Annotated in this window: 49 protein-coding genes, 2 pseudogenes and 1 other annotated feature (1 of these 52 running past the window's edge); of the genes and pseudogenes, 26 read left to right on the forward strand and 25 right to left on the reverse strand. The window is 62.2% G+C overall.

Translation table 11 applies throughout. From position 1 onward, the window contains the following. Positions 1-435 (forward strand): annotated as a pseudogene (locus QZ329_RS01805) (CvpA family protein); the annotation flags it as partial. Positions 436-497: 62 nt separating this feature from the next. Here the strand turns inward: QZ329_RS01805 and QZ329_RS01810 are convergent. Then, positions 498-1,337, reverse strand: a complete 840-nt coding sequence (locus QZ329_RS01810) for a DegV family protein (RefSeq protein ID WP_295747705.1) — start codon at positions 1,335-1,337, stop codon at positions 498-500. A gap of 228 nt (positions 1,338-1,565) precedes the next feature. Between QZ329_RS01810 and QZ329_RS01815 the strand changes: the two genes are divergently transcribed. The 6 genes from QZ329_RS01815 (at position 1,566) to QZ329_RS01840 (ending at position 10,739) form a co-directional block, all read left to right on the forward strand. Next, the gene (locus tag QZ329_RS01815; RefSeq protein ID WP_295747707.1) at positions 1,566-4,610 is read left to right on the forward strand and encodes a hypothetical protein; all 3,045 of its coding nucleotides are present in this window, start codon (positions 1,566-1,568) and stop codon (positions 4,608-4,610) included. Positions 4,611-4,918: 308 nt separating this feature from the next. Continuing rightward, entirely contained in the window at positions 4,919-6,028 is a 1,110-nt protein-coding gene (locus QZ329_RS01820) for a KamA family radical SAM protein (RefSeq protein ID WP_295747709.1), read from the forward strand. A 201-nt stretch (positions 6,029-6,229) separates the two neighbouring features. Next, positions 6,230-6,369: a sequence feature (ribosomal protein L10 leader region), on the forward strand. A 377-nt stretch (positions 6,370-6,746) separates the two neighbouring features. Continuing rightward, the gene (locus QZ329_RS01825) at positions 6,747-7,226 is read left to right on the forward strand and encodes a type II toxin-antitoxin system antitoxin SocA domain-containing protein (protein WP_295747712.1); all 480 of its coding nucleotides are present in this window, start codon (positions 6,747-6,749) and stop codon (positions 7,224-7,226) included. A gap of 36 nt (positions 7,227-7,262) precedes the next feature. Beyond that, positions 7,263-8,468, forward strand: a complete 1,206-nt coding sequence (locus tag QZ329_RS01830) for a hypothetical protein (protein WP_295747715.1) — start codon at positions 7,263-7,265, stop codon at positions 8,466-8,468. Between the two features lie 223 nt (positions 8,469-8,691). Next, positions 8,692-9,492 (forward strand): LytTR family DNA-binding domain-containing protein, encoded by an 801-nt coding sequence (locus QZ329_RS01835; protein ID WP_295747717.1) that lies wholly within the window; start codon positions 8,692-8,694, stop codon positions 9,490-9,492. A 107-nt stretch (positions 9,493-9,599) separates the two neighbouring features. Next, positions 9,600-10,739, forward strand: a complete 1,140-nt coding sequence (locus QZ329_RS01840; RefSeq protein WP_295747719.1) for an S-layer homology domain-containing protein — start codon at positions 9,600-9,602, stop codon at positions 10,737-10,739. 57 nt (positions 10,740-10,796) lie between these two features. Here QZ329_RS01840 and QZ329_RS01845 read toward each other — a convergent pair whose 3' ends face one another. The 9 genes from QZ329_RS01845 to QZ329_RS01885 all read right to left on the reverse strand — a co-directional run bounded on the left by QZ329_RS01845 (position 10,797) and on the right by QZ329_RS01885 (position 21,139). After that, a complete protein-coding gene (locus tag QZ329_RS01845) occupies positions 10,797-12,203 on the reverse strand; it encodes an aminopeptidase (RefSeq protein ID WP_295747722.1) in 1,407 nt (468 codons plus the stop codon). Between the two features lie 97 nt (positions 12,204-12,300). After that, a complete protein-coding gene (locus QZ329_RS01850; protein WP_295747725.1) occupies positions 12,301-13,962 on the reverse strand; it encodes an L-threonylcarbamoyladenylate synthase in 1,662 nt (553 codons plus the stop codon). 11 nt (positions 13,963-13,973) lie between these two features. Beyond that, entirely contained in the window at positions 13,974-14,252 is a 279-nt protein-coding gene (locus QZ329_RS01855; RefSeq protein ID WP_295747728.1) for a hypothetical protein, read from the reverse strand. Beyond that, a complete protein-coding gene (gene prfA, locus QZ329_RS01860) occupies positions 14,249-15,310 on the reverse strand; it encodes a peptide chain release factor 1 (protein ID WP_295747730.1) in 1,062 nt (353 codons plus the stop codon). Before prfA ends, QZ329_RS01855 begins: the two co-directional genes overlap by 4 nt. Positions 15,311-15,355: 45 nt before the next feature. Continuing rightward, positions 15,356-15,853 (reverse strand): hypothetical protein, encoded by a 498-nt coding sequence (locus QZ329_RS01865; RefSeq protein WP_295747733.1) that lies wholly within the window; start codon positions 15,851-15,853, stop codon positions 15,356-15,358. A gap of 21 nt (positions 15,854-15,874) precedes the next feature. Further along, entirely contained in the window at positions 15,875-16,639 is a 765-nt protein-coding gene (locus QZ329_RS01870) for a YdcF family protein (RefSeq protein WP_295747735.1), read from the reverse strand. Between the two features lie 20 nt (positions 16,640-16,659). Beyond that, a complete protein-coding gene (gene abc-f, locus QZ329_RS01875) occupies positions 16,660-18,558 on the reverse strand; it encodes a ribosomal protection-like ABC-F family protein (RefSeq protein WP_295747738.1) in 1,899 nt (632 codons plus the stop codon). 76 nt (positions 18,559-18,634) lie between these two features. Continuing rightward, the gene (murF, locus tag QZ329_RS01880; RefSeq protein WP_295747741.1) at positions 18,635-20,011 is read right to left on the reverse strand and encodes a UDP-N-acetylmuramoyl-tripeptide--D-alanyl-D-alanine ligase; all 1,377 of its coding nucleotides are present in this window, start codon (positions 20,009-20,011) and stop codon (positions 18,635-18,637) included. Between the two features lie 72 nt (positions 20,012-20,083). Beyond that, the gene (locus tag QZ329_RS01885) at positions 20,084-21,139 is read right to left on the reverse strand and encodes a D-alanine--D-alanine ligase (RefSeq protein ID WP_295747744.1); all 1,056 of its coding nucleotides are present in this window, start codon (positions 21,137-21,139) and stop codon (positions 20,084-20,086) included. Positions 21,140-21,361: 222 nt separating this feature from the next. On the opposite strand from QZ329_RS01885, the gene QZ329_RS01890 reads away from it, so the two are divergent. Both QZ329_RS01890 and QZ329_RS01895 read left to right on the forward strand, forming a co-directional pair. Continuing rightward, a complete protein-coding gene (locus QZ329_RS01890; protein WP_295747747.1) occupies positions 21,362-22,483 on the forward strand; it encodes a DUF362 domain-containing protein in 1,122 nt (373 codons plus the stop codon). A gap of 112 nt (positions 22,484-22,595) precedes the next feature. Then, positions 22,596-23,219, forward strand: a complete 624-nt coding sequence (locus tag QZ329_RS01895; protein WP_295747750.1) for a single-stranded DNA-binding protein — start codon at positions 22,596-22,598, stop codon at positions 23,217-23,219. Positions 23,220-23,315: 96 nt separating this feature from the next. On the opposite strand, the gene QZ329_RS01900 is transcribed toward QZ329_RS01895, so the two are convergent. Together QZ329_RS01900 and QZ329_RS01905 are read right to left on the reverse strand one after the other, a co-directional pair. Then, the gene (locus QZ329_RS01900; RefSeq protein ID WP_295747754.1) at positions 23,316-25,436 is read right to left on the reverse strand and encodes a sodium-translocating pyrophosphatase; all 2,121 of its coding nucleotides are present in this window, start codon (positions 25,434-25,436) and stop codon (positions 23,316-23,318) included. Between the two features lie 400 nt (positions 25,437-25,836). Next, a complete protein-coding gene (locus QZ329_RS01905) occupies positions 25,837-26,463 on the reverse strand; it encodes a hypothetical protein (RefSeq protein ID WP_295747756.1) in 627 nt (208 codons plus the stop codon). Positions 26,464-27,191: 728 nt separating this feature from the next. On the opposite strand from QZ329_RS01905, the gene QZ329_RS01910 reads away from it, so the two are divergent. Continuing rightward, complete coding sequence (locus tag QZ329_RS01910) at positions 27,192-28,064, forward strand: metallophosphoesterase (RefSeq protein ID WP_295747759.1); 873 nt, start codon at positions 27,192-27,194, stop codon at positions 28,062-28,064. Here QZ329_RS01910 and QZ329_RS01915 read toward each other — a convergent pair. Beyond that, complete coding sequence (locus tag QZ329_RS01915) at positions 28,045-28,242, reverse strand: hypothetical protein (RefSeq protein ID WP_295747763.1); 198 nt, start codon at positions 28,240-28,242, stop codon at positions 28,045-28,047. The two genes, QZ329_RS01910 and QZ329_RS01915, sit on opposite strands and share 20 nt — an antisense overlap. 78 nt (positions 28,243-28,320) lie before the next feature. Between QZ329_RS01915 and QZ329_RS01920 the strand changes: the two genes are divergently transcribed. The 12 genes from QZ329_RS01920 to QZ329_RS01975 all read left to right on the forward strand — a co-directional run bounded on the left by QZ329_RS01920 (position 28,321) and on the right by QZ329_RS01975 (position 41,663). Then, on the forward strand, positions 28,321-28,539 hold the full coding sequence (locus QZ329_RS01920; RefSeq protein ID WP_295747766.1) for a helix-turn-helix transcriptional regulator: 219 nt from the start codon (positions 28,321-28,323) through the stop codon (positions 28,537-28,539). A 315-nt stretch (positions 28,540-28,854) separates the two neighbouring features. After that, positions 28,855-30,726 carry a tRNA uridine-5-carboxymethylaminomethyl(34) synthesis enzyme MnmG gene (mnmG, locus tag QZ329_RS01925; RefSeq protein WP_295747769.1) on the forward strand — a complete coding sequence of 624 codons (1,872 nt, stop codon included), beginning with the start codon at positions 28,855-28,857 and terminating at the stop codon, positions 30,724-30,726. A 112-nt stretch (positions 30,727-30,838) separates the two neighbouring features. Then, entirely contained in the window at positions 30,839-31,501 is a 663-nt protein-coding gene (locus tag QZ329_RS01930; protein WP_295747772.1) for a cyclase family protein, read from the forward strand. After that, entirely contained in the window at positions 31,498-32,820 is a 1,323-nt protein-coding gene (locus QZ329_RS01935; protein ID WP_295747775.1) for a MurT ligase domain-containing protein, read from the forward strand. The genes QZ329_RS01930 and QZ329_RS01935 overlap by 4 nt, the downstream gene beginning before the upstream one ends. Positions 32,821-32,823: 3 nt before the next feature. Further along, positions 32,824-33,558 (forward strand): hypothetical protein, encoded by a 735-nt coding sequence (locus QZ329_RS01940; protein ID WP_295747778.1) that lies wholly within the window; start codon positions 32,824-32,826, stop codon positions 33,556-33,558. A 139-nt stretch (positions 33,559-33,697) separates the two neighbouring features. After that, complete coding sequence (locus QZ329_RS01945; protein WP_295747781.1) at positions 33,698-34,474, forward strand: cell wall hydrolase; 777 nt, start codon at positions 33,698-33,700, stop codon at positions 34,472-34,474. A 240-nt stretch (positions 34,475-34,714) separates the two neighbouring features. After that, on the forward strand, positions 34,715-36,064 hold the full coding sequence (gene gdhA, locus QZ329_RS01950) for an NADP-specific glutamate dehydrogenase (RefSeq protein WP_295747784.1): 1,350 nt from the start codon (positions 34,715-34,717) through the stop codon (positions 36,062-36,064). 376 nt (positions 36,065-36,440) lie between these two features. Then, the gene (locus QZ329_RS01955; RefSeq protein ID WP_295747897.1) at positions 36,441-37,415 is read left to right on the forward strand and encodes a LacI family DNA-binding transcriptional regulator; all 975 of its coding nucleotides are present in this window, start codon (positions 36,441-36,443) and stop codon (positions 37,413-37,415) included. A 72-nt stretch (positions 37,416-37,487) separates the two neighbouring features. Then, positions 37,488-38,327, forward strand: a complete 840-nt coding sequence (locus QZ329_RS01960) for a carbohydrate ABC transporter permease (protein ID WP_295747787.1) — start codon at positions 37,488-37,490, stop codon at positions 38,325-38,327. A 47-nt stretch (positions 38,328-38,374) separates the two neighbouring features. Continuing rightward, complete coding sequence (locus QZ329_RS01965; RefSeq protein WP_295747790.1) at positions 38,375-39,658, forward strand: extracellular solute-binding protein; 1,284 nt, start codon at positions 38,375-38,377, stop codon at positions 39,656-39,658. Between the two features lie 121 nt (positions 39,659-39,779). Further along, positions 39,780-40,676 (forward strand): sugar ABC transporter permease, encoded by an 897-nt coding sequence (locus tag QZ329_RS01970; RefSeq protein WP_295747793.1) that lies wholly within the window; start codon positions 39,780-39,782, stop codon positions 40,674-40,676. A 12-nt stretch (positions 40,677-40,688) separates the two neighbouring features. Next, positions 40,689-41,663 (forward strand): hypothetical protein, encoded by a 975-nt coding sequence (locus QZ329_RS01975; RefSeq protein ID WP_295747796.1) that lies wholly within the window; start codon positions 40,689-40,691, stop codon positions 41,661-41,663. A gap of 102 nt (positions 41,664-41,765) precedes the next feature. On the opposite strand, the gene ftsH is transcribed toward QZ329_RS01975, so the two are convergent. From ftsH to QZ329_RS02035, 12 genes and pseudogenes are all read right to left on the reverse strand, one after another. Beyond that, positions 41,766-43,574 carry an ATP-dependent zinc metalloprotease FtsH gene (gene ftsH, locus QZ329_RS01980; protein ID WP_295747899.1) on the reverse strand — a complete coding sequence of 603 codons (1,809 nt, stop codon included), beginning with the start codon at positions 43,572-43,574 and terminating at the stop codon, positions 41,766-41,768. Between the two features lie 86 nt (positions 43,575-43,660). Beyond that, positions 43,661-44,215 (reverse strand): hypoxanthine phosphoribosyltransferase, encoded by a 555-nt coding sequence (gene hpt, locus QZ329_RS01985; RefSeq protein WP_295747798.1) that lies wholly within the window; start codon positions 44,213-44,215, stop codon positions 43,661-43,663. Beyond that, entirely contained in the window at positions 44,208-45,593 is a 1,386-nt protein-coding gene (gene tilS, locus QZ329_RS01990; protein ID WP_295747800.1) for a tRNA lysidine(34) synthetase TilS, read from the reverse strand. Before tilS ends, hpt begins: the two co-directional genes overlap by 8 nt. Beyond that, on the reverse strand, positions 45,577-46,926 hold the full coding sequence (gene dnaB / locus QZ329_RS01995; protein WP_295747901.1) for a replicative DNA helicase: 1,350 nt from the start codon (positions 46,924-46,926) through the stop codon (positions 45,577-45,579). Before dnaB ends, tilS begins: the two co-directional genes overlap by 17 nt. A gap of 42 nt (positions 46,927-46,968) precedes the next feature. Beyond that, positions 46,969-47,418 (reverse strand): 50S ribosomal protein L9, encoded by a 450-nt coding sequence (gene rplI / locus QZ329_RS02000; protein ID WP_295747802.1) that lies wholly within the window; start codon positions 47,416-47,418, stop codon positions 46,969-46,971. Beyond that, complete coding sequence (locus QZ329_RS02005) at positions 47,415-47,687, reverse strand: hypothetical protein (RefSeq protein ID WP_295747804.1); 273 nt, start codon at positions 47,685-47,687, stop codon at positions 47,415-47,417. Before QZ329_RS02005 ends, rplI begins: the two co-directional genes overlap by 4 nt. A gap of 19 nt (positions 47,688-47,706) precedes the next feature. Next, positions 47,707-47,817: pseudogene (locus tag QZ329_RS02010) on the reverse strand (bL9 family ribosomal protein); the annotation flags it as partial. Continuing rightward, on the reverse strand, positions 47,814-48,053 hold the full coding sequence (locus QZ329_RS02015; RefSeq protein WP_295747808.1) for a hypothetical protein: 240 nt from the start codon (positions 48,051-48,053) through the stop codon (positions 47,814-47,816). The pseudogene QZ329_RS02010 and the gene QZ329_RS02015, both read right to left, overlap by 4 nt. 47 nt (positions 48,054-48,100) lie before the next feature. Continuing rightward, positions 48,101-50,095: a DHH family phosphoesterase gene (locus QZ329_RS02020; protein WP_295747810.1), complete on the reverse strand. Its 1,995-nt coding sequence runs from the start codon at positions 50,093-50,095 to the stop codon at positions 48,101-48,103. Between the two features lie 244 nt (positions 50,096-50,339). Next, positions 50,340-50,684 carry an ISAs1 family transposase gene (locus QZ329_RS02025; protein WP_295747812.1) on the reverse strand — a complete coding sequence of 115 codons (345 nt, stop codon included), beginning with the start codon at positions 50,682-50,684 and terminating at the stop codon, positions 50,340-50,342. 123 nt (positions 50,685-50,807) lie between these two features. Then, positions 50,808-51,677 carry a radical SAM protein gene (locus QZ329_RS02030; protein ID WP_295747815.1) on the reverse strand — a complete coding sequence of 290 codons (870 nt, stop codon included), beginning with the start codon at positions 51,675-51,677 and terminating at the stop codon, positions 50,808-50,810. Further along, positions 51,674-52,948 (reverse strand): aminotransferase class I/II-fold pyridoxal phosphate-dependent enzyme, encoded by a 1,275-nt coding sequence (locus QZ329_RS02035; RefSeq protein WP_295747817.1) that lies wholly within the window; start codon positions 52,946-52,948, stop codon positions 51,674-51,676. Before QZ329_RS02035 ends, QZ329_RS02030 begins: the two co-directional genes overlap by 4 nt. A gap of 280 nt (positions 52,949-53,228) precedes the next feature. On the opposite strand from QZ329_RS02035, the gene spoIID reads away from it, so the two are divergent. The 4 genes from spoIID to QZ329_RS02055 all read left to right on the forward strand — a co-directional run. Continuing rightward, complete coding sequence (spoIID, locus tag QZ329_RS02040) at positions 53,229-54,257, forward strand: stage II sporulation protein D (protein WP_295747818.1); 1,029 nt, start codon at positions 53,229-53,231, stop codon at positions 54,255-54,257. Positions 54,258-54,350: 93 nt separating this feature from the next. Beyond that, positions 54,351-55,517: a polysaccharide deacetylase family protein gene (locus QZ329_RS02045; protein WP_295747820.1), complete on the forward strand. Its 1,167-nt coding sequence runs from the start codon at positions 54,351-54,353 to the stop codon at positions 55,515-55,517. 110 nt (positions 55,518-55,627) lie between these two features. Continuing rightward, positions 55,628-56,323 carry a response regulator transcription factor gene (locus QZ329_RS02050; RefSeq protein WP_295747823.1) on the forward strand — a complete coding sequence of 232 codons (696 nt, stop codon included), beginning with the start codon at positions 55,628-55,630 and terminating at the stop codon, positions 56,321-56,323. Then, on the forward strand, positions 56,320-57,671 hold the 5' portion of the coding sequence (locus tag QZ329_RS02055) for a HAMP domain-containing sensor histidine kinase (RefSeq protein ID WP_295747826.1). Its footprint extends 103 nt past the window's final position; the window shows 1,352 of its 1,455 coding nt (coding positions 1-1,352); its start codon is at positions 56,320-56,322; the stop codon falls past the right edge of the window. Before QZ329_RS02050 ends, QZ329_RS02055 begins: the two co-directional genes overlap by 4 nt.

Genomic DNA, 57,671 nt, shown 5'->3' on the forward strand with positions numbered 1-57,671 from the left:
CAGCCCACGTATTTCATGTCCCTGAAGGGCAACGACGGCCTTGTGAAAATGTACGCCATGGTCAATGTCCAGCAGTACCAGCTGGTGGAAACCGGACAGACGCTGGCGGAGTGCGAAAACAATTACCGTCAGGCCCTGGCCCACGCGGGCCTCATCGCCGCAGGAGAGCAGAGGCCCGCCGCCGGGGACGCCCAGGAGCAGGAGGGCATCGTGGCCGAAATCCGCAGCGCGGTCATCGGCGGCGACACCCACTTCTATGTTCGCATGGAGGACAGTCTGGGTTATCTGGACTTCAATACGGCGCAGGTGCCTCTGGCGGTGCTGCTGGACGTCCGGGATCATATCCGCTACACCTTCGTGCTGGAGAGTGCGGAATTCCCCGCCCACGGCATCGTTCCGGCCACGGGCTTCGAATACGTGGACTGGGATAACTGATTCCAAAGAAGTGAAGACCAATCTAAAACGGCGGGCCTTACGGCCCGCCGTTTCCCATTCATTCATTTTCTCAGAAGAACCAACCCCAGGGTATTGGGACCGCAGTGACAGAAGATGGTGCAGCCCGCCTTGGCCTCCAAAATCTCGCCAAAACGGCCGTCCTCCTGGATAATCTCCCGGGCGATGCCCGCCAGCTCGTCCCCCGGGCAGGTGTCCACCAGGAAAACGCGGCTGAAATCCAGGTCCGTCCGGTCCCGGATCCGCTCGCGAATGTAGTCCGCCACCACCTTGGCGATGTTCCCCCGGTACTTTTTCGTCACGGACATCCTGCCGTCGATGACCTCCACACAAGGATGGAATTTCAGCAGGTTCGCTCCCAGGGCCGTGACGGCGGAACAGCGCCCGCCCTTTTTCATATAGTCCAGCCGGTCCAGCACAAAGCTGGTCTCCAGTCTGGAAACCATGCCCTCCAGCAGCGCCAGAATCTCCGTGACGGACTTTCCCTTCCGGGCCTCGTCCGCCGCCGCCAGAACCATCATGCCATGGCCCACGGTCAGGTTCCCGGAGTCCACCACGTAAACCTCCGGCACCTCCTCCGCCGCAAGCTTGGCATTCTGGCAGCAGCAGGAAAAGCCGCTGCCGATGTTGATGTGGACAACAGCGTCGTACCGCTCCGCCAGCGCCCGGAAGACGTCCTCATAGTCCGCCGCGTTGACGGCGTTGGTGGTGGTGATCTCCCCGCCGGCGTCCACATGGGCGGCGATGTCCGCCGTGCGGATGTCCACCCCGTCGTGATACAGCTTTCCTCCCTTCACGATGCCAAGAGGGAACACAGTGATGTCATATTCCTCCAGCAGCCGTTCCGGCAGATCGCAGGTGCTGTCGGTGGTAATTTTAATCATGGGAACTCCTTCCAGGTCCGAGACCGCCGCCGGAGCGGGCGTTTCAGGCCATGTCCTCTCGAATTTCCGCCCAAGGCGGTGTTGCGCATATGTGGCTAGTATAGCACAGCCCCCCTGGGAAATCCATAGTGAAATCTGGCCAAATCGCTTTGGCTTATCTTTCCTGGCGATGTGCCGATAGTTTATATAGAGAAACCAAATCAGAGAATTGGAAGGAGGCGCGCTGAAATGGGCGAGCTGGCAATCCGCCGGAGCAGGGGCACCGCCCCCGCCCGGTATCAAGCGGTGGAAAAGGCGGAAAAACAGGCCGGCGCCGGACAAAGCACGGTCCGGACGACGGGATTCACCGTCTCGGAGACCTTGCAGCATCTGATGTCCCGGCTCAGCCAGGCGGAGAATCACACCCGGGAAAGTCACCGGACGCTCCAGACGGGAGAAGTCGTGCTGGCGGAGGTACAGGACAGCCTGGAGCGCATGGCGGAGCTGGCGCAAACCGCCGCCGGGGACGGAGCGCCTGACCGCGCCGCCCTTCAGGCGGAGCTGGAGCGGCTGCGGGACGGGATTGACCGGATGCTCCGTGCCGCCTCCAGCGGCGGCACGCCGCTGTTTCTGGATGGGGACGAGGGCGTGGACGCCGGGTCAGACGCCCTTTTGTACGCCATAGCGGGGGAATCCCCTCCGGACGGCGGGGGAACGCTTCCCGACTGGCTGACGAAAGGGCTCGCCCAAACCGCCCTGACGCCGGAGCGCCTCCTCGCGGCCCTGGGACTGGACAAAACCGCCAGCGGACAGGAGCTGCTGGCCGCCATCACAGGCCGCCTCCCGGGAGACAGCCCCGCCTTGAGCCGCCTGGCCGTCTTATATCTGGGCGCGGTCATTGCCTGCGGCGGCTCCGCCGGGGCAATCGACCCGGACCAGGCCATGGAGGGCCTGCGGCAGCTGCTGGAGACGATGGCCCAGGGCGTTTCGCCGGACGAGGCCCTGGAGACGCTGACAAACGGCGCGTTTACCAGCTTTCAGGACTTCCAGGAACAGTTCGGCAGCGGCACGGCTCCGGGGCTGGAGGACTTCCTCACCGGGCTGCTGCTGTCGGAGGGGGATTCCGTCCCGCTGCCCGGCGTATCCCTGTCCGTCCTTCTCGGGGAAATTGAGGATTTGAATCTGGACTTGATGACGGGACTTTTGACAGCTCTACAAAGCTCCGAAGTCCCGCCCGCGGAACCGGAGGCCGGCGCGGACGCCGGGGAGGGGACCGCCGCCCCCCAGGCCGCCGTCATGCAGCTGGAGCACGGACAGGCAACGGGCCGGGACCTCTCCGGCGTGCGCTTCGACCCCGCCTCCGGCGCATGGGAGATCGGCGGCACGGAGGATGTCTCCATCCTCGGAACCAGCCAGGGCGGACAGGCGCTTCTCCTCACCGGCTCCGGAACCGTCACGCTCCGGGATATGACCGTCACCACGCTGACCATTCGCGGCGACGTCCGGATATTCAGCGCGGGGGAACTTCTGATGGAAGAAGTCCGCCTGGAGCAGGGCGCTTCCCTCACCCTGGACGGTGGGGGAACCGTCCGGCTTGGCCGGGTTTACGCCGGGGAAGCCACCTCTCTGCGCCTCGCCGGAGGAACCATCGTGCTGGAGCCCCGAGCGGACGGCACGCCGGAGGAACTGGCGCTTCCCGTGATTTTGGACGGCCCCGCCTTTTTGCCGGCCAGAGCGGTCAGCGTTCAAACGCCGGAGGGCAAACCCCTCACCCCCCTCGACATCATCTGGAAGACCCTGCTCCCCGGCTGGAGCGCCGTCACCGCCATGTCAGTGGACGGAAAGCACGCCAGACCCGCCTTTCCGGGAGGCGTCCTCGCCGGCTCCGCCCGTCTGTGGCTGGAAAAGGGGAACCCCTCCCTTCACGGATATCCCATTCACACCGCCGTCATCCGGGGCCGGGACCGCTTTGGGCGGCCCAGAACCCGATACATTTACCTGCGCTGGGACCAGCCTGCGGAGTCCTTCCAGGAGATTTCCATGTACCCCAATCCCTTTACCGTCACCGGCGGCGAGCCGGAACAGGACTGGGTTTACGAGGAGGAGTCCCACACCCTTCACATCCTCACGGACCAGGTAACCGCCGTCGCCGGCGGCGCGGGAACAGACGCCAATCAGCTCCCCTTCAGCGGCAGAATCGCCCTGGCCGACGGCATCGGCGCCGTGGAGCTGTCTCTTGACGGCGTAAGCTGCCGGGTGTCCCAGGGCCGGGCCTTCCGCCTGGGGCGGGAAAACCAGGTGACGCTTCTGCTGCAAAGCGGAAGCAGCAACATCTTTGAAAGCGGTCCGGGCTGCGCGGGCATCTCCTTGGGAGACGGCGCCTCCCTGTGCATCGACCGGGGCCACCCCGCGGAAAACGGGAGAATCCCCGCCGGAACCCTGACGGCCTCCGGAAACGGCGGCGGCGCGGGCATCGGACGGGACAGCGGCGCGGGCCGGGACCGGCGCAGCCGCATTCTGATTCGCGGCGGCTTGATCACCGCCTCCGGAGCCGGCGGCGGCGCGGGTATCGGCGCGGGGAAGCATGGATTCATGGGCTCCATCACCATCTCCGGCGGAACAATCCGCTCCACCGGAGGAACCGGCGGCGGGGCCGGCATCGGCGGAGCCTTGGGCGCGCCGGCAGGAGATATCCGCATTCAGGGGGGAGCCATCTCCGCGGTGGCCGTCTACCACGCCGCCGCCATCGGCGCCGGTATCCAGGGGGCCTGCGGGGACATTCTCATCACTGGAACCGCCCGGATCGTCCAGGCACAGGGCGGGAACCCCGGCGCGGACATCGGAGCCTGCCTCTTCGGCGGCTGCGGGGAGGTTCGCGTCTCCGGAGCGGCGGACATCGGAAGCGCCGGACTCCGGACGCAGACCGGCGTCCCCCTGCAAATGGGAGAGGACACCGTCACCCTGCCCCGGTTCCGCCTCTCCTCCAAAGTTCTGCGGCTGGACACGCTGCGCGTGTCGGACCAGTCCTGCGCCCAGGCCGCCAAGGACATCGTCGAAGCGGACCGCCGCTGGGTGGCCCAGATTCAGGCCGCCTACGGCGCGCTGTACACCCGGCTGGAACAGAGCTTCAACGGTCTTTTCCGCGCCCAGAGGTATTTCGGAAATCCGGTGCGGGACCCCTCCGCCGCCGGGGTCCTGCTGGAGGACACCCGCCAGTCCATTCTCCCCGACGCCCAGGCTCTGCGCACCCATGGCCGGCGGGGCACGGAGGACCTGCGGCAGCTGCTGCGGTAGCGGCAGCTCCCTCCCGCCTGGTCCGAACCGGGACAAATTCACCGTTCTCGGCGGCTAGTACAAAATTGGGCTTGTATTTATTTCCATTTTCGGTTATAATAGATAAAAGTCCATTTTGCGGCAAGGGTCAAAGAACCTGCCGCAAGTCTCGGGAGGGCCGTCCGGCATATTATATGAACATCGTTTGAGAGGTCTTGTTTATTGAGATAAGAACAACGTTTATGTAAAGCGCGGGAGCCGGATGGTCAGGACCGGGCCCGCGCCTTTTCGCGCTTTTTTTACAATCTTTAGAAAGGTGGTAGCGGCATATGAGCTGGCAGAACGAATGGAGAGACGGATTCCGAACCGCAGAACAGCTGGCGCCCATCCTGGGATGGACGCCGGAGGAAACCGCCCGGTACAGCGAGGTCATCCGGCGGTATCCCATGCTGATTCCGCCCTATTACCTGTCCCTGGTGGACCCAACGAACCCGGAAGACCCCATTGCCCGGATGTGCGTTCCCTCCCTGGCCGAGCTGGAGGCCGGGGGTTCCCAGGACACCAGCGGCGAGGCGGACAACACCAAGATCGAGGGCTTGCAGCACAAATACGCCCAGACGGCCCTGCTGCTATCCACCAATCAGTGCGCCATGTACTGCCGCCACTGCTTCCGCAAGCGTATGGTGGGCCTCTCCGACGCGGAGCTGAACAAACGGGTGGATGAGGCGGTGGCCTACGTGTCGGAACACCGGGAGATCAACAACGTTCTGGTCTCCGGAGGCGACGCCTTTATGAATCCCAACCATATTCTGGAACGCTATCTCCGGGAACTCACCGCCATCGATCACCTGGACTTCATCCGCTTTGGCTCTCGGGTGCCGGTGACGCTGCCGGAGCGTATTTACGGCGACGAGGAATTCCTGGACCTGTTCGAAAAGTACGGAAAGCGGAAAGCCCTCTTCCTCGTCACCCACTTCAACCACCCCAGAGAGCTGACGGAGCAGGCGGCTCGGGCCATCCGGGCCATGATTGAGCGAGGCGTCCCCGTGCGGAACCAGACCGTTTTGACCCGGGGCGTCAACGACAGCGGCGAGATCTTGGCCGCTCTTCTCTCCGGCCTGACCCGGCTGGGAGTCATGCCCTACTACATCTTCCAGTGCCGCCCGGTCACCGGCGTCAAGGGCCGCTTCCAGGTTCCCCTGGCCGACGGCCTGCGGATTGTGGACGAGGCCAAGTCCCGCCTGAACGGCATCGGCAAGGCGGTGCGCTATGCCATGAGCCACCCCCGGGGCAAGATCGAGGTGGTTTGCCGGATGCCGGACGGGGAGACGCTGTTCAAATTCCACCAGAGCAAGTACGCGGAGGACAGCGCCCGGCCCTTCTCCGTCCGCCTGTCCCCCACGGACACCTGGCTGGACAAGGAGCTCCAGGGCGTATAAAATAGGAACGAGGGAGAATGTAAACGTGCGGCAGGGTTCAAGCCCTGCCGTGCGTTCGCGCGAAACGCCGAAGTCTTCCGCCCTGCGCCGCGGGGCCCTCACGTCCTCCGCCGCCCATGCCATTGCCGGCGTGGTGGAATTCACTGGAAAAAAACGGAGCCAAAAGCCCTTTGGGGGATTGACTTTTTCCGGAAGTCCCACTATAATAAATCCTGCCTTCCAAAGACAGCTGGTGGGGCTCCGCCCGTAAATCCCGCCGAGGACAGCAATCAGCATCCCCCATTTCTGCTGTTTTTCGTCTCCAATTGTCTTTGGACATGGAGACGTTTTTTATTTTGTCCGTCGGCAAAAAATGCATGAAAAATTCCTTTCCCTGCAAAACCGTTTTTCTCGCCCGGTCTGGTATATCTCCGGCGGACACGCATTCTAAGAGACGGCGGCGCGTAAAATAGCGTGGGGCCTCCTCACTCCAAAAGACCGTTTTCTATCCAGGCACCATCCGGAAAAACACGCTATATCTGGGGAAATTTATCTCCTTGAGCACCTCTTCTTTTTTCCGCTCTTGCCACAATTTTTAGAGTCCCGGCCCCGGAAATATATACGATTTTCACTTAGCCGCTTGCTAAACCGGCAAATTCGTGTTAGAATAGAGACAGGAGGAAGAACATGAATCGAAGAGAGGGTATTCCTGCAAAAAGGAGAGAGGAGGCGAACCGTTATGTGCTTTGCGATTGACGCGGCAATGGACATGGTCAACATGTCCATTGAGCTGGCGGAAAAAACGGAAGACTCGCGCTATTATATGGACTCTATGAAGCTTCACAAGCTTTTGTATTTGAGTCAATGCGCTATGCTGAAAACCCACAAGCGCAGTTTGTTCAGAGACAAAATCTGGGCCTGCCGCTGTGGTCCCTATGTGGACGGCATAAAGAGTATTCCCGCCAAACGCGGCTTTGGTCTGATTAAAGACCGCTTTTCCCGGGAGGCTGACGATTTCGTCCCCCCCTCTGTCGCGCGGAGAGATATTCTGAACCGCACATTAGAGGAATTTGGGAAAAAATCCACGGAGGAACTCATCCAGCTTACGAAGAATTCAACTCCGTACCTTAAGGCGAGGAGGGAATCCGCCCAGACCAAAGACCCCGAAATTACCCGAGAAAGCATGACAAACGACCGCTCCCTGCCGCAGGCCGGATAACGCCGCAGTTTTATAAAAAGGTAGGATAGAGAGAGAATGGATACGAATGCGCTCACGAGCTTGATGGGAGCCGCATGGCTGGATTTGAATGGAGAACCGTTTTCCACCATAGACCGTTTCCTCACCCTCAGCTATGAGATTTACGAAGGGCGCCAATCCCTGGCAGATCAAATTATCTGGAGCGACCTAAACAGCAATCATATTCAGGAAGAATTCGGGCGCAACTGCAGTCTCGCAAGCGATATGCTGGAGCGTTTGGAACACCGGGACGGCTCCTTGGAAGATACCGCTTCTTTCTCCGGCATTCAAGCCTTCCTGTCCAATGCGGAATTTCAGAATTTTTGCCGCCGGTCGCTGACAGAGCTCCAGGAAAAAGTCCGGCAGATGCTGAATGAAAAACCGGAGGAAACCCGCTCCATAGAGGCCCGCAGAATGGAGGCCGAACAGGAATCCTACGAAGATATACAGGAAGCGCTGAAGCAGTCAAAACAATACGCGGAAGCAGCCTACACCCTTCGGAAAAAAATGGCGCAGCTGAAGATCGAGACTGTGAACGCCCAGCACGCCGCCGAGGGCATTATTCCCAACATGCTCACTACGTTAGGCGTGTTCATCGCCATTGTGGTAGCGGTAGTGGGCTGCTATCTGAGCCTGATTTTCAACAAGCACCAAAACCCTGATTTCCCGACGCTGAATCTATCCGTGTGTCTGCTGATGGGGCACATTCTGCTGAATGTCATTTTCCTGCTGATGTATCTCATTTCCAAATTGACCAACTACACGCTGGCCTGTCACTGTCACTTCAGCCGTCAAATGGATTGCGGCTCGTGTCCCAATGCCTTCCGGCAGCATTGCCGGCTGCCGAATCGAATCTGGCTTCGTTATCCCTATGTCGTGCTTTTGAATCTGGTATTTTTCTCCGCGTATTTCATCCTGGGACTATGGTATTTTTTCTGCAGTTACCTGGGATGCCGGATCGACCAGTTCTTTTTGAACCACCACTTCCGGGTTTTTAGCGCCATGTTCCTCATGGCCGCGCTGTTCGTTGGTTTTCTCTTTGCCGCACTCGTTCTCATGTCCCGGAATTCCAAATTGAAGGCGGCGGCAGCGGCGGAGCCAAACGGCGGCAGCTCCACGGAGGAGGATCTGGAACTCCGCCGGCAGATTTCCGCGCTCAGCGATCGGGTGGAAATGGTGGAAGCCCTGTACGAGGGACGTAAGGACGCCGCTGTAAAACCCTGATTTCCCAAAACGGACGCAAGCGGGACGGTGCAGCCGCCCCGCTTTTCTCGTTCTCCCCCTTTTCCCGGCTTTCATTTTGCCCCTAATATAAAAAAATTCGCACTTGAAATAACATCTTCTTCCTTTTCTCTTGCGTTTTTCTCCATTTTGCTATATGCTATATGTAATATGCTAAAAATATAACAATCAGCGACGCCGTCATGTCATTAGGAGGGAGCGTGCGATGAAAGCGAAGCTGGAAGATACAGTGGAACTGACCCGCCAAATTACCAGAAGCTACTATGCCGGCGACCCGAAACCCTGGCTCTCTCACCTTTGCGCCAAGAGCATATGGATGGGTACCGGAGACCGTCTGATCATCGGCGGAGACGCCATTCGCTCTTATTTTCAAAATATTACCCCGCGTCTTCCGTGCTATCTCTATACGGAGGAATATCTCCCCCTGTCTCTCACGCCCCGCTGTTCCGCGGTGGTCTCTCAGCTGGACGTGGGTGTGCCCGGCAGGGAACGGGGGGAATTCTCCGCCATGAACACCTTCCTGTACCAGCTTATCGGCACGGAGACCAAATTGGTGCTGCTTCAGACTCATTTTAAATCCTGCCATCCCTCTCCGGAGGAGGAGAAGGCCCCGGTGATGGAACTGTCTGCCTATCAATTTATCCGGGACCTGCTGCTGGACGCGCGGCAGGAAAAGCGGCTGTCCATTCCATGCAGGAACACCTCCCTTTTCGTCCAGCCCCACATGATTCTCTACATCCAAAGCAAAAACCGGCGGACGGAGCTGTTCTGCGTGGACAAACTGATTCAGTGCGACCTGTCCATCAACGAGATCAACGCCATCCTGCCGGAGGACTTCTGTCCCATACACCGCTGCTACACGGTGAACACCCGGTATGTCATCTCCATCCGGCGCTATGAGGTCACGCTGATCACCGGAGAAATCCTCCCTGTTCCTTTCCACTCCTATATGCAGGTGAAATCCGACCTGGAGCGGAAAATTACCAATTGGAAAAGCACCTTTTAGCAAAGCGTTCTTTCATGCAAATTCTGGTTTTTTCAAAACAGGGCTTGTCAGACGAGGAAAAATATCTTAAAATAGGGCGTAGAATATTTGAAAGCGAGGTGCCCAAGATGAAACGAACTCTGGCCGTCCTGATCCTGTCTTTGTCCCTGCTTACGGGTTCGGTCTCCGCCTTCTCGGATGTGGACGAGGGACTGTATTACGCCGCGCCCATCGCTTGGGCTGTGGAGAGGGGCATCACCACCGGCACCACGGAGGATACCTTCTCCCCCGACGCGCTTTGCACGCAGGGGCAGATTCTCACCTTCCTATGGCGGGCCGCCGGCTCTCCCGAGGCGGAGACGGAAAACCCGGACACCTCCTCTTCCCTCAACCCGGACTTTCTGAAGGCCATCCGCTGGGCCTATGAGGCGGGCATTCTGGAGGGCAAAACCGCCTCTGGCGTTCTCTATTTCGACCCCTCCGCGCCCTGTGACCGGGGCACCGCCATGGGCTTCCTGTGGCGCTATGCCGGGTCCCCCGCCGCCAGCGCTCCCGGCGCTTTCACCGACGTATCCCCCAGCGCGGACTATGCCCAGGCCGTGGCCTGGGCCGTGGAGCAGGGCATTACCTCCGGCACTGCGGAGGCCACCTTCTCTCCCGGCGAGGCCTGCACCCGGGGGCAGATTGCCACATTCCTTTACCGCTGTCTGAACGAGACCGGCCAGCCGGAACATTTTCAGACGCCGGAAGAGGCGGATATTCCGCTGGAGCAGCCTTTCCAGGAGCCGGAGGAAGAAGCTCGCCCCCTGCGGACCCTCACCGGCCAGGGCAAGGCCTATTCCTTGGGACTGGACGGCAGTGAGTTCACCAGCGACGGCGTATATCCCGCAAGCGTCACAGTGGACATCTACTCCTCTTATGAGGCGGTCTTCACCGTCAAGGTTCCCTTCCCCCTCTTTCAGGCGTGCAGCTATTCCGTCCGGTTTGACGACCCGGAAAAACCCGGCGCGGGCTATATGTTCACCCGCCTTCGCTGGGACGAGGCTTTTGCCGACATCATCCCCTGGGAGGGCGAGCATCAGGATTACCGCTTCTCTGACACCAGCGGCGATCTGACGGAGCCCGTTTTCGAAGCGCAGGAGGAAGAGGACAACCGGATGGACGGCGTGGTCTCCTGGAGAATGAAATTTGCGGAGACAAAAGGCGGCTTTACCTATGAGCGGCTGGAAGACTATCAACTCAGCTGCGAGGTCAGCTACAATCTGTAAAGCAAAAAGAAGATGAAACGGGCTGTGCCGCACTGGCACAGCCCGTCTTGCTTCTGCTCAGTTTTCCGCCTGATAGACCGCCTTCATGCCTCGATAGGTCTCATAGCAGTCCAGCTTCGCCACCGTCTCGAAGGGGGCGTGCATGCTCAGCACCGGCACCCCGGCGTCCAGGGTGTTGATGTTCCGGTTGGCCATATACATGGCCACGGTGCCGCCGCCCCCGGCGTCCACCTTTCCAAGCTCGGAAATCTGCCAGATGACCCCCGCCCCGTCAAAGAGCCGCCGGACATAGGCCACAGTTTCCGCGTCAGCGTCGGAGGCCCCGGACTTCCCCCGGGCTCCCGTGTACTTGCAAAGGCCCACGCCATAGTTCAGCTGAGCGCCGTTGCGCTTATCAAAGACGTCGGCGAAATTGGGGTCGTAGGCCGCCGTCACATCGGCGCTGAGGCAGAAGGAGTTGGCGAAACAGGTCCGCAAAGTCGTGCCCTGGACGGCGCAGAGGTCCTCCACAAATGTGTCGAAGGCGCTGGACTGCATCCCCGTCACGCCGTCGGAGCCGATCTCCTCTTTGTCCGCCAGAATGCAGACGGCGGTCTTCACCGGCGTATCCTCCAAGTCCAGCAGGGCCCGCAGCGCGGCATAGGCGCAGACCCGGTCGTCATGGCCGTAAGCGCCGATGAGGGAGCGGTCCAGGCCGATGTCACAGGCCTTTACCGCCGGGACGGCCTCCAGCTCGGCAGAGGTCAAATCGTCTTCCACAATGCCGTACTTCTCATGAAGCAGCTGCATCACCGCCAGCTTCACCCTTCCGGATTCCTCCTCTCCGGGAAGGGGGCGGCTGCCCAAAAGCAGATTCAGCGTCTCGCCGGGGATGGCCTCCGCCAAAGGTTTTTTATTCTGGGCGGCTCCCAGGTGCGGCAGGAGGTCCGTGATGACCAGCCGGGGCTCTCCCTCATCCTCGCCGATACGGACCGTCACCTTCCTTCCGTCCTTCAGCGCCGCCACGCCGTGGAGGGCCAGGGGAATCGTCACCCACTGGTACTTGCGGATGCCGCCGTAATAGTGGGTCTTGAAATAGGCCAGCTCGCTGTCCTCGTAAAGGGGATTGGGCTTCAGGTCCAGACGGGGCGAGTCGATGTGGGCCGCCGCCAGCTGGATACCCTGGGCCATGGACTTCTGACCGATGTGGGCCAGCATGACCGCCTTACCCCGGTTGCAGACGTAGACCTTGTCTCCCGCCTTGACCTCCATGCCGGCGCTGTAAGGCCGGTAGCCCCTGGCCTCCGCCAGGCGGACGGCCTCGGCGGCGCAGAGCCGCTCTGTCTTGCCCGCGTCCAGAAACGCCTTATACCCGGCGCAGTACTCCTCCATGGCCGCCTTGCCGGCGTCGGAGAGAAGATCATAGCCATTCTTCTTACTGGACAGAAGCTGCTCTTTCAGCTCCTTGTACGGGGATTTTTCCATAAAATCCTGCCTCCTTATTGATGATGAAACAACATCGCAGTATGCGGACCTTCCCCTTTCGGGGAGGTCTTCGCGGCAAACGCACAGGGGGAAGCCTCTATCCGCGCCGCTTCTCCTCCATAATAGACTCCACCAGACGCTCGAAGAAGAGATGGGACTCCTTGCGGAACTCCTCTGGGGACTCAGTGGCGTTGTTCAGCTCGCAGTCGCACTTTCCCCGGTAGTACTCGTCCTGCTTCTGGGCGTTGATGCGCAGGCGGGCGTACTGCTCGGAGATGCCGTCCCTGGCCATAATGCGCTTCACCCGCAGCTCCGTGGGGGCCGTCACGGCTATCGTACGGTCGCAGAGGCGGTCCAGCCCGCTCTCAAAGAGATTCACGGCGTCCAGGGCGCAGAGTCCGTCGACGGACTCCACCAAACGCTCCAGCACCGGCACCAGGAAGCGGAACACAATGGCGTTGAGCTGGTCCAGGCGGTCCCGCTTGGCGAAAACCTCCTCCCCCAGCTTCCGGCGGTTCAGCTCCCCGGCGGCGTTGAATACACCGGGGAATTTCTCGTTGATGGCGTTTTTAAACTCGTCGCTGCCGTTGAGAATCTTGTGATACACCGCGTCACAGTCAATCACCGAGCCCCCCAGGTCCCGCAGGGCGTTCAGGGCGCTGGTCTTTCCCGCGCCGGTGCCGCCGGTGAGCCCCAGAATGACCCGCTTGCTGTCCGCGTCAATGACGTGGAAGCCCGCCGCCTTTTTCAGCCGGTTTCCGATGGCCAGCCCCAGGCCCCGGTTATCCGGGCACTGGGCGAAAATTTCCGTCACCTCGCTGCTGTCAAAGCTCCGCAGCGCCTCAAATACCCGCTGAGCCTGAAGAGTCTTGTCGCTGCTGGGTCCCAGGGAGCGGACCAGCTGCTTGGGAAAGAGGTGGGCGTACTCGTCGAAGCAGATGACGCCGGAAGTGGGCCCCACCCGCCGCTCGATCTCCTTGGCGGAGGCTAGGGGCGCGCCGGTGATCACCGTCACCGATGCCTTGGGCGCATAATGGCGGTATTTCATGCCCGGGGCGCCGGGACGCTCCTCCGGCCGCAGGGAGGACGTCACCGCCCGGTCCACATCAATGTGGCCGATCAGCTGCTCGATGTCCTCCACCGGCAGTCCGCCGGGCCGGAGAAGCCGGGGAGGCTCCCGAGTCAGGTCCAGTACGGTGGACTCCACCCCCACCATGCAGGGCCCTCCGTCCACGATCATGTCCACCCGGTCTCCCACGTCCTCCAACACGTCCTGGGCCGTGGTGCAGCTGGGGCGGCCGGAGGTGTTGGCGCTGGGGGCGGCGATGGCCATGCCCGCCTCCCGGATGATGGCCAGGGTGACGGGATGGTTGGGACAGCGGACGCCTACGGTGTCCAGTCCCGCTGTGGTCTCATCGGGAACGGTGGGCTGGCGCTTGAGCACCATGGTCAGAGGGCCCGGCCAGAACTTCCGCGCCAGGGTATAGGCCACCGGGGGGATATCCGCACAGTACCGGGGCAGCCACTGCGCTCCGGTGACATGAAGAATCAGGGGATTGTCCTGGGGCCGCCCCTTCACCTCAAAGATGCGCCGGACAGCAGCGGGATTGGTCCCGTCGGCCCCCAGGCCGTAAACCGTCTCTGTGGGGATGCCCACCAGACCCCCTTCCCGAAGGATTTTGGCCGCAGCGGAAATCTTGTCCTCGATCTCCTTCTGCTGTCCCTTAGTGTCCCGCAAGTCATAATAAATTGTCTGCATGTTCTTCGCCTCTATCTCTTCCGGCGGGCTACCGCCCGCGTTTTCCACCACAAAACCATTTCATACGCCGCCCAGGCCAGAGCTCCCACGCACAGCGGCAAAAGGACCAGGGCGCAGATTCCCGCGACTTCCGCGTCCTCTGCGGCATAGGGATTCTCCGCTCTGCCGTACCGCGCCACATACAGCGTCCCCCGCAGCCAGCTCCAGGCCAGCAGCGTCTCCAGCCCGGTCAGGACCGCCGTCAGAACCGCGCCCGCCGCCCGGGCCAGACGCCGCACAATCTTGCTCACTCCCCACCGCCTTTCAGACGCTCCGCCTGATCCGCCGCCGCCAGCGCGTCCACAATCTCATCCAAATCGCCGTCCAGCACGGCGTTCAGCCGGTACACCGTCAGGCCAATTCGGTGTTCCACCACCTGACTTTGCAGGAAGCGGTAGGTCCGCACCTTCTCGCTGCGCCACGCGCCGCCCACCTGACTCCGGCGCTGGGACGCGGCGGCGGCGTCCTGCTTCTCCCGCTCTTGTTGATAGAGCCGAGACCGGAGAACCCGCAGAGCCTTATCCTTATTCTTATACTGGCTCCGCTCGTCCTGGCAGGTCACCACCGTGCCCGTGGGCAGGTGCGTAATGCGGATCGCGGACTCCGTCTTGTTCACATGCTGACCCCCCGCGCCAGAGGAGCGGTAGGTGTCAATCTGCAAATCCCGGAGGTCGATCTCCACGTCCACCTCCTCCGCCTCCGGCATCACGGCCACGGTGGCGGTACTGGTCTGGATGCGTCCGCTGGACTCCGTCTCCGGCACCCGCTTCACCTGATGGACGCCGCTTTCAAACTTCAAGCGGGAGTAGACACCCTCCCCCTCGATCAGCACGCCGCACTCCTTCACGCCCCCCAGCTCCGTCTCGTTGGCGCTGAGGACCTCCGTCCGCCAGCCCCGGCGCTGGGCGTACATGGTGTACATCCGCAGAAGCTCCCCGGCGAAGAGAGCCGCCTCCTCGCCGCCCACGCCGGCGCGGATTTCCAGGATGACGTTCCGGTCATCGTTGGGGTCCCGGGGCAGAAGCAGGCGCTTCAGCTCCTCCCGAAGGCGCTCCGCCTCCGCCTTGGCGGCGGCCAGCTCCTCCTGGGCCAGGGACTTCAGCTCCGGGTCCCGGAGCAGGGCCTCCGCCTCCTCCCGGCGGCGCTCCGCCGCCTCCAGAGCCCGGGCGGCTTCCGCTACCGGCGTCAGCTCCTTCAGCTCCCGCCGGATGGCTGCCAGCCGTCCGTCCCCGGCGTATACGGCGGGGTCCGACAGCTGGGCCTCCAGGTCCTCCTGCCGCAGAACCACTTCTTTTAGTCTTTCCAGCATAGAGCCACTCCTAGACAAAAATCCAGCCGGTTTGGAAGAAACGCGTCATCTTCCCGCCGTCCGCAAAAATTCCTGGGTCTGCCGCAGAAACTCCTCCTGCCAGAAGGCATAGCCTACGGACCCGGCCCGCAGAGACACCGCCGTCCGGTGCCCGCAGGGGGTATAGCGGTCCATCTGCTCGAAAATCTCCTCATTCTTGTCTTCACAGCCCCGGGTCAGCACGTAGGACGCGTTCCGGATATCCTTCCCATTCTGCTTCAAAAAGCTCCGCACCACGGAGCAGCACCGGCCCGCCCACACCGGCGAGCCCACAATCACCAGCCGGTAATCCGTCAGCGGAAAGCGGGACGCGCACTTCACCGGCGGCAGCGTGCGGCGCATCGCGTCCACGCCGCACCGCAGCCATCCGCCCCAGCCGCTGCGGTCCACGCTGTCCTCCAGCTCCGCAAGCTCCGCTCCCAGGGATTTGGCAATCTCCTCCATGGCCTTCCGGGTGTTTCCCGTCCGGGAGTAGTACACACACAGCACATTGTTCCATGCCACTTGGCGTTCATCTCCTTCGTATCAGTCGAACAATGCCGTCTTCACCACGGCAAAGGCCTCTCTCAAATAGTAGTTGGCGGTAAGCCACCACCAGGGCAGCTCCGCCGGGACGTCGATGATGTGCAGTCCCTGCTTCTGGGCGATCATATGGGCGCGGAAACAGTGAAAATCGTTGGTCACCACGGCCACCACCGCCGTCTCCGTGTCCAGGCCGTACTCCTCCAGCAGCTCCTTGGAAAAGGCGAAGTTCTGGGCGGTGTTGGTGGAGCGGTCCTCCAGAAGGAAGCGGGTTTCTTCCTCCCCGTCCGGCCCCTGGAGGCAGCGGCGCATGGCCTCCGCCTCAGAAATCTCCTCCCCGGGGCCCTGGCCGCCGGAGAGAACCACCGGCACCCCCGAATGGGTTTCCAGATAGGCCTCCGCCGCCCGGATGCGGCTCCACAGGGCGGCCGACGGCTCCTCGCCGTTGACCCCGGCCCCCAGGACGATGACCGCGTCCACCGGCAGGGCGGAATTGTCCGCCTCTCCCCGGCGGAGAAGGGCGAACTCGATGGCAATCAGGCACGCCAGTCCCAGCGCCAGCCCCGTGAAGAAGAGCCGCTTGCAGACCCTCCCGGCCCGCGACCGCTCCGCCCAGCGGCAGAGCAGCCGCCCCGCTGTCCAGGCCGCCGCCGCTCCCAGCAGCAGCCAGCCGGTGAAGCGCATCCCGTTTGGAATCACCGCCACTCCCAGGCCCAGCAGCGCCAGAACGCCGTTGGCCGCCCATTGAATCCCGTTTTTCTTTGACATACGTTTGTCCCCTGAGCGCTTCATGCCTCCCCGGCCTCCTGGGTCAGCTGCTCCCACTTTTCATAGAGGGCGTCCAGCTCTCCCTGCGCGGCCTCCTGCTGCGCCGTCAGCTCCGTCAGCTTTTCATAGTCGCAGGCGGCGGCTTCCATGTCCGCAGACAGAGCCGCGATCCGCTCCTCCGCCCGGGCAATGTCCCGCTCGCAGATGGTCAGCTGCCGCTTGGCGTTCTGCTGGGCCCGGTTTCCCCGGACGGGGCGCTCTGCTTTCTCCTTCCGGGGCTGCGGCGGCTCCAGTTTCGCCGCCTCCTCCTGGGCCTTCATCTGGCGGTACTGAGCAAAGCCCATGGGATAGTCCGTAATGGTTTCGTCCGCCAGCTCCCAGATTCGGGTGGCAAAGCGGTTGATGAAATAACGGTCGTGACTGACGAAGAGCAGCGTCCCGTCATATCCCTCCACCGCCTCCTCAATCCACTCCCGGGAGGCGATGTCCAAATGGTTCGTCGGCTCGTCCAGGATGAGGAAGTTGACCTCTCCGTCCATCAGCATGCACAGGCGCAGGCGGCTCTGCTCTCCGCCGGAGAGAACGGAGACGGGCTTGAACACATCCTCCCCCCGGAAGTCATAAGCCGCCAGGCGGTTCCGGGCGCTCTGAGCCGAGAGGCCCCGCTTCGCCGCCATCATATTCTCCACCAGATTCCAGTCCGGGTGCTCAAAGCGGATGATCTGGGGCAGATAGGCGGGCTTCGTCTGGGGCCCCAGCTTGATCCGCCCCTCGTCGGGGTACAGCTCTCCCATAATCATCTTGATGAGGGTGGACTTTCCCGTGCCGTTGTCGCCGATGAGGGCGATCCGCTCGCCCCCCTCCACCTTCAGAGTGATGCCGTCGAAGAGGTGTTTGTCCCCATAGGACTTGGCCAGGTTCCGGATACCCAGCACCTCGTCGCCATGGAACTCGGCGGTGGAGAAGCGGGCGTCCATCTTTCGGGCTTTGGCGGGCTTGGCGGTGGTGCGCATGCGCTCAATCCGCCGCTCGATGTTGACCGCCCGGCGGTAGGTTTTGTCCATGCCCATAAAGGCCCAGACGCGCAGCTGCTCCGCCGCCTTCTCCAGCTGCTGAATCTTCGCCTGCTCCTTCTGATACTGTTTCAGCCGCTCCTGATAGCGGCGCTCCTTCTCCACAGCGTAAAAGCTGTAGTTCCCACTGTAAAACTCCGCCTTCCCGTTCTCGATCTCAATGACCCGGGTCACCACCCGGTCCAGGAAATAGCGGTCGTGGGAGATGGCCACGACGGTGCCCCGAAAGCCCCGGATATACTCCTCCAGCCACTCGGTGGCGTGGAGGTCCAGGTGGTTCGTGGGCTCGTCCAGCAGTAAAATGTCCGTATCCTCCAGGATGAGCCGCCCCAGGTTCACCCGGGTCTTCTCTCCGCCGGAGAGGCTGTCAAACAGCTGCCCCCTCTGCTCCTGGGAGATGGAGAGGCCGTTCGCAATCTTGTTGACCGCTACGTCCGTGTCATAGCCGCCAAACACCTCAAATCGTTCGCTGAGGGCCCCGTAGCGCCGCAGCAGGGCGGGATCGCTCTCCCCCGCCGCCATGCGGCCGGCCAGGGTCTCCATCTCCCCCGCCAGCCCCTCCAGGCGCTGGAAGGCGGAACGGAGAACGTCCTCCACCGTGTAGCCCGCCGGGTAGACGGGAATCTGGGAAATCAGCCCCAGCCGCCGCCCCTGGCCGATGGTAACCTGTCCCTCATCGGCCTCCAGCTCCTGGGTCAGTATGCGAAACAGGGTGGTCTTGCCCGCGCCGTTGCGGCCCAGCAGACCCACCCGCTCCCCCTGGTCAATCTGGAAAGTCAGGCCGTCCAAAACGCTGCGGCCCACCTCGAAAGACTTGACCAGGGAGTTTACTTGAATCTCTATCATAACCTGTAATCCTTAACGTGTAAGGGAGCGGAGGGCAAAGCGCCTGCGGCGCCCTCCCTGCTCCCATGATTCGCTGTCAATGCTCCGCCGTCAATTGGTCCACCAGCCAGCCGAATCTCATGGCGTGGGAGGCCTTCACCAGCATTACCGTGTCCGGTTCCAGCTGGCGCCGGAGCTCCGCCAGGGCCTCCTCCTTCGTGGGGCAATACTGGACGGAGCCGCCGCTCTGGGCCACGCCGTCGGCAATCCGCCCAGCCCGGTCCCCGCTGCCGATGGCAAACACCATGTCGATGCCCAGCATGGCCGCCAGGGCCCCCATGTTGTAGTGCGCCCGGCTCTCCAGGTTCCCCAGCTCTCCCATGTCCCCCAGGACAGCGACCCGTTTCCCGCACTCCGTCCGGGCCAGAATCTCCAGCGCCGCCGCCACAGACTGGGGGTTCGCGTTGTAGCAGTCGTCCAGCAGCATCCGCCGCTCCGGCAGACGAAGGACCCGCATCCGGCTTCCCGCAGGGACATAGGCCCCCGCTCCCCGGGCGATTTCCTCCCGGCTCAGCCCCAGAGCCTCCCCCGCCGCCGCCGCGATGGCGGCGGCATAGGCCATATGCTCCCCAGGGGCGGGGATATTCAGCCTGTAGCGGCTCTTCTCCGTAACAACGGTACAGCAGACGCCCTCCACGCCATAATCGGCAATCTCGGTAATCTGGGCCTGGCAGTGCTGGGACTTGCCGCAGCGAACGGTCCGGAAGGGAACCGCCACGGTGTCCAGCAGCGCGTCGTCGCCGTTGAGAATGACCAGGCCGTCCTTCTTCAGGTGCTGGAAAATCTCACACTTGGCCTTTAAAATGCCCTCCCGGCTGCCCAGGTGCTCGATGTGCGCGTCGCCGATGTTGGAGATGACGGCGATATCCGGCTTCACCATGGCGGTGAGGTACTCGATCTCGCCGAAGTGGTTCATGCCGGTCTCAATCACCGCCGCCTCATGCTCATGGGTCAGTCCCAGCAGAGTCAGCGGCGTTCCCACGTCGTTGTTGTAGTTCTCCGGCGTCTTCCAGACCTTCCACTTCGCCCCCAGGACGGCGGCGATCATCTCCTTGGTCGTGGTCTTCCCCACGCTGCCGGTGATTTGAATGACCGGAATGCGGAACTGATCCCGGTAGGCGGAGGCCAGGGCCCGGAGGGCAATCCGGGTGTCTGCCACCTGGATGTAAAATTTGTCTCTTCGCAGGGTCTCCGGCAGGCGGGCGCAAAGACACCCCGCAGCCCCGGCATCCAGGGCCGCGTCTATAAAATCATGCCCGTCGAACCGCTCTCCCACCCAGGGCAGAAACAGACAGCCGGGCTCCAGCCTGCGGCTGTCCGTGCAGACTGCGGTAACAGCAGGGGCCTGTTTACTGGGATTCAGCCATACGCCGTCCACGGCGGAAGTGATCTGACCAACCGTCATGGGCTCCATTCCATCGTCCTCCTCGCGCCCCTGGGGGCCTTCATCATTATTTGTATAGATTGTGCGGTATGTATCCGGCGCTCAGTCCCTCCGCTTCAGGCCGCGGGACAGCCGGACGATCTCCTCGCACAGCTCTCCATAGCTCATGCCCACGGCGGCGGCCTCCTGGGGCACAAAGCTGGTGGGGGTCATCCCAGGCAGGGTGTTGGCCTCCAGGCACCAGAGCGTTCCCTCTTTGTCCAGAATCATATCCGTCCGGGAATAAACCTCCAGCCCCAGGGCCTTGTGAACCCGGAGGGCAAGTTCCCCGGCGGCGGCGGCCTCCGCCTCCGTCAGGTCCGCGGGGCAGGTCTCCGCCGCGCCGCCCTTTTGATACTTGGCGGTGTAATCAAAGTCCTTCCCGGCGGGAACGGTCTCCACAGCGGGGAGGGCCCGGTCCCCCAGGACCGCCACCGTCAGCTCCCGGCCGGAAATCCGCTCCTCCCAGATCACCCTGCCGCCGTACTGCCGGACTTGAATCAGGGCCTCCCGCAGCTCCTCCCGGTCCTCCGGCAGAAAGACCCCCAGAGAGGACCCGCCGGTGGTGCATTTGATCACACAGGGCATGGACAGCTCCCGGGCCAGGCGCTCCGCCTCCTCCGGGGCGTACTCCAGCGCGCCCCACTTCGGCGTGGGAATGCCTCCGGCGTCCATAATCCGCTTGGCCACCGCCTTATCCATAGCCACGCCGGAGGCCAGATACCCGGACCCGGTGTAGGGCACGCCCAGCAGCTCCAGGGCGGCCTGGACCCTTCCGTCCTCCCCGTCCCGGCCATGGAGGCCCAAAAACACGATGTCCGCCAGCTGGCACAGCTCCAGCACATTGGGCCCGAACACCCGGGGACTCTGGTCCCGCCGGCTCCGCCGGACAGCCTCCAGGTCCGGGGCCACGGTCTCAATCCGCGCGTCGGGGCACAGGCCGTCCGCCGCGTCAAACAGGGTCTCCGGATTCTCCGGGACCTCCTCCACTCCCAGGAACAAATCCACCAGGATGGCCCGGTGCCCTCTCTCCCGCAGGGCGCGGCAGATGCCGGTCCCCGTCACCAGGGACACCGCCCGCTCCGGAGAAAGGCCCCCGGCCAAAACTACGATCTTCATATAATATCCTCCAAACAATGGATGCGGCGGGAATGTTTCCATCTTATTATAATCCGTTATAGTTTAGCACAAGCCGGAAGTGAATACAACCGCCAAAACGCTTTTTTTTCATTCCCGCCTCAAATCCAGGAAAGGGCTTGACATGGACCCCACTCCATGTGATACACTGTTCAGCAAACAATTGTCCCGATCCAATCCGGGAGGAAAAGGAGAAATCACACCATGTCTGAAACGTCCAAGGTCTATTTTGCGGACTTCCGCTGCCCCAGCTGGCGGGAGAATCTGCCCCAGAAGCTGGCCCGCCTGATGATGACCGCCGGCTTCGGCGACATCGACATGGAGGATAAGTTTGTCGCCATTAAGATGCACTTCGGCGAGCCGGGAAACCTGGCCTACCTCCGGCCCAACTGGGCCAAGGCGGTGGCGGACCTGGTGAAGTCTCAGGGAGGCAAGCCCTTCCTGACAGACTGCAACACCCTGTACGTGGGCGGGCGGAAGAACGCCCTGGACCACCTGGAGTCCGCCTATGTCAACGGCTTCAACCCCTTCTCCACCGGCTGCCACGTCATCATTGCCGACGGTTTGAAGGGCACGGACGAGGTCTCCGTCCCCGTGGAGGGCGGCGAATACGTCCAGGAGGCCAAGATCGGCCGGGCCGTCATGGACGCCGACGTCTTCGTTAGCCTCACCCACTTCAAGGGCCACGAGCAGGCGGGCATGGGCGGCGCGCTGAAGAATATCGGCATGGGCTGCGGCTCCCGGGCGGGCAAGATGGAGCAGCACAACTCCGGCAAGCCCTTTGTGAAGGAGAAAAAGTGTGTTGGCTGTAAGGCCTGCGCCAAAATCTGCGCCCACGGCGCGCCCCAGTTTGGCCCCGACGGCAAGGCCAGCATCGGTACGGACAAATGCGTGGGCTGCGGCCGGTGCCTGGCCGTCTGCCCCAAGGACGCCATCGACTGCCTTTATGACGAGGCCCCCACCATCCTGAACCGGAAAATCGCCGAGTACACCAAGGCCGTGGTGGACGGACGGCCCTGCTTCCATGTCTCCCTGGTGCTGGACATCTCCCCCAACTGCGACTGCCACGGGGAAAACGACGTGCCCATCGCCGCCGACGTGGGCATGTTCGCCTCCTTCGACCCCGTGGCCCTGGACCAGGCCTGCGCGGACGCGGTGGTCTCCCAGCCCGCCATGCCGGGCTCCGTGCTGTTTGACGAGGGCTTCGACTGCACCTGCGGCGACGTCTTCCAGGCAGCCCATCCGGACACCCACTGGCAGTCCTGCCTGGAGCACGCGGAGAAGCTGGGACTTGGAAGCCGGAAGTACCAACTGATCAAAATCTGAACAGCGGATTCCCCCTGCAGGAGGCGCGGCATACTGCCGCGCCTCCTTTTCCGGTTCTATCCCCCCGGTCCCCCTCATACAATTCGGTATCACGACCGAAGAGGTGGACAACATGACGACGAAAAACGAAGTGCTGCTGGAGGGCTTGGCCCTGGGAGAGCCGGAGTGGTCCCACGAGAACCACGGCACACAATTTTACCGCGTATATCTCCAGGTGCCCCGGCTCAGCGGCCAAGTGGACGTGCTGCCGGTGCTGCTGCCCGGAGCCCTGGCCGCCCAGGCGGCGGAAGGCCGGCTGCTCCGGGTGCGGGGACAGCTCCGCTCCTTCAACAACCGCAGCGGCGTGGGCAGCCGTCTGGTGCTGACGGTGTACGCCCAGGAACTCCAGACGGGACTGGACGAGCCCTGCAACCAGATCATCCTCTCCGGCGCGCTGTGCAAGCCGCCGGTATTCCGCCGGACACCCCTGGGACGCAGCATTTGCGACCTGATGCTTGCCGTCCCCCGGCGCTATGGCCGGGCAGACTATCTTCCGGTTATCGCCTGGGGCCAGCTGGCGGTGAAAGCCAGCCGTCTCCGGGTCGGGGATGCCCTGGCCCTGGAGGGCCGGGTCCAAAGCCGTACATACCACAAGGTGACGGAATCCGGCGAAACCGAGGAACGGGTGGCCTATGAAGTCTCCATGATGCGCCTGCCGGACCCGAACGAACTGGAGCAGGCGGCTCTATCCCCATAAAGCCCGCAAAACCGGCGAGGCCCTCCGCTTTTTGCGGAGGGCCTCGCCGGTTAGAAAGGAAAAGAAGAAAAGAAGCTGTGAACGCAATATGGGAGCTTACAAGAAGCTCATCAGGTTGACGGCCAGAATCAGGCCGGAGAACACGATGGACACGGTGGAGCAGAGCTTGATCAGGATGTTCAGGGAGGGGCCGGAGGTGTCCTTGAAGGGATCGCCCACGGTATCGCCCACTACAGCCGCCTTGTGCTGGTCAGAGCCCTTGCCGCCGTGGTGGCCGGTTTCGATGTACTTCTTGGCGTTGTCCCAGGCGCCGCCGGCGTTGGACATGAACACCGCCATGGCAAAGCCGGAGACGGACACGCCGCCCAGCAGTCCCACCACGCCGGTGGGTCCAAGAATCAATCCGGTGACGATGGGCACCACGATGGCCAGCACGGCGGGAGAGACCATCTCGCGGAGAGCACCCTTGGTGCAAAGGCCCACGCAGGAGGCATAGTCCGGCTCGGCCTTGTACTGCATGATGCCGGGAATTTCCTTAAACTGGCGGCGAACCTCCACCACGATGGACTGCGCCGCCTTCTGTACGGCGTTCATGGTCGCGGCGGTGAAGACAAAGGTCAGCATCGCTCCGATGAAAAGGCCGACCAGAACCGTGGGGCTGGTGAGGGTGAAGTTCAGAATCTCGTCGGTATTCTCCTGAACGATGTTGACATAGCTGACCAGCAGGGCCAGGGCGGTGAGGGAGGCGGAACCGATGGCGAAGCCCTTGCCGGTGGCGGCGGTGGTGTTGCCCAGGGAGTCCAGGGCGTCCGTCCGCTGGCGGACCTTCTCAGGCAGACCGCTCATCTCGGCGATGCCGCCGGCGTTGTCGGCCACGGGGCCGTAAGCGTCCGTCGCCAGGGTGATACCCAGGGTGGAGAGCATGCCTACGCCGGCAATGCCGATGCCGTAGAGCCCCTGGTTGAAGGCGGCGGTGAAGTGGCCCGCGCCGTCCACGATCTGAACGGAGCCTCCGGCGGAGAAGTAGCTCACCAGCACGGCTGCGGCCACGATGACGATGGAGACAAAGGTGGACTTGAGACCCAGGGAGATGCCGCCGATAATGATGGTGGCGGAGCCGGTCTCGGAGGCAGCCGCCAGCTCCTGGGTGGGCTTATAGGTATCGGAGGTGTAGTACTCTGTGAAGTAGCCAATGGCGCAGCCGCCGATCAGGCCGCAGAGAATAGCGATATAGACGCCCCAGCTTCCCAGAATCCAGTAGGTCAGGGGAGCCGCCAGAGCCGCGGCCAGGATGGCGGCGGTGTAGGTGCCGGTGCGCAGGCTCTTGAGCAGGGACTCCTGGGTCGCGTTCTCCTTGGTCTTCACCAGGAAGGAACCGATGATCGAGCAGAGGATGCCGCAGACCGCCAGGGCCACGGGCAGCAGCATGCCGTTCCAGCCGTAGCCGCCCACAGCGCCCAGGGCGAAGGTGGCCAGAATGGAGCCCACATAGGACTCGTACAAGTCCGCGCCCATGCCGGCCACGTCGCCCACGTTGTCGCCCACGTTGTCGGCGATGGTGGCGGGGTTCCGGGGGTCGTCCTCGGGGATGCCGGCCTCCACCTTGCCCACCAGGTCCGCGCCCACGTCGGCGGCCTTGGTGTAGATGCCGCCGCCCACCCGGGCGAAGAGGGCCATGAAGCTGGCGCCCATGCCGTTCATGACCATGATGTTGCCCAGGGCCACGGGGTCGTTCACGCCGAAGGCGTAGCGCAGAAGGAAGAACCACATGGTGATGTCCAGCATACCCAGCCCCACCACGGTGAAGCCCATGACAGAACCGGAGGAGAACGCCACCCGCAGGCCCTTGTTCAGGCTCTCGGAGGCGGCCTGGGCGGTGCGGGCGTTGGAGTTGGTGGCAATCTTCATGCCGATGAAGCCCGCCAGCATGGAGAAGATTCCGCCGGTCACAAACGCAAAGGGTGTGAACTTGGAGAGCATTTTGCCGTTGGTGGCAAAAGCGAGGATGAGGAGAATGACGAAAACGACAACGAAAACCTTAAACACCGTCGTATACTGCTGTCTAAGGTAAGCGTTTGCGCCAGAGCGGATATTTGCCGCGATTTTTCGCATTTTTTCATTGCCTTCTGAGTAAGTAAGCACTTTTTTTGCCTGTATTACGGCAAAAAGTCCGGCGACCAAGGCGCCTATGAAACCGATCCAAAACAAGTTTTCCATAGTTTTCTCTCCTTCTTCTGGTCTCACACAGTTGAACTGTGTAGCCTTATTGTAACATGCCCGAACATTTTTGCAATAGAATATTCTAATTTTTATTACGCAAACGTTGTATTTCTTATATTCTAACAAAAATCTATCTCTAAATCTGGTTATATCGCTTTAATATCCAGGAAAATTTTCGTAAAACTGCCCAGCTGCGGCTCCAAAAATTGACATTTTTATAACAATCTTGGCAGCTACTGTAAAAAGAATTGGAGGCGCTCGCAAAAGGTTACGCAAATAAATTATTTTTTGCGTAATTTTTTGCGTTCACATGCCACTCCCGCCTCTTTTAACTACGCACCTGTTTGCGAAAAAATCCCCCCGGACACTTTTGTCCAGGGGGAATCCCATTATCTTTTTAATACACCAGCTGGAAATCCGTAAACACCCAGCGCTCCTCCTCCAGGGCGAGGGGGAAGGACCAGCTCCCCAGGCCCACTACGGCCGCGCCGTCCTCGTCCAGCAAATCCACCATCACATTGACGCAATAGGTGGTCTCATCCAGCTGCTCCGTCTCAATCTGCGCCGCGCCCTTTCCGGCGTCCCGGTTCCGGCGGCCTCCGGAGGTATAGAGAACGCCGTCCACATCCCGGTACTGAATGCGAACGCCCTCCCCCTCCAGCAGCCGCTCCGTCAGCTCCCGGGAGAACACGCTTTTCAAATAAGCCCGCAGGTCCTCCAGGTCCTCGATGCCGTCCGCCTCTACCCGGTAGTAGAGCCGTCCGTCCACCAGGGCGCTCTCCTCCGACGTGGGCAGGGCCGCAAGGTCAAACCAGCCATAGATTCTCTGGGCCCGCTCATAGGCGGACACAATCTCCGTCTCCAGCAGCGGGCGGGGCGCGGACTCCACCATGGAGGAGCTCATCTTCTCCACCGGCGGCGACGGGGCGGCGGAATCCGGAGCGGAAACCTCCGCCGTCTTGGAGGGTGAGGCGCAGCCCGCCAGCAGCAGTGCCAGCAGCAGCACAGCCATCTTTTCCCGCATAACGACGCCCCCTCTCTTAGCATCCACACATACCGGCGCCCAGAGCGAAAGCCGTCCGTTCCGGGGGCCTCTTTTCTCTTTCAGCATACCATAAATTTTGCCGGAATGCCACGACTTTTTTCCATAAAATCCACGATTTTTCACCGGCTTTTTTGACAGGGCCCCCTCAAGCCACTCCGCCGGGCTCCCCTTTTCCAAGAAAAAGAACCCCCGAGGGGGTCCTGTTTTCGCGGTCTTTCTTTCCTGTTCAGTGAGGCAATATATGGCGGCCGCCATCCGGCGGCGAGTCCGGGATCATATCGTCAACGGGCGTTCGCCCGATACGCGAAAAAGAAAAATCCACGCCGACGGCGTGGCTTCCGGTTTTTCAGCGTTCGCTGTGAGTCCAAGGCTCATCCAGAAAGATCATGTCGTCCAAATCATCAGGCAAAGCAGTCGCATACATTCTCATAGCAGTAGTCTCCTTTCTTGGAATTTCTGTTAATAGAATATCACACCGCGTTCCAGAATGCAAGAGGAATTTTCTGTTTTTCATAAAATTTCTAAAACTCATCCGACAAGATTCGTCACCCCGCCCTAAGATCGGCCTTTTCGCGGCATGGCGCACGAAGTTTTCTGTATCCTTTTCTCTTTCTTTGTGTATTTTTCCTCTCGTCAGAGAAAGACTGGTTATGCTATACTACTTTATAAATAAGGTATCATCGCCGTACTCCGGCGCGGAGGTGTTTATGAAAAGGCGTTCCAAACCGGGCCGGCGGCGGAAGCGGGGACGGCGGCTGCTGTTTTTGCTGGCCCTGGGGATTTTGGCGGCCCTCTTCGTCCACTGGGACAACACGGCTCTGCAAACCGCCTCCTTCGCCCCCTTCTTTCAGGACCTGCCCCAGGGCTTCGACGGCTGCCGCCTGGTGGTTCTGGGGGACCTGCACTCCACCCGCTTTGGAGAGGGCAACCAAACGCTCCTGGAGACCGTTCGGGCCCAGGAGCCGGAATATATTTTCCTGGTGGGAGACCTTCTGGACGCCTTCCGGGAAATACCCGAGGGCTATGCGGAGGAAACCGCCGCGGGTCTTTCGTCCATCGCACCCACCTACTACGTCACCGGAAACCACGAGTGGGCCGCCGGCGGCGTGCCGGAACTGAAAAAAACCCTGGAGAACCAGGGGGTGACGGTGCTGTCCAATCAATTTGTGACTCTGGAGCGAAACGGGGACGCCATCGTCCTGGCGGGCATCGACGACCCCAACGGCTACGCGGACCAGAAGTCCCCGGAGGCTCTGGCGGAGGAGGTCCGCGCCGCCTACCCCTATAAGGACACCTTCTGGATGCTGCTGGCCCACCGGAACAACTACTTTCCGGAGCAGTACAGCCTGCTGGGGGCGGACCTGGTGATCTCGGGCCACGGCCACGGCGGGGTGATCCGCCTGCCCTTCACGGACGGGCTGGTGTCCACGGACCGGACCTTCTTCCCCTCCTACACGGCGGGGCTGTACAGAGAAAACGGCTCCACGCTGTTCGTCACCCGGGGACTTGGAAACTCCGGTCCCTCCTTTCGGCTGTTCAACCGGCCGGAGGTGGCCGTGGTCACTCTGCAGAGGGGATGAACTCCTTTTCCCGCAGTGCCCCGGAGAGCTGGAAGCCCGCCCGGAGGCCGTAACAGAAGGCATAGAGGCTGTGAACCACCAGAGGGTCCTTTCCCAGATAGTCCGGCCAATCCTTTTGGTCCGGAATCATGACGGTTTCATAGTAGGGGTCTTCTACAATTTGGGGGATGTCGGTCATTTTTCAGCCCTCCGATCACTCATATTATTGTATAGTTCTATGATAGCACGACTACTTGCATTCTGCCAAGGGGGAAATATGGACTTTTTTGAAAAAATCCGCATGCTTCGGAAAGAGCTGCACATGTCCCAGCCCGCCGTTGCGGCGGAAATCGGCATTTCCATGCGGGGCTACCAGGACATGGAGCTGGGTACGCTGCCGCGGTACGAAAAGCTCCTGCGCATTGCCGACTATTATGATGTCTCCGTAGATTGGCTCATGGGCCGGACCGAAAACCGGCATGCCCACCGAGGGTAAGTTCTATTGGCAGGTGGGTGGAAACCTGGAGGAATGGCCTGACCAGGGGGTCAGGCCCCACCAAGATGATGCAAGCTCCTACCGGAGTGTCAGCATTGCAAAGATGTTCTGCCGGCAGAGGGGCAAAAAAACAGGCCCGAAGGGCCCATACTTCTTTTTCTCTTTTGGACCGTGCACGGCCCGTGTTCTCTTTTTCTTCTGGAAGAAAAAGAGAACACAGGGGGTGTAAAGGACCAGCCATCTTCATGGCTGAAATCCCCCCGCCCGTCAGGGCGAGACCAAGCCTCCCCCTTTAGGGGGAATAAAGGAGCACCTATGCAAGAATTCCCCGCCGGAACATATGACATCGCCGTCATCGGCGCCGGCCACGCCGGCATAGAGGCGGCTCTGGCCGCCGCCCGCCTGGGAATGGAGACCGCCGTCTTCACCATCAACCTGGACGCCGTGGGCAACATGCCCTGCAACCCCGCCATCGGCGGTACCGGCAAGGGACACCTGGTCCGGGAGCTGGACGCCCTGGGGGGCGAAATGGCCAGGGCCGCCGACGAGTGCTGCATTCAGTACCGCCTTTTGAACAAGGGCAAGGGCCCCGCCGTCTGGTCCCTCCGGGCCCAGGCGGACCGGAAAAAATACCAGGGCCGCATGAAGTACACGCTGGAGCGGCAGGAACACCTCACCGTCCGCCAGGGGGAGGTGGTGGAGGTCCGCACGGATAACGGCGCGGTCTCCGCCGTGGTCCTGGCCACCGGGGCGGTGTTTGCGGCCCGGGCCGTCATCCTGGCCACGGGCACCTACTTATCGGGCCGGACCATCGTGGGCGAGTGGGTGGAGGACTCCGGCCCCGACGGCATGCACGCCGCCTCCCGGCTGACGGAGTCCCTGCGCCGCCTGGGGCTTCCCCTCCGCCGCTTCAAGACCGGCACGCCGCCCAGGGTACACGCGGCGACGGTGGACTTCGGCGAGATGGAGGTTCAGACCGGCGACGAACTCCCCATCCCCTTCTCCTACTCCACCAGGACCCCGCCGGAGAACCGGGCCGTCTGCCATCTCACCTGGACCACGGAGGAAACCAAACGCATCGTCCAGGAAAACCTGGACCGGGCCCCCATGTACTCCGGCCTCATCGAGGGCGTGGGTCCCCGCTACTGCCCCTCCTTTGAGACGAAGATCGTCCGCTTCCCGGACAAGCTCCGTCACCAGCTCTTCGTGGAGCCCATGGGGCTGGGTACCGAGGAGCTTTACATTCAGGGCTTCTCCTCCTCCATGCCGGAGGAGGTGCAGATTCAAATGCTCCACAGCGTCCCCGGCCTTCGCCGGGCCGTCATGACCCGGCCCGCCTACGCCATTGAGTACGACTGCGTGGACCCCCTGGCGCTCAGCCCCACGCTGGAGGTCAAGGCCGTCCCCGGCCTGTATGGCGCGGGGCAGTTTAACGGCTCCTCCGGCTATGAGGAGGCGGCGGTTCAGGGCTTTATGGCGGGGGTCAACGCCGCCCGGAAGCTCCGGGGGCAGGACCCGTTTATTCTCTCCCGGGCGGAGAGCTACATCGGAACCCTGATTGACGATCTGGTGACCAAGGGCACCAACGAGCCCTACCGCATCATGACCTCCCGAAGCGAGTACCGTCTCCTTCTGCGCCAGGACAACGCGGACCTGCGGCTGACCAGACGGGGGTATGACATCGGCCTGGTGCCCCGGGAGCGCCTTCAGGCCGTGGAGGAGAAATACGCCGCGGTGGAACGGGAAATCAAGCGCCTCCGCCACACGGGAGCCTCTCCCTCGCCGGCGCTGGCGGACTTCCTCCGCTCCAAGGACACGGCGGACGCAACCGGGGGCTGTCCTCTGGACGCGCTGCTGCGAAGGCCCCGGATTCACTATGACGAGCTGGCCCCCTTCGACCCGGGGCGGCCGGACCTCCCGCCGGATGTGCGGGAGCAGGTGGAAATCTCCGTGAAGTACGAGGGCTATATCCGCCGCCAGGAAAAGCAGGTGGAGGATTTTCAGAAAATGGCCTCCCACCGCCTGCCGGCCGATTTGGACTACGCCGGGCTTCAGGGCCTCCGGCTGGAGGCCCGGGAAAAGCTGGCGGCCGTCCGGCCCCTGGATCTGGGGCAGGCCTCCCGCATCTCCGGGGTGTCCCCGGCGGATGTGGCCGCGCTGATGATCTATCTGGAAACCCACCGGTAGCCGCCGGTTCTTTTCTGCGGGACATCCTTCGGCGCGCCCTCCGGTTCAAATCAAAAAGCCTGTTTGGCATTTTTAAAATCTGTCCACACTAACAAGAAAGGAAGCGCTTCCCATGCTGATTGACATGACCCATACCATCACCCCGGAGATTCCCATCTGTCCCGGAGACCCCGCCCCCGCCTTCACCAAGTCCGCCACCCTGACCAAGGACGGGTTCCGGACCACCAGCCTCAGCCTCTGCTCCCACACCGGCACCCATATGGACGCGCCCTCCCACCTCCTGCGGGACGGGCGGAGTCTGGACCAGATGCCCATGTCCCAGTTCTCCGGCCGGGCCACGGTGCTGGACGTGTCCGGAGAGGGTCCCGTCATCACGGAGGCCTTTCTCCAGTCCAACTACGAGGCCATTTACTGCGCGGACTACATCCTGTTCTACACCGGCTGGGAAAACCGCTGGGCCACGGGGGACTATCTGGAGGACACCTTCCCCGTCCCCGACGAGGCCGCGGCCCGCTATCTGGTTTCCCGGGGTCTGAAGGGCGTGGGGACCGACGCCGCCAGCATCGACCGGCTCACCGGCCCCCGGACGGTGCACACCACCTTGATGAAGAGCGGCGCCGTGATTCTGGAGAGCCTGTGCCTGAAAAAGGTTCGAGGGCGGAAGGACTTTTTGTTCTTCGCCCTGCCCATGAAGATTCAGGACGCCGACGGCGCGCCCATCCGCGCCTTCGCGGAGCTGCGGGAGAACTTTGAGGAGGAGAGAAGAAAACGGTGAGAACATTTCTGGCTATCGCGGTCTGCAAGCTGGGCCACTTTGTGGGCAAACTGGTGGGCAAGGGCAGCTCCATGCCGGGGAAATTCGCCCTGAAAATCTGCCCGGACATCCTCCGGCGGGTGAAGCTGCCTGCGCACATCGTCGCCGTCACCGGCTCCAACGGCAAGACCTCCACCGTGGAGATGATCGCCGCCGTTCTGCGGGCGGACGGGAAGACCGTGGTCTACAACGAGGAGGGTTCCAACCAGATCGAGGGCGTCGCCACCCTGGTGCTGACCCACGCCACTCTGGGCGGAACGGTGAAGGCCGACGTGCTCCTTATCGAGTCCGACGAGCGCTACGCCGCCCATACCTTCCGGTTCTTCCACCCCACGGAATTTGTCATCACCAACCTCTACCGGGACCAGCTCACCCGGAACGGACACCCGGAATGGGTCTATGATTCCATCCTCCCCGCCCTCCATCCGTCGGCGGAGCTGATCTTGAACGCTGACGATCCCCTGTCCTCCTGCTTCGCCCAGGGGCATGACCATGTCAAATGGTTCGGCCTGGACCGCTGCTCCGTCTCCACGGACGCCCCTGCCGGGGTTTATCACGACGGGACCTACTGTCCCCTGTGCCACGCCCCTATGGAGTATGACTACGTCCACTACAACCACATCGGCGCTTACCGTTGCACGAAGTGCGGCCACCGGAAACCCGCTGCGGACTATGCGGTTACAGCGGTGGACCTGGAGGACGCCTCTGTCACTGTCGACGGCAGCGTCCGCATCGCCCTGGCCTTCCGCAGCATCTATAACATCTACAACATTCTGGCGGCCTACGCGGCCTGCCGGGAGTGCGGCGTAAGCCAGGAGACCGCCGCCTCCGTCCTGAGCAACTACCTGCTGAAAAACGGCCGGATGCAGACCTTCCGCCTGGGGGCCCACCACGGGACCCTGCTGACCAGCAAGCACGAAAACTCCATTGCCTACGATACCAACCTCCGCTACATCGCCGCATCGGAACAGGACTGCGCGGTGCTGGTCATTGTGGACGCGGTGAGCCGGAAGTATTTCACCAGCGAGACCAGCTGGCTCTGGGACATTGATTTCGACCAGCTCCGCGCCCCCCACGTGAAACGGGTGGTGCTGGCGGGCCGGTACTGCAACGACCTGGCGGAGCGCTTCTCCTATACGGAGCTTGAAAACTGGTCTGTCCAGCCGGACATCGCCGCAGCGGCTTCCGAGCTGAAAAACAACGGGGACGAGGAGCTGTTCGTGGTCACCTGCTTCTCCGACCGGGACAAGATTCTCAGCCGCGTGGAAAAGGAGGCGTGAGGCATGGACGTACGGATCATCCACTTCTACCCGGACCTGATGAACCTTTACGGCAGCCGGGCCAACGTGCTGGCTCTGAAACGCTATTTGGAACACCTGGACTGCGATGTCACTGTGGAGCCGGTCCTCCCCGGCGGCGGAACGGACATTTCCAAGGGAGACTTCTTCTACATGGGCGCGGGCACCGAACGGGCCGCCCGGGCCGCCATGGAGGACTTCGCCCGTTACGCCGGGCAGCTGAAGGCCGCCGCCCAGGACAACGCCGCCATGCTCTTCGCCGGGACGGCCATGGACCTCATCGGCAAAACCGTCCAGGAGGCGGACGGCAGCTCTTACGAGGGTCTGGGCCTGGCCTCCTTCACCACGAAGCACGACAAGCGCCGTATCGTGGGGGACGTCTACGGTCATACGGACCTCTATCCCGAGGCGGTGGTGGGCTTTATGAACAAGTGCGGCGCCGCCGCCGGGGTGGAGACGCCCCTTCTGACGGCGCTGGACCTGGGGTTTGGCAACGAGAAGGAACGGGGACCGGAGGGCTTCCACTGGAAGAACGTCTTCGCCTCCCAGCTCACCGGCCCGCTGCTGGTGAAAAACCCCAAGCTGCTGGAGACTGTGGCCGCCGCCATCTACGCCCGGCGGGGCAAACCCCTGCCGGTGGACCGCCCCCTGGACCGCTGGGCGGAGAAGGCCTATACCGTCACGGAGGAACAGCTCCGCCTGCGGGCGCACTCCAAATAAACCGATCAGCGGGGAGCCGGAAACGACGGCTCCCCGCCCTGTTTCCAAATTCTTCCTCTCCCTCCAGGTTTTGAGGGTTGCTCCCCGCCTGCGTTTCCGGTATCCTTATCTTTGAACTCCACACAAGAAAGGAAACATTATGAAACGCAAGCTCTTATGCGGACTTCTCGCCGCCGCGGCCCTGTGCTTCCCCGTCCAGGCCGCCCGGCCCGCCGCCGTCCAGGTGGACGGTGAACTTCTGAAATCCTCCGCCTACGTGGAGGAAGGCACCACCTACGCTCCCCTCCGGGAGCTGCTGGAGACAATGGGGGACTGGACAGTCTGGTGGGACGGCAGCGCCGCCCGGGCCGTCTCGGAGGACGCCTCCCTGTCGGCGGATCCTGGCCGCAATGTTCTGACCATCAACGGCACGCGCTATCCCTGCGTGGTGGACGTGGTGGAGGGCCGGACCTATGTGCCCCTGCGCCTCACGGCGGAGGCCCTGGGCGGAAGCGCCGCCTGGGACCCCTGGCTGGACGGCGCGGCGGTGACCTCCCCCGGCGCGGAGCACGACGCCATGGATTACTATTGGCTCGCCCGCATCATCCACGCCGAAAGCGGCGGTGAGGCGCTGGAAGGCCAGATCGCCGTGGGCAACGTGGTTTTGAACCGGGTGGCCAGCGGGGACTTTCCCAACAGCGTCCCGGAGGTTATCTTTGACGACGAAAACGGCGTTCAGTTTGAGCCGGTGTCCAACGGAGCCGTGGCGAATCAGCCCACGGAGCAGTCCTGCGAGGCCGCCCGGCGGGCCCTGTCCGGGGAGAATACCGCGGGGGACGCGCTCTATTTCTTTGCCCCCGCCCTGTCCCAGGGAACCTGGATCGACTCCAGCCGGATTTATTGGCAGACCATTGGCTGCCACCGCTTTTATCTCTGAGAGACGCCCCCGGCGGGCTTTCGCCGGGGGCGTTTTGTGATATTCGCTTTAAATCAGCGAAAATTTCCTCCGCATTTTAGGGAATTTATTTCTTGTGCAACCTCCTCGTTTTCCTATATTCTATAGGCAGGAAAATCTCCGGCTGCTTCATTCGCCAAAACTCCCAAAAAATGGCATATCCGTTTCCGTTTGGGGCAAACTGAGGAGAGGCGGCACAGAGCCGGACAAAGGGGCGATTTTATGTTGAAAAGCGAGTATTTACAGCGCGTCTACACCCAGGTGGTCACCAGAGACCCGGACCAGAAGGAATTTCACCAGGCGGTGCTGGAGTTTCTGGAGAGCCTGGACCAGATCATCGACCGGCACCCCGAGTATGAGGAGAAGGGCATTGTGGAGACCTTTGTGGAGCCGGAGCGGGTCATCAGCTTCCGGGTGCCCTGGGTGGACGACCACGGGAAGATTCATGTGAACCGGGGCTACCGGGTGCAGTTCAGCTCCTCCATCGGTCCCTACAAAGGCGGCCTCCGCTTCCATCCCACGGTGAACCTCTCCATTTTGAAGTTCCTGGGCTTCGAGCAGATTTTGAAAAACAGCCTCACCACCCTGCCCATGGGCGGCGCCAAGGGCGGCAGCGACTTTGACCCCAAGGGCAAGAGCGACGAGGAGGTTATGCGCTTCTGCCAGAGCTTTATGACGGAGCTTCAGCGGCACATCGGCCAGTTCGTGGACGTGCCCGCCGGGGACATCGGCGTGGGCGCCCGGGAGATCGGCTACCTCTTCGGCCAGTACCGCCGGGTCCGGGGGACCTACGCCGCCGGCGTTCTCACGGGCAAGGGCCTCAGCTTCGGCGGCTCTCTGGTCCGCACGGAGGCCACGGGCTATGGCCTGTGCTATCTGACCCAAGAGATGCTCTCCAAAATGAAGAACGACAGCTTCCAGGGCAAGACCGTGGTCATCTCCGGCAGCGGCAATGTGGCCATCTTCGCCACTCAGAAGGCCACGGAGCTGGGGGCGAAGGTCGTGGCCCTCAGCGACTCCAACGGCTATATTCATGACCCCAAGGGCATCGACTTGGACGTGGTGAAGGACATCAAGCTGGGCCACCGGGGCCGGATCAAGGAATACGCGGACCGGGTTCCCGGCAGTACCTATACCGAGGGCTTCCGGGGCATCTGGAGCGTCCCCTGCGACATCGCCCTGCCCTGCGCCACGCAGAACGAGATCGACGGGGACATCGCCAAGATCATCGCAAAGAACGGAACCATCGCCGTGGCCGAGGGGGCTAACATGCCCTGCCGTCCGGAGGCCATTCAGGAATTCCAGAATGCCGGAATCCTCTTTGCCCCCGCCAAGGCCGCCAACGCCGGAGGCGTCGCCACCAGCGGCCTGGAGATGAGCCAGAACTCCATGCGCTACGCCTGGAGCTTCGAGGAGGTGGACCGCCGCCTCAAGACCATCATGACCAACATCTTCCACAATATCTACGCCGCCTCCGAGGAGTGCGGCAAGCCCGGCGACCTGGTGCTGGGCGCCAACATCGCCGGCTTTATGAAGGTGGCCGACGTGATGCTGTCCCAGGGATTGATTTAAAAACCGACCTTCAAGGGGAGCAGGGAGCCCGACGGGTTCCCTGCTCTATTTTTCAATGTCTCTCCGGCATACGCTCTCCGCAGGAGGTAAGCGCTTTCACATTTTTCTTTCCTTTTTCCGCGAAAAATGTAGTTTGATGGGGAATTTTCTTGGTAAGCGTTTTCATTTTGTTGCAACTTGCATAGATGAGTAAGAAAAAAATGTTGAATCAACCAAAAACGACATTCTTCTCTTGCGTTTTCCCCGTCAATATGGTAGTCTTGATTCTACAAAGAGCTGAAACCAAACCGAAAACCGCTGGTTTTCTTTATTATTCCGCCGCAAATGTAAGTGTTTACATCCTTGTGCGAGAGGAGGTCCCGCCATAAACGCCACCATCTATGACGTCTCCCGTCTCTCCGGTGTCTCCATCGCCACGGTGTCCCGCACCTTTTCCGATCCCTCCCGGGTCCGGGACGCCACACGGCAAAAGGTCTTCGAGGCGGCGGAAATTCTCCACTACTCCCCCAACGCCATCGCCCGGGCCATGGCCCGGCAGCGGACGGACAAAATCGCCTTCCTGATCTGCAAGAAGGACGCCACTATTTTGGATGAGTTTTACGCCCGCATTTGCGAGAGCATCATGCGCCGCGCCATTCAGTCGGACCGGCAGCTGGTGATCTCCACGGCGGCGGATTGGGCCCAGGCGGCGGGCACCGCTCAGAACAAGCAAGTGGAGGGGGTCATCCTGGGGGGCAGCGCCCAGGCGGAGATGGTCTCCGAATTCCAGAGCAAGCACATCGCCGTGGTGCTGGTAAACAACCGAATGCCCGGCTTCGACCTTCCCTCCGTGGTGTCCGACGAGTACGGCGGCGTCCGTCTGGCGGTGGAGCACCTTCTCCATCGGGGGCACCGGAGGATCGCCATGATTGCCGGCCGCTTCTCCCCCTACATTGTAGGGGAGCGGTACAACGCCTTTCTCCATGTCATGCGGGAGCATGGCGCGGATACCGGCGCCCGGAACATCGCCATGTGCGACCCCACCATTGAAAGCGCCACCCAGGCCGCCCTGGACCTTCTGGGCCAGGCGGACCGGCCCACCGCCGTCTTTGGCGCCAACGACGTGATCGCCGCCGGCGCACTGAAGGCCACCCGCCGTCTGGGACTGAAGGTGCCGGAAGACGTGGCCGTAGTGGGCTTTGACGATTCCACCATCTGCGGCATGGTGGAACCGGAGCTGACCTCCGTCCACATCAACTGCCGCCGCATCGGCGAGCTGGGGGTGGACCGCCTCCACGCTCTTTTGAACGGAGAGGAGTGCCCCCAGGTCACCACGGTCCCCGCCGAGCTCCGGGTGCGGGGGTCCAGCTGAGAAAATCCCCGCCGCACAGATGCGTTCATTTGCCTCGAAACCGCCGGTGCATGAAACACAAGGAGGAGCGTCATGAAAACGAAGAAAAAAGCAGTGGCCGCGGCCAAAGCGGTTGTCTGCGCCTTTTTGCTGCTGATCGCCCTGTTTCCCATCTATTGGCTGGTGGCCATGGCCATCCGGCCCACCAGCGAGATGACGGGGCACATCTCCATCATCCCCCACTCCCTGACCATGGAACATTTCCTGGCCCTGTTTGTCAGCCGGGGCTTTGGTCAGGCCATTGTCAACAGTCTTCAGACTACTCTGAGCTCCCTGGTGCTGTCCCTGGCCGTGGGCATCTGCGCGGCCTATGCCATCGCCCGCCGCCGCTTCCGCTTCCGCATCAAGCAGCCCATGACCTATTGGATTCTCCTGGTCCGGGTCCTGCCTCCGGTGGCCTTTACCATTCCGCTGTATACCATGTTCAGCAAGGTGGGCATTCTGAACACCAAGCTCCCCGTTACTCTGGCCTGTGTGCTCATCAATGTCCCGCTGATCATCTGGTTCCTCATCAGCTTCTTCCAGGACCTGCCCGAGGAGGTGGAGGAGAGCGCCAAGGTGGACGGGGCCACGGAGTGGCAGCTCTTTGTGCGCATCGTCCTGCCCCTGGTGGCCCCGGGCATCGCGGCGGTGGCCATGCTCTCTTTCATGTACGCGTGGAACGAGTATACCTACACCGTCATCTTCACCCGAACCCCTTCCAACAACACGGTGCCCCTGGCGCTGTCCCTGCTGAACACGGAGGATAACCTCACCAACTTCGGTCTGGTGGCCGCCGGCGGCGTGATCTCTGTCATTCCCATCACCCTGTTTGTGATCTTTGCGCAGAACTACTTGATCTCCGGACTTTCAAGCGGCGCTGTCAAAGAGTAACAAAATCATCCAGCCACCCAACGCGAACAAGATTAGGAGGAAAAGAAATGAAAAAGGTATTTGCGCTGATCCTGACCTTGGTCATGGTCCTGTCCCTGGCCGCCTGCGGAGGCGGTTCCGGCAGCTCCGGCGATTCCGGCAGCTCCGGCGATTCCGGTTCCTCCGGCGGGTCCGACGCCGGAAGCAGCTCCGGCAGTCCCACCAAGATGACCCTCATCCTGCGGGGCGGCACCTATGCCGACGCCCTGAAGGCCGCCCTTCCCGCCTTCGAGAAGGAAAACAACGTCACCATCGAGGTGCAGGAGCTGTCCTTTGACGACCTGCACACCGGCATCGCCCTGGACTCCGTGAACCCCGAGGGCGCCTATGACCTGTGCATGGTGGACGGCTCCTGGATGGCCGAGTTCACCGAGAGCAATGTGCTGGCCAACCTCAGCGACATGGGCTACAGCTTCGACGACGATATCATCTCCGCCACCACGGACATCTGCATGGTGGACGGCAGCATCTATCTGGCCCCCTTCTTCGGCAACGTCACCGTCATGATGTACAACAAGCAGCTCATCGCCGACGCGGGCTATGAGCCGGAGCAGATCGAGACCTTTGCCGACCTGATGGACATCGCCCAGAAGACCAACGCCGCCGGCAAGACCGGCTTCCTGATCCGCGGCGGCAGCCCGGACAACATCGTCTCCGACTTCATCCCCCACCTGCTGGTCCACGGCGGCTGGGTAGTGGACGGGAACAACAAGCCCACCGTCAACACGCCGGAGTTCAAGGCCGCCATGCAGGAGTATCTGGACCTGTACGCCTTGGGCGGCACCATGGATAAGGACGACATCGTCGCCGCCATCGACGGCGGCACCGCCGCCCTGGGTCAGGCCTGGCCCGGCTGGTACGTCCCCTCCGCCGACACCAACGCCAGCTACACCGTCATTCCCACCAAGCTGGATGACAGCGACTCCTCCAAGAACACCTCCATGTACGGCGTGTGGTGCATCGGCATCCCCGCCAACGCCCCCCACAAAGACCTGGCCAAGGCCCTGCTGGAGTACGTGATGAGCCCCGAGGTCCAGCTGGCGTCCATCGACGTGGGCGGCGTGCCCTGCCGGTACTCCAGCTTGCTGAACGAGGATGTTCTGAAGACCTATCCCCAGTACGCCACCGTCTGCGCGGCGCTGGAGAGCGGCGTTTACCGTCCTGTCATCGCCGAATGGACCCAGTTCACCAACATTCTGGGCACGGAGATGGACAACATCATCCAGGGCGTGAAGACCATCGACCAGGGTCTTGCCGACGCGCAGGGAGAGCTGGAGGCTCTGCTCGGCTAAGCCGCGGCGTCCCCTTTCCCGCAGTCTCTTCTTTCCACCCCAACCGCCCGGCGGCCGGGACCAAAGTCCCGGCCGCCCCTCCAAACAGCGCCCCATCCTTCAAACTGGTGAGGATTATGCTATGATGAAAAACCGACCCGAAAAACTGAATACCGCCCAGAGCTCCACCAATCGGTTTGGCCTGGGGATGCTGTCTCCCACCATCTTGATTCTCCTGGTCATGACCGCCTATCCCCTGATTTCCACACTGATCTACAGCTTCACCGATTACAACTATCTCAAGGGCGCGGACAAGGCGTCCTTCATCGCCCTGGCGAACTACGCCAAGCTCTTCAATCACACCTATTTCCGCCAGGCGGTCTGGAACACCGTGAAGTTCACCATCCTGGCCGTGGTGCTGGAGATGTTCTTCGGCTTGCTGGTGGCGGTGTTCATCCACAGTCTCAAACGGGGACAGAAGGTTATGCGGACCCTGCTGCTGCTGCCCTATCTGCTGCCCGCCGTCACGGTGGCCCTGAGCTGGCGGATGATGCTCTCCTCCAACTATGGCATCATCAATCAGTTCCTCACAGGCCTGGGCCTTCCGGTGTTCAACTGGTTCATGGACACCAAGACGGCCTTCGGCATGATCCTGCTCATTGACGTGTGGCAAAACGTGCCCTTCGTATTCCTGCTGCTCTACGCCTCCCTCCAGTCCGTGCCGGAAGGGCAGTACGAGGCCGCCCGAATCGACGGGGCGGGTACGCTCCAGCAGTTCTGGTTTGTCACCGTTCCCAATATCAAAAACAGCCTGGCCCTCTGCGCCCTGCTGCGGACCATCGATACCTTCCGCCTTTTCGAGAAGGTCAACGTCCTCACCGGCGGCGGCCCGGCCAACACCACCTCGACGATTACCCAGTATCTCTATAACTACGGCATCAAGTCCCTGGACTTCGGCTTTGGCAGCGCCGGCGCCATTGTCATGACCCTGCTGGTGCTGGTCCTCTCCAGCTTCTATATCAAGCGGGCCATTCAGTAGCGTATGGAGAATATGAAACTGACATTTGTGAACGTGGGCTATGGCGAAGCCATATTGCTGGAATGTCCGAACCCCTCCCGCCCCGGCGGCGCCTTCATCCTGGTGATTGACGGCGGCAGCGGCGAAGCGGAGGAGTACCGGGACCGCTCCACAGGCCGCGTTCCCCTGGCGGACTACCTCTTCGCCAGAAGGCTGGACCACATTGACGTGTTGGCCAGCACCCATATCCACGAGGACCATCTCTGCGGTCTAGTCCCCTTGCCGGGGCGCTGGCCGCCTAAGGAACTCTGGCAGACCCTGCCGCCGGACTTTTACCGCTCTCTTCGCACCCTGCCCCCTCTGGCGGAGGCCACTGTCTCCCAGGATAAGTTCCGCCGGTCCATTAACGACTACCAAACCCTCTGCGGCGAAGTTGAGGCCCGGGGCGGCACGCTGCAATCCCTCTCCGCCGGATGGGAGATTCGCCCCTGTCCTGGGCTGACCATTCGCTGCCTGGGGCCCTCCCAAACCAGGGCGGTGGAGCTGGCGGCCCTCTTCGCGGACCTGAACCGTGAGGAGGAGCGAGAGACCTTCCGGCAAAAGCTCAGCGCCCTGGATGGAGCCATGAACAATTATAGCGCCATCCTGCTGCTGGATTACCGGGGCACCCGCATTCTGCTGCCGGGGGACACCAACCGTTTGGGCTACGGGGAAATCGCCCCGGAGGACCTGCCAGCCCATCTCTTCAAGGTCGGCCACCACGGGCAGCGGGACGGGGCGGACGCCGCTCTTATCCGTGCCGTCCGTCCCAAGGCCGTAATCTGCTGCGCCTCCAGCGACCGGCGTTACCAAAGCGCTCATCCGGAGCTGCTCCGGCTGCTGGCGGACAACGGCGCGGCGCTGTACTTCTCCGATTGTCCCCAGCTTCCCCACCTGGCCCCGCCGCCTCATCAGGCGCTGGTCTTCACCATCGGGGCGGAGGGTCACTTCACTGCGGAGTATCAATAGGCCAAAAACGGCCGGTCAGAATGTCTGACCGGCCGTTTTCTCGTTTCGCAGGACCACGCTGTCAAGCCCCAGAACACGGCCACCGCCTGTCCGGGTTTGCGTTCAGCCCTCCTCCGTTTTGCCGAAGACCTTCAAAAACGCCTCCCGTTCCATGGTCTCGTTCTCCAGGAGGTATTTCGCCACAGCGTCCAGCACCTGCCGCTTTTCCGACAGGATGTCCTCGCACCGGCGGTAGGCCTCGTCCACCACCCGGCGGACCTCCTCGTCAATCTGGGCGGCTACGGCCTCGGAATAGCTCCGGCCCTGGCTCATGGTCCGGCCGATGAACACCTCGTCGTGGCCCCCCTCAAAGGAGACGGAGCCGATGGTCTCGCTCATGCCGTACACCGCCACCATCTTCCGGGCAATGGAGGTGGCCCGCTGGATGTCGTTGCTGGCCCCGGTGGAGATGTCCCCCAGGCAAAGCTTCTCCGCCACCCGTCCCCCCAGGAGGGCGACAATCCGGTCCTCCATATAGCGCTTGGAGAGGAAGGTCCGGTCCTCCTCCGGCAGGGCGATGGTCATGCCTCCCGCCTGCCCTCTGGGAACGATGGTAATCTGGTTCACCGGGTCGTGCTCCGGCAGGGTTTCCATCACCACGGCGTGGCCCGCCTCATGCCAGGCCGTCAGCTCCCGTTCATGCTGGGAAATAACCCGGCTCCGCTTCTCCGGACCGGCCAGGACCTTGATCTCCGCCTCCCGGAGGTCTTCCATGGTGATATAGTCCCGGTCCCGCCGGGCAGCCAGCAGGGCGCCCTCGTTCACCAGGTTCTCCAAATCCGCCCCGGTGAATCCGGCGGTACCCCGGGCCAGCTGCCGCAGGTCCACATCCTCAGAGAGGGGCTTGCCCTTGACGTGAATCTTCAGGATCTCCTCCCGGCCCTTGATGTCGGGGAGACCCACATAGATCTGCCGGTCAAACCGCCCCGGCCGCAGGAGCGCCGGGTCCAGCACGTCCGCCCGGTTTGTCGCCGCCAGGACCACGACACCCTCGTTGGCGGCAAAGCCGTCCATCTCCACCAGGAGCTGGTTCAGAGTCTGCTCCCGCTCGTCGTGGCCGCCGCCCACGCCGGCGCCCCGCTGGCGGCCCACAGCGTCGATCTCGTCAATGAACACAATAGCGGGCGAGGTTTTCTTCGCCTGGTCGAAGAGGTCCCGCACCCGGCTGGCGCCCACGCCCACATAGAGCTCCACAAAGTCGGACCCGGAGATGGAGAGGAAGCCCACGCCCGCCTCTCCGGCCACAGCCTTGGCCAGCAGCGTCTTGCCGGTGCCCGGGGGGCCCACCAGCAGCACGCCCTTGGGAATCCGCGCTCCCAGTCCGATAAACCGCCGGGGGTCCCGGAGAAACTCCACGATCTCCTGAAGCTCCTCCTTCTCCTCGTCCGCTCCGGCCACATCCTCAAAGCGGACCTTCCGGTCCTTTTCCGACAGCGTCCTGGTCCGGGCGGAACCGAATCTCGCCATACGGTCGGCCCCCATGCCGCCGCCCTGGTTCCGAAGCATCAGGAAATACCACATGCCGCAAAGCAGCGCCGCCATCAAAACCCAGGGCAGCAGCAGCTCCAGCCAGTTGGTGGAGTGATCCTGCTGATAGTCATAGGAGGTGATGACGCCCCTGGCGGCCTGCTCCTCCACCAGCTGACCCAGACTGTCATAAAACAGGTCGAAGTCATAGAGCTCATACCGCAGGGTATTCCGCCCCTCCGGCTCCCCCCGCAGCGTCATCAGCAGCGTGTTGTCCCGGATGGTGAAGGACTCCACCTTCTCCTGCCGGAAGAGCTGCTCCACCTGCGAGAAATCCAGCCGCTCGCTCTGGCTGTTCATCTGCCAGATCCAGCTGAGACACAGCAGAATCACCAGCCCCAGCATCAAAAAGCTCAGGCTGGAGGTTCGGTTTTGCTTGGACACGATGGCATTCCTCCTTTAAGCCGCCGGGCGGGCGGCGCTTGGGTCTCTTATTTGCCCGCGTAGACCTCCGGCTTCAGCACGCCGATATAGGGCACGTTCCGGTACATCTGGGCATAGTCCAGGCCGTAGCCCACCACGAACTCGTCCGGCACCGTAAAGCCGCAGAGATCGGCGGTAATGGCCTTCTCCCGTCGGGCGGGCTTGTCCAAAAGGGTCACAATGGTGATGGACTCCGCGCCCTTGGTCAGAAAATACTCCTTCAAGAAAGCCAGGGTATTCCCGGAGTCCAGAATGTCCTCCACAATAATCAGGTGCCGCCCGGTGATGTCCTGCTGAAGGTCGTGGTTGATCTTCACCCGGCCGGAAGAGGCCGTCGCGTTCCCATAGGAGCTGACGGCGATGAACTCCACGTCGCTTTTGAGCTGGCAGGCCCGGACCAGGTCCGTCATGAAGACGAAGCTGCCCTTCAAAACCCCCAGGAACAGGGGCTTCTTCCCCTGGAACTTCTCATACAGTTCCTCCCCCATCTCCGCCACGCGGGTTTTCAGCTGCTCCTCCGTCACCAATACCTTCAGAATGTCCTTCTCCATTTCACTACGCATCGTGTCCATCCTCCTCAATAATATGTTTCTCGACCTTTATAAACCGGAAGCCCGATCCGTCCTCCGGCGCAAAAGCAACATCCACACCCAGCCGCCACACGGCGGCCAGCTTCCCCCCCACGTAAACGGCGGGCAGACGGTCCCGCTCCTCCAAAGAAATGCGCCTGTCCAGGCACAGCCGTTTCACGCTCCGGGCTCCTCTGGCGCCGGACAGGGCCAGCCGCTCCCCCGGCGGGCAGGGGCCCACGGTAACCACCGGACTCTGTCCCGGCCTTCCCCGCCAGAAGAAGGCGATGCCGTCTCCGTCCTCCGGGTGGTCCAACAAGGTCAGGGTGTACTCCCCCCATTCAAGCGGACGGCCCGGGACCAGCTGGACCTCCGTCAGGCGCTGGGGCCGGGTCTCCAGAATCAGCCAGCGGCGGCAGGTCCGGGCGGTGACGCCGCGGGGCAGACTCAGCCGCCCCTCCTTTCCCCAGGCCGTGGAGCGGGTCAGGTCCATCAGGGCCTCCAGGTGGACCGCACCAACATCCTTCCGCCCCACGCCCAAAAGGTCGAACAACCGCAGCAGCATCCGGGGCCGCACCGCCGCCGGAGCCTGGGCCAGGGCGTCCATGGAGAGAGTCACCCGGCCCTCCTGAACTTCCACGCGGACCGTGCGGGCGGCGGCGTCCGCCTCCAACGAGCGGTCCACGCCCCGGAGCCGTCCGGCGGTTTGGCCGATGTGCTCCACTGCCCGGGGGTTCAGCGCCTTCAGCAGCGGCATCACCTGGAGCCGCAGAAAGTTCCGGGCGGCGGCCTCCGGATCGGCGTTGGTCTCATCCTCAATATGGGAAACGCCCCAACGGGCGGCGTAAGCCGCCAGCTCTTCCCGGGTCACGCGCAGCAGGGGGCGGCAGATTCCCTCCCGCTCCCAGTCCATTCCGGTCAGGCCTTTCAACCCCGTACCCCGAACCAGGTTCAGCAAGACGGTTTCAGCGTTGTCGTCCGCGTGATGAGCGGTGTAAAGGCGTTTACATTCCGTCTCCTTCGCCGTCTGGCGCAGGAAGGCGTACCGCAGATTCCGGGCGGCCTCCTCTATGGAGAGTCCTTCTTGTTCCGCGTGTTCCCGGACACCGCCTCTTCCCACGGTCAGGGAGATGTTCCACCGGGTGCAGATTTCCCGGACAAATTCCTCGTCCCGGTCCGACGCCTCCCCCCGGAGCTTGTGGTTGAAGTGGGCGGCGGACAGGCATCCTCCCCGCTGCCTGCACCATGCGTCCAACATGTGGAGCAGGCACATGGAGTCCAGCCCTCCGGACACGGCGCAGAGCACCCGCTCTCCCCTCTCCGGCAGAACCCGCTGGGGAGCGCGGTCCAGCAATTCAGTCCTCGCCGTCATAGCGCTTGTCCAGCGTGAAGAACTGGGTGTACTCCGGCATCCAGCGCAGCTCCACCTTGCCGGTCTCGCCGTGGCGGTTCTTGGCGATGATACATTCCGCTATATTATGCTTTTCCGAATCCTCATTGTAATAATCATCCCGGTAGAGAAACATGACAATGTCTGCGTCCTGCTCGATGGCGCCGGACTCCCGGAGGTCCGAAAGCATGGGCCGCTTGTCGTCCCGCTTCTCGTTGGCACGGCTGAGCTGGCTGAGGCAGATCACCGGCACGTTCAGCTCCTTGGCCATGATCTTCAGCATGCGGGACATGTCGGACACCACCTGCTGGCGGTTCTCGCCGCCCCGTCCGCTGCCTCCGGCGGAGCTCATCAGCTGGAGGTAGTCCACCACCACCAGGGCCAGATTCTCCAGCCGGCGGCACTTGGCGTTCATGTCCGCCACGGAGAGGAGGGGGTTGTCGTCAATGCGGATGTCCAGCCGGTTCAGCACCGTGGCCGCCCCGGCGATCTTCTCCCAGTCCGTCTCCCGGAGGAGGCCGGTGCGCAGGCGGTTGTTCTCCACCTGGGCCTCTGCGGAGAGGAGGCGGGTCACCAGCTGCTCCCGGGACATTTCCAGGGAAAACACCGCCACGGTCTTCCCCTCCCCCTTGGCCACGTTCAGAGCCACGTTCAGAGCCAGAGAGGTCTTTCCCATACCGGGCCGGGCCGCCAGAAGGATGAGGTCGGACCGGTTCAGTCCCGTGATCTTCTGGTCGATGGCGGAGAGGCCGGTGGAGAGACCGGGGAGGTGGTTTTCATGCTCGCTCATCTCGCTGAGGCGGTCCAGCACGTCGGGCAGGACCTGCCGGAGCGGAACCATCTCCTGGGCGCTTTGTCCCCGGCGGATCGCGTAAATCTTCTGCTCCGAGACCTCCAGAATCTCCCCGGCCTCGCCCACGCCCTCCTGCACCAGGGCGGTGATCTCCCCCGCCGCCTGGGCCACGGAGCGAAGCAGCGCCTTGTCCCGGACAATGGCGGCGTACTCCATGACGTTGGCGCTGGTGGGGGTGATCTCCATCAGCTGGGCAAGGTAGGAGCGGGTGTTGTCGTCGGTGAGTCCGGCCTTGCGCATCTCCTCAAAGACGGTGATTCCGTCGATGGGCCGGGCGTAGGAAAACATGGTGTAAACGGTCTCGAAAATCTCCCGGTTCTGCCGGAGGTAGAAATCGTCGGGGCGGAGCTTGTCCATCACTTCCTTCACACAGTCCGGATCGATGAGCATGGAGCCCAGAACCGCCTGCTCCCCCTCCAGACTGTGGGGCATCTGCCGCAGCAGCAAGTCCTCGTTGGCCATGATGAAAACGCCCTCCTCCAAAAGTCGCCGCCTCAGGCGGGCTTATTTTTCCTCAAACACGGACACATAGACCGTGGCCGTCACCTCATAGCCCAGCCGGGCCTTCACCTGGTAATTGCCGAAGGCCTTGATGGGCTCCTCCAGCACCAGCTTCTGCTTGGGGATGTCGATGCCGAACTGCTTTTGAAGCCCCTCGGAAATCTCCTTGGTGGTAACGGCGCCGAAGAGCTTGCCGCCGCTGCCCGCCCGGGCGGTGAGCTTCACCATGCACTCTTTCAGTTTCCCGGCGGTCTCCTCCGCCAGGGCCTTCTGCCGGGCCTCCTCGGCCCTTTTGGCCTTTTCCTTCAGGTTCATAGTGTTGATGGCGTCCGCCGTGGCGGGAACAGCGATCTTCCTGGGCAGGAGGAAGTTCCGGGCATAGCCCTCGGAGACCTCCACCATCTGGCCCTTTTTCCCCTGGCCCTTCACGTCCTGCTGTAAAATCACTTTCATTGGTCATTCTCCTTATTTTCTGAATCATTTAATCGTTCTGGGTCTTCCAGGGTCCAAACTCGTTCCCCCAGATCCCGGACTCGTTTTTCTAAAGCGTCTATCCGCTCCTCCTGGGCCAGCCACACCGTTATGAGGACTGCCAGTATAAACGCGATGGCCGCAAACGCGCGGAAGGGGTGCCTTATGAAATCAAACAGCATATAGCCGCCGCAAATCAGAAATACCTCTGAAGCCACCAGGCACACTGCGTAGGTCTTTAAAAACTTCAATATGCCGGCCCCCCTACTTCTCAAAAGTGGCGGGAACAGCGATCTTCCTGGGCAGGAGAACGTTCCGGGCATAGCCCTTGGAGACCTCCATCATCTGGCCTTTTACATCCTGCTGCAAAATCACGTTCATCGCTCATTCCTCTTGTAGAAGGTATTATCGCTTTTTAATTGGTCTTCCAAATTCCCGCTCCGCGTCCCCAAGGCGCGCGACCGCTCCTTCCAAGCCGTCCAGGCCCATAGGAGGATTGCCGGCGCCAACGCGGAAAGCATCCAGGAAAGGAAGGGATTTCCCTGAAAAAGGCACAGCAGCAGCATGCCGCCTGCGGGCCAGCCCATACACAGCACCAGAAACAGCCCCTCCAGCATCAAACACGCCCCGTAGATTTTCCAAAACCGTTTCATAAGCTCCCTCCCTACTTCTCAAAATAAGCGTCGATGGCTTGCGTCAGCTTCTTCCGGACGTCCAGAATGTCCCCTTTCTCCACCCGGCCGCCGGCGGTGGCGGAGTTGCCGCCGCCTCCCAGGGCCTCCAGGATCACCTGAACATTGATCTCCCCCAGGGAACGGCCGCTCATCAGCACATCCTCTCCGCTGCGGTACACCACGAAGGAGGCTTTGACTCCCCTCAGCGTCAAAAGCTCGTCGGCGGCCTGGGCGGCGGCCACCCGGTCCACGCCGTCCTGTCCCACCACGGACAGCGCCACGTCGGGGCGGTAGAGTTCCGCCTGACGGATGATGTCATACTTGGAGACCATGCCGCTGAGGTCCCCCTGGAACAGGCGCTGCACATCCGCCGTGTCGGCCCCCGCCCGGCGCAGGAAGGCCGCCGCCTCAAAGGTCCGCCCTCCGGTGCGGAGGGTGAAGTGCTTTGTGTCCAGCACGATGCCGGCCAGCAGGGCTTCCGCCTCCTCCCGCAGGAGGTTGCTGGGCTCGATGAGGTATTGCAGCAGCTCCGTTACCAGCTCCGAGGCGGAGGAGGCGTAGGGCTCGTGAAAGCTGAACGCGGCGTTCTCAATATAGCTGGCGGCCCGGCGGTGATGGTCGATCACCGCCACCCGGCTGCTGGACTCCAGAATCTGGGAACTCTCCACCAAGTCCGGGCGGTTGGTGTCCACCACCACCAGCAGCGTGCCGGAACGCATCTTGACGAAAGCCTCCGCCGGATTCACGAAGACGTCCTCGTACTCCGGCAGGTCCCGCAGCATGGCCAGCACGGACTGGGCAGCGTTCTTCTCCAGGTCAATGACAATCTGGGCTCTCCGCCCCAGCTTCCGGGCGGCGCAGCACACGCCCACGGCGGCGCCCACGGCGTCCATGTCGGCGAAGCTGTGGCCCATGATATAGATGTCCGCCGAATCCGCCAGCAGCTCCCGCAGGGCATTGGCCATGACCCGGGACTTGACCTTGGTCCGCTTTTCCGTGGTTTTGGCCCGGCCGCCGTAAAAGGCGAAGTCCGTTTTCCCCCGGACCACCGCCTGATCGCCTCCCCGGCTCAGGGCCATCTCCAAAGAGAGGGAGGCGTTCTTGTACAGCGCCGGGATACCATCCGCCTCCCGGCCCAGGCCGATGGAGAGGGTGGGGTGGCTCCCCTCCCCCACCTTGATGTCCCGGATGGCGTCCAGCACGGAGAACTTCTCCTCCACAAAGTGGTCGTAATACTGCTCCTCAAACAGGAAGAGATAGTGGTCCCGCTCGGTCTTGATCAAAAGGCCGCTGCCCACCGCCGCCCAGCTGTTGAGCTTCTCGTCAATCTGGGCCAGCACGGCGCTGCGCTGGTTGTCGGCGCAGGCGTTCATCAGGTCGTCGTAGTTGTCCACCATCAAAATGCCGATCACCAGACGGGACGCGTCGTAATCCCGGCGAAGGCGGTCCACCTCGGTGGTGTCCACCCAGTAGGTGGTGGCCACCAGATTCTGTTCACCGCTCCGGCCCTTGGCCCGGGCCAGACTGCCGTACACCCGGAACTGGCGGTTGTTCATACGTACCCGGTCCAGGCACTCCCGCCGTCCCTCCAGCAGCCACTGGACAGGGAACTCCGGCGCGGCGTCCTCCACCTTCATCTCAAAAAGGTGTTCCCGGACTCCGGCCAGCTGGAGAAAGTTCTCGTTGCTCCAGATGACCTCCCCGGTGTCGGGGCGGAAGACCATAATGGGCAGGGGGGAGTTGATGAGGGTGGACTTGCTGGCGGTGTCCACATTACCCGTGACGTTGTCAATATACTGCAGGACGCTCTGGCGGCGCTTTTTGTTGCTCCGCACAAAATAGGCGTACAGCGCCACGGTGGCCATGCCCTCCGCCAGGGCCAGCAGGGGACTGACGGTGACGGCGGCCAGGGTGAAGGCCAGAAGGCAGAGGAAATACAATTGCAGATTCGGCTCCAGCAGGCGGGAGAGTTTCTTATTGTTCATAGCGGCGCTCCTTGATTGGAAGAAGTAAGCATACCGATGGATTATATTAGTATAGCAGTTCCGGGCGGAAAACACAAGTGTTGGTTGAAAGATGGCCAGGGCAACCGCATTTGAAATTAGCGGAAAAGGATATCAGGAAGACGCTGCGGGTTCAAGGCAGCGGCAAAACGCTTTTTCTGGATACTGAGCCTGCGGCCCAAGTCAGTATTTTTGCAGAGAGCCAGAGCAGTTTTACGCAGAACATTCAGGTTGAATAGAGCGAAATATCCTCCAGCAGGGCCGGATGATTTCCCTTCTGGCCAATCACATAATCCGCCTGACTCTCCCTGATTTTCCTGACAATTTCTTTCCGGCAGCTCATTGCGTCCGCCGTTATGATGCTGTTCTCTATATTCAAAGAATCCAAACGTTCCGGCGCTGCCGTGATCTCGTTGGACGTTTCATCCGTCACGATCTCACCCGGTACCAGCTGGTTTACCGCCGCAAACGCACTGACTACATGATACGCTTTCTGGGTATTCCTTTTACTGCCGTGAATGGTCTTGCCGTCCACGGCGATTACAGAACCTTCTTTTCGGCGGCATCCCATAGGGCAACGGAAAAAGGCGGCACAGCCATAGCCGCGCCGCCCGCAGGAACCAAAATGGCACTTGTGTACCCCCTTGGGGGAGCTCCTCCTCGCGGAGCGCCCCCGGCGGGGAGTCCTTTCTTCCTACAAACCTCTCCAGGCCTCGGGACGAAGACGGGTCAGGTCCCGTTCGGCCCGCTGGATCTCCGCCAGCATGGCGGCCCGGTCCTGGTTCAGCGTCCCCCGCAGAACCAGATAGTTGCTGGCGTGATTCATGCGGAACACGCTGCCGGGGCTGTCCAGGTTCTCCACCAGCAGCCGGGTCTCCTCCAGCACCTGGGGCTGGGTCAAAAGCTGGAACTTCCCCCCATGGACCCAGTCGTAAAGAGGCGTCTCCGGTTCCACCATCAGCGTCAGCATCCCGATGTACTCAGGATTCATGGCGTTGAAGGCCCTGGCGGTGTCCAGGGCGTGGCGCTCCAGCAGCTCCGGCCCGCCCAGACCGGTGATGGCCGTGACGGAGAGGGCGATGCCGCATTTGCGGACCTTCTGCCCCATTTCGATGATTTCCGCCGCCGGGTGGCCCTTGCGCATGAGGGTCAGCACCTCGTCGCTGCCGGACTCCAGGCCCATGTAAACCATGGTCAGGCCCTTGGCCCGGAGGGTCCGCAGCTCCTCCTCCGTCCGAATCCGGATGGACGCCGGGGAGGCGTAGCTGGTCACCTGGCTGCACTCCGGGAAGAGCTCCCGCACCGTATCCAGGATGGTATAAAGCTCCGCCGCTTTCCTCACCAGGGCGTCCCCGTCGGCCAGGAAGACTTTTTCCACATGGTGGTAAACCTCCCGGGCTATCCGGAAGTCCTCCAGCACCTCTTCCATGGGCCGGACGGCGAAGCGCTTCTCCTTATACATGCTGCAAAAGGCGCAGGTGTTGTGGCTGCATCCGTAAGTCACCTGCACAATAAGGCTCCGCGCCTCGGAGGGCGGGCGGTATACGCTGCCGTAGTATCTCATACGCCCAGTTTCTCCAAAGCGGCCATCCGCAGGCAGACGCAGAACACGGTCATGGCCTGCTCCAGCTCCTCCACCGGAGGCAGAGAGGGGGCGATGCGGATGTTGCTGTCCTGGGGGTCCTTTCCATAGGGGAAAGTGGCCCCGGCGCTGGTCATGGTGACCCCCGCCTCCTTACACAGAGCCAGGGTCCGCTTCGCCGTGCCGGGCATGGCGTTGAAGGAGACGAAATACCCGCCCTTGGGCCGCCGCCAGGAGGCGATGTCCAGAGGCGCGATCTCCCGGTCCAGGACGTCCACCACGCAGCGGAACTTGGGACCCATGACGGCAGCGTGCTTTTTCATCAGCTCCAGGGTGTGGGCCTTGTCCCGGAGATAGAGGACGTGGCGCTGCTGGTTCACCTTGTCATAGCTGATGACCTGGGGGGTGAGGAGCTTTTCCATGTGGGCCATGTTGGCCTCGGAACAGGCGAAGCAGGCCACGCCCGCGCCGGGGAGGGTGATTTTGGAGGTGGAGGCAAACTCAAAGACCATGTCGGGATGTCCCGCCCCGGCGCAGATGGACAGGATGTCCGGGAAGGGCACGTAGTCCCCCTCGAACTCGTGGACGCAGTAGGCGTTGTCCCACATGATGAGGAAGTCCGGCGCGGCGGGGGTCAGGGCCGCCAGGCGGCGGATGGTCTCTTCCGAGTAGATGACGCCCTCCGGGTTGGAGTATTTGGGTACGCACCAGATACCCTTGACGGCGGGGTCCTTAACGGCCTCCTCCACGGCGTCCATATCGGGGCCGCTGTCCGTCATGGGGATGGTAAGAAGCTGGAAGCCAAAGGTCTCCGTGACCTTGAAATGCCGGTCATAGCCGGGAGCGGGACAGAGCCACTTGACCGTTTCCTCCCTGCACCAGGGCCGGGGACTGTGGAGCAGGCCATGGGTATAGGCCTTGGCGATGGTATCGTACATCAGCTGGAGGCTGGAGTTGCCGCCTGCAAAGACCTGCTCCGGCCGGCAGCCCAGAATGTCCGCGAAGAGCGCCCTGGCGGCGGGGAGACCGGCCAGCTCGCCGTAATTCCGGACGTCGAGGCCGCCGGAGACAAAGTCCTCCGGCTTCTGCATCACGCCGAAGATGTCGCTGACCAGGTCCAGCTGCTGTCTCCCGGGCTTGCCCCGGGCCATGTTCAGGCTGAGGCCCTTGGCCTTCAGGGCGTCAAATTCGGCCTGAAGGCGGGCGTATTCCCCGGCGCGCTCCGCAGGGGTGAGCTGAGCGTAAGGCTTCATAAAATCCATCCTTTCTGTTGAACCCTTTGATAGATTCTAGTATAGCGAAATCGCAAAGGGGTTTCAAGCCCTATTTCCCTGCGGCGCGCCATGGGGAAAAACCACAGGAATTTTGTCGATAAGCCGCTACGTTCCGGCATATACTATGGCGGATACTACCCACAGTTGAGGTCCTGCCGGATAAACGGAAACATTCTCCGGCGCGGGCCGGGCATGTTTGGCGCCGCCGCCGCATAGGGTGGAAGATGAGTTCCCCGCCTGCCACAAAGGAGGAAACCCCATGAGACGAAGAAGAAGCCCGATGAATCCGATCATCGCCGTGTCGGCATTGCTGCTGGCGGCGCTGTTTTTGCTGCCGCTTGTGGTGGTGGTCCCCTTCCGCTCCACCCTTTTCGGACGGGAGGAGCCGGTGGATGAGACGGAACCGGAGCCGCCGCCCCCCTTTGCCAGCGGAAAGCTGGACGCCGCCCGGCCCCTCCGGGTGCTGGACAGGGGGGAGATTCTGGAGATGGACCTGGGGACCTATCTGGTGGGGGTGGTTCGGGCGGAGATGCCCGCCTCCTTTGAACTAGAGGCCCTGAAGGCCCAGGCAGCGGCGGCCAGGACCTATACGCTGTACAAGCTCCAGTCCGGGGGGAACCACGGGGAGGACGCGGACATCTGCACCGACCATACCTGCTGTCAGGCCTACATCAGCGAGGAGCGGGCCAGGGCCAACTGGGGAGAGATGGCCGACGCGTACGAGGACAAGGTGGAGGCGGCGGTGAAGGAGACCGACGGCGAGACGGTGCTCTACGGCGGCGTACCCATTCTGGCGGTGTTTCACTCCTCCTCGGCGGGACTGACCCGGGCGGCGGGAGAGGTCTGGCTCAACGACCTGCCCTATCTCCAGGCGGTCTCCTCCCCGGAAGCGGGGGACCGGATTCCCAATTATTACAGCCGCATGGAATTCACGGAGGCGGAGCTGAAAGAGAAGCTGCTGGCCGCCTTCCCGGCGGCGGACCTCTCCGGCGGCATGGCAGGCTGGCTCAGCGCCGCCGTCACCGACGGGGCGGGCAGCGTGGCCACGGTCTGCGTAGGCGGCGTGACGGTCAAGGGCGTCCAGGTCCGCTCGGCCCTGGGACTTCGCTCCGCCTGCTTTACCTGGGAGGCGCAGGAGGGAAAGATGGCCTTCTTTGTCACCGGCTACGGCCACGGCGTGGGCCTGAGCCAGTACGGAGCCAATCAAATGGCACTGGAGGGCGCAGACTGGCGGGAAATTCTGACCCATTATTACACCGGCGTGACGGTGGAGCCCTATCCGGGCTGAAGCCGCGGCACCGAATCCGCCCTTTACAAACCCCGGCAGAGTGTGATAAAATCAGTTTATTTTCTACCGAATTCTACAAAGGAGGGACGGCCTATGAAACGGCGGGCGGCGGCGCTGCTTTTCTGCCTGCTGCTGGCGGTCCAGCTGGCGGTCCCTCCCGTCCGGGCGGCGGAACGGGTTTATTTCACCGCCGTGGGCAGCTATGTTCTGCCCCTCTCGGACAATACCATGCCCTTTTGGAGCGGCGGCTATGTATACGTGCCCAGCTCCATTTTCACCGGCGCGGGCCGGGAGACGCTGAACGTCTCCCAGGTGCTGGACAGCAGTCAGGACTGGGTGGTTTTATACAGCGGCAGCGGCGGGCGGTCTTTGACCTTCAACCTCTCCGCCAATTGCGCCCTGGACAACAACGGCAACGCCTATTATCCCGGAGCGGTGCGGCGGAACGGGACGGTCTTCGTCCCCGCCTACACCGTATCCCGGTACTTTGACCTGGTCTACTCGGTAATTGAGGTGGAGCGGGGCAGCATGGTCTGGCTCCGCCAGCCGGGATACGACGTGTCGGACAAGCTCTACGCCGATGCGGCCCAATACCAGCTGAACACCGTCTACGCCGACTATATCCGGGCCAAGGAGGAGGCGGTCCGGCCGGAGAGCACGACTCCCCCCGTGGTTCAGCCGCCCCAGCCCTCCCCTCCGGTCCAGGACCCGGCGGCGGAGCTGGCCTGGAAGCAAATCGCCCTGTGCTTTGCGGCGGGGAGCGCCTCCGCCGCCATGCTGGACGCCCTGGAGAGCTATGGCGTCAAGGCCGCCTTCTTCTTCACGCCGGAGGAGATGGAGCGGCAGGGAGAGCTTCTTCGCCGCATGAGCGCCGGCGGGCACAGCATCGGCATCCTGGCGGACGCCGGCGACCCGGAGCAAACGGTGGCGGAGCAGCTGGAGGCGGGCAACGCCGCCCTCTTCCGGGCCGCCTGCGGCAAAACCCGGCTGGCCTATCTTCCCGGGGGAGGTTCCCAGGCCCTTCAGGAAGCCGGGGAGCTGGGTTTCCGCTGCCTCCAGCCGGAGCTGGACCGGAGCGGACAGCCCCTGCACAACGCCTCCGGGGCCCAGGCCCTGGTGCAGCGGCTGGCCGCCCGGCAGGGGGACGCCGCCGTCTGGCTGGGAAACGCCGCCAGTTCTTCTGGGCTGCGGTCCTTCCTGGCCGCCGCCCTGGAGGCGGGGGGAATCCTGACGGCCCATCGAGAGACCGGAACGCCCTGAACCCCCGCAGGGGTCAAGAAGGTTAACAGAAAATTCAACACACCGGCAGGGCGGCGGGTATAATAGAAAGTGAGAAATATGGAAATTATGCAAACAGGGGAGGAACCGCCATGGGACGCAATATTCTGGTGGTTGAAGACGACCGCAATATCTCCGATCTGATTCACATGTATCTGGTAAAGGAGGGCTTCGACGTCCGCATTGCCGGAGACGGCGGGAAGGCCATCGAGGAATTCCAAAAGAGCGTGCCGGATCTGATTCTGCTGGACATCATGCTGCCCGTCATGGACGGGTGGGCCGTCTGCGCCAAAATCCGGGAGACCTCGCAGGTTCCCATCATCATGCTCACCGCCAAGAGCGAGGTGTTCGACCGCATCCAGGGTCTGGAAATGGGGGCGGACGACTACATCGTCAAGCCCTTTGAAATGAAGGAGCTGATCGCCCGGATCAACGCCGTTCTCCGCCGGACGGAGATTCCCAACGACACCAGCAAGCGCCTGACCTTTGACAAGCTGGTGATCAATCTGGACGCCTACGAACTGATCGTGGACGGAAAGAAGGTGGACACGCCGCCCAAGGAACTGGAGCTGCTGTACCACCTGGCCTCCACCCCCAACCGGGTTTACACCCGGAACCAGCTGCTGGACGAGGTGTGGGGCTTTGACTATTTCGGCGACAGCCGGACGGTGGACGTACACATCAAGCGCCTGCGGGACAAGGTGGACAACGTGTCCGACCAGTGGGAGCTGAAAACAGTTTGGGGCGTGGGCTATAAATTCGAGCTGGTGGAGAAGGCGGAGACATGAAGCGCTTTCGGGAGCGGACCCAGAGCCTGTATTGGCGGCAGCTCTTCGTCACCGCCGGCATGGTGCTTTTGACGCTGTGCCTGCTGGGAGCGGCCTTTTTCTCCCTCAGCTATAACTACGCCCGAAGCCAGCAGGGGCGGGAGATCGCCTCCAAAGCCCAGGTGATGAGCCAGCTCTCCCTCAGCTATTTGGAGAACGGGCGGTATCTGGACATAGAGGATTTGCAGGACGACCTGGATTTCCAGCGCCTGGCCAGCTTCGCCGCCGTCGTCTCCGACGTGCATTTCATGATCTGCGACACGGAGGGGCATGTGCTCCTCTCTACGGATCAGGCCCTGGACGGGCGGAGCGTGACCATCCCGGCGGAACGGACCCGCCGGGTGATGGAGGAGGGCAGCGCCTCCTGGCGGGACGATTTGGGGGGACTCTATCCCCAAAAGCGTTTCTCCGTGGGCGTGGCCGCCATCAATCCCGTCACGATGGAGCGGGTGGGAGAGGTGGTGGCCGTGTCCACCATGGCCTCTCTGGACTCGATGTGGCAGGGGTTCATCGGCCTCTTTTTCATGACGTCCTTCGTGGTCCTGATGATCGCCTTCATGGCCTCCTCCGTCACCGCCATGCGGCAGGTGAAGCCCATCCGGGAGATGGTGGAGGCCACCCGGCGCTATGCCGAGGGGGACTTTGACATCCGGATGAACGACTATGGCCGGAGTGACGAGGTGGGGGAGCTGGCCGCCTCCTTCAACGCCATGGCGGAGAGCCTCCAGCAGACGGAGCGGCAGCGCCGGGAATTCATCGCCAACATCTCCCACGAGCTGAAGACCCCCATGACCACCATCGCCGGGTATACCGACGGCCTTCTGGACGGCACCATTCCCCCGGAAAAGGAGAAGCAGTATCTCCAGATCATCGCCGGAGAGAGCCGCCGCCTCAGCCGCCTGGTTCGGCGGATGCTGGACGTCAGTCAGCTCCAGGCCATCGACCCCCTGCGCAGCGGGGCGCACTTTGATCTGTGCGAGAGCATGCGCCGGGTGCTGATCTCCATGGAGAAGAAGATTACGGACCGGGACTTGGATGTGGAGGCGGACATCCCCGAGGGGCCGATTCTGGTCCTGGGGGACAACGATCTCATCACCCAGGTGATTTACAACCTATTAGAAAACGCGGCGAAATTCGCCTACCAGGGCTCCGCGCTGTACCTGGGGCTCGCCCTCCGGGAGGGCAGGGCCCAGGTAACCGTCCGAAACTGTGGGGACACCATCCCCGCCGGGGAGCTGCCGCTGCTGTTCGAGCGGTTCCACAAAAGCGACAAGTCCCGCAGCGAGGACAAGGACGGCGTGGGCTTGGG

Origin of the sequence: uncultured Oscillibacter sp., assembly GCF_910579365.1 — a bacterium.
Lineage (GTDB): Bacteria > Bacillota > Clostridia > Oscillospirales > Oscillospiraceae > Oscillibacter.

Excerpts from the sequence above, each read along its gene's own strand:
- QZ329_RS01960 (WP_295747787.1), top strand. The coding sequence starts at position 37,488 with ATGAAAACGAAGAAAAAAGCAGTGGCCGCGGCCAAAGCGGTTGTCTGC.
- QZ329_RS01905 (WP_295747756.1), bottom strand. The coding sequence starts at position 26,463 with ATGCGGGAAAAGATGGCTGTGCTGCTGCTGGCACTGCTGCTGGCGGGC.
- QZ329_RS01895 (WP_295747750.1), top strand. The coding sequence starts at position 22,596 with ATGACGACGAAAAACGAAGTGCTGCTGGAGGGCTTGGCCCTGGGAGAG.
- QZ329_RS01890 (WP_295747747.1), top strand. The coding sequence starts at position 21,362 with ATGTCTGAAACGTCCAAGGTCTATTTTGCGGACTTCCGCTGCCCCAGC.
- mnmG (WP_295747769.1), top strand. The coding sequence starts at position 28,855 with ATGCAAGAATTCCCCGCCGGAACATATGACATCGCCGTCATCGGCGCC.
- dnaB (WP_295747901.1), bottom strand. The coding sequence starts at position 46,926 with ATGGCCAACGAGGACTTGCTGCTGCGGCAGATGCCCCACAGTCTGGAG.
- QZ329_RS01830 (WP_295747715.1), top strand. The coding sequence starts at position 7,263 with ATGGATACGAATGCGCTCACGAGCTTGATGGGAGCCGCATGGCTGGAT.
- QZ329_RS01975 (WP_295747796.1), top strand. The coding sequence starts at position 40,689 with ATGAAACTGACATTTGTGAACGTGGGCTATGGCGAAGCCATATTGCTG.
- QZ329_RS02050 (WP_295747823.1), top strand. The coding sequence starts at position 55,628 with ATGGGACGCAATATTCTGGTGGTTGAAGACGACCGCAATATCTCCGAT.
- QZ329_RS02025 (WP_295747812.1), bottom strand. The coding sequence starts at position 50,684 with ATGGGATGCCGCCGAAAAGAAGGTTCTGTAATCGCCGTGGACGGCAAG.
- QZ329_RS01940 (WP_295747778.1), top strand. The coding sequence starts at position 32,824 with ATGGACGTACGGATCATCCACTTCTACCCGGACCTGATGAACCTTTAC.
- murF (WP_295747741.1), bottom strand. The coding sequence starts at position 20,011 with ATGGAGCCCATGACGGTTGGTCAGATCACTTCCGCCGTGGACGGCGTA.
- QZ329_RS01885 (WP_295747744.1), bottom strand. The coding sequence starts at position 21,139 with ATGAAGATCGTAGTTTTGGCCGGGGGCCTTTCTCCGGAGCGGGCGGTG.
- QZ329_RS02045 (WP_295747820.1), top strand. The coding sequence starts at position 54,351 with ATGAAACGGCGGGCGGCGGCGCTGCTTTTCTGCCTGCTGCTGGCGGTC.
- QZ329_RS01815 (WP_295747707.1), top strand. The coding sequence starts at position 1,566 with ATGGGCGAGCTGGCAATCCGCCGGAGCAGGGGCACCGCCCCCGCCCGG.
- rplI (WP_295747802.1), bottom strand. The coding sequence starts at position 47,418 with ATGAAAGTGATTTTACAGCAGGACGTGAAGGGCCAGGGGAAAAAGGGC.
- QZ329_RS01840 (WP_295747719.1), top strand. The coding sequence starts at position 9,600 with ATGAAACGAACTCTGGCCGTCCTGATCCTGTCTTTGTCCCTGCTTACG.
- QZ329_RS01835 (WP_295747717.1), top strand. The coding sequence starts at position 8,692 with ATGAAAGCGAAGCTGGAAGATACAGTGGAACTGACCCGCCAAATTACC.
- abc-f (WP_295747738.1), bottom strand. The coding sequence starts at position 18,558 with ATGATAGAGATTCAAGTAAACTCCCTGGTCAAGTCTTTCGAGGTGGGC.
- QZ329_RS01900 (WP_295747754.1), bottom strand. The coding sequence starts at position 25,436 with ATGGAAAACTTGTTTTGGATCGGTTTCATAGGCGCCTTGGTCGCCGGA.
- ftsH (WP_295747899.1), bottom strand. The coding sequence starts at position 43,574 with ATGCTGGGGCTGGTGATTCTGCTGTGTCTCAGCTGGATCTGGCAGATG.
- spoIID (WP_295747818.1), top strand. The coding sequence starts at position 53,229 with ATGAGACGAAGAAGAAGCCCGATGAATCCGATCATCGCCGTGTCGGCA.
- QZ329_RS01930 (WP_295747772.1), top strand. The coding sequence starts at position 30,839 with ATGCTGATTGACATGACCCATACCATCACCCCGGAGATTCCCATCTGT.
- QZ329_RS01870 (WP_295747735.1), bottom strand. The coding sequence starts at position 16,639 with ATGTCAAAGAAAAACGGGATTCAATGGGCGGCCAACGGCGTTCTGGCG.
- QZ329_RS02035 (WP_295747817.1), bottom strand. The coding sequence starts at position 52,948 with ATGAAGCCTTACGCTCAGCTCACCCCTGCGGAGCGCGCCGGGGAATAC.
- QZ329_RS01920 (WP_295747766.1), top strand. The coding sequence starts at position 28,321 with ATGGACTTTTTTGAAAAAATCCGCATGCTTCGGAAAGAGCTGCACATG.
- QZ329_RS02015 (WP_295747808.1), bottom strand. The coding sequence starts at position 48,053 with ATGCTGGAGGGGCTGTTTCTGGTGCTGTGTATGGGCTGGCCCGCAGGC.
- QZ329_RS01915 (WP_295747763.1), bottom strand. The coding sequence starts at position 28,242 with ATGACCGACATCCCCCAAATTGTAGAAGACCCCTACTATGAAACCGTC.
- tilS (WP_295747800.1), bottom strand. The coding sequence starts at position 45,593 with ATGACGGCGAGGACTGAATTGCTGGACCGCGCTCCCCAGCGGGTTCTG.
- QZ329_RS01810 (WP_295747705.1), bottom strand. The coding sequence starts at position 1,337 with ATGATTAAAATTACCACCGACAGCACCTGCGATCTGCCGGAACGGCTG.
- QZ329_RS01910 (WP_295747759.1), top strand. The coding sequence starts at position 27,192 with ATGAAAAGGCGTTCCAAACCGGGCCGGCGGCGGAAGCGGGGACGGCGG.
- QZ329_RS02030 (WP_295747815.1), bottom strand. The coding sequence starts at position 51,677 with ATGAGATACTACGGCAGCGTATACCGCCCGCCCTCCGAGGCGCGGAGC.
- QZ329_RS02020 (WP_295747810.1), bottom strand. The coding sequence starts at position 50,095 with ATGAACAATAAGAAACTCTCCCGCCTGCTGGAGCCGAATCTGCAATTG.
- QZ329_RS01965 (WP_295747790.1), top strand. The coding sequence starts at position 38,375 with ATGAAAAAGGTATTTGCGCTGATCCTGACCTTGGTCATGGTCCTGTCC.
- QZ329_RS01850 (WP_295747725.1), bottom strand. The coding sequence starts at position 13,962 with ATGCAGACAATTTATTATGACTTGCGGGACACTAAGGGACAGCAGAAG.
- QZ329_RS01845 (WP_295747722.1), bottom strand. The coding sequence starts at position 12,203 with ATGGAAAAATCCCCGTACAAGGAGCTGAAAGAGCAGCTTCTGTCCAGT.
- prfA (WP_295747730.1), bottom strand. The coding sequence starts at position 15,310 with ATGCTGGAAAGACTAAAAGAAGTGGTTCTGCGGCAGGAGGACCTGGAG.
- hpt (WP_295747798.1), bottom strand. The coding sequence starts at position 44,215 with ATGCGTAGTGAAATGGAGAAGGACATTCTGAAGGTATTGGTGACGGAG.
- QZ329_RS01970 (WP_295747793.1), top strand. The coding sequence starts at position 39,780 with ATGATGAAAAACCGACCCGAAAAACTGAATACCGCCCAGAGCTCCACC.
- QZ329_RS01820 (WP_295747709.1), top strand. The coding sequence starts at position 4,919 with ATGAGCTGGCAGAACGAATGGAGAGACGGATTCCGAACCGCAGAACAG.
- gdhA (WP_295747784.1), top strand. The coding sequence starts at position 34,715 with ATGTTGAAAAGCGAGTATTTACAGCGCGTCTACACCCAGGTGGTCACC.
- QZ329_RS01825 (WP_295747712.1), top strand. The coding sequence starts at position 6,747 with ATGTGCTTTGCGATTGACGCGGCAATGGACATGGTCAACATGTCCATT.
- QZ329_RS01945 (WP_295747781.1), top strand. The coding sequence starts at position 33,698 with ATGAAACGCAAGCTCTTATGCGGACTTCTCGCCGCCGCGGCCCTGTGC.